The 57671-nt window shown below is 36.4% G+C and carries 54 protein-coding genes and 1 tRNA gene (1 of these 55 only partly in view); 35 read left to right on the forward strand and 20 right to left on the reverse strand.

What is annotated here, in order from left to right; all coding sequences use genetic code 11:
* The 4 genes from H3R28_RS07430 to H3R28_RS07445 form a co-directional block, all read left to right on the forward strand.
* Window positions 1–325, forward strand: the end of a protein-coding gene (locus H3R28_RS07430; protein WP_198210534.1) for an ATP phosphoribosyltransferase regulatory subunit. The gene continues 821 nt to the left of window position 1, outside the view; only the last 325 of its 1146 coding nucleotides appear in the window; its start codon lies beyond the left edge, outside the window; it ends in the stop codon at window positions 323–325.
* Window positions 326–398: 73 nt separating this feature from the next.
* On the forward strand, window positions 399–1688 hold the full coding sequence (locus tag H3R28_RS07435) for an adenylosuccinate synthase (RefSeq protein WP_198210535.1): 1290 nt from the start codon (window positions 399–401) through the stop codon (window positions 1686–1688).
* A 471-nt stretch (window positions 1689–2159) separates the two neighbouring features.
* Window positions 2160–2954 carry an AzlC family ABC transporter permease gene (locus H3R28_RS07440; protein ID WP_198210536.1) on the forward strand — a complete coding sequence of 265 codons (795 nt, stop codon included), beginning with the start codon at window positions 2160–2162 and terminating at the stop codon, window positions 2952–2954.
* Window positions 2947–3255, forward strand: a complete 309-nt coding sequence (locus tag H3R28_RS07445; protein ID WP_122122993.1) for an AzlD family protein — start codon at window positions 2947–2949, stop codon at window positions 3253–3255. Before H3R28_RS07440 ends, H3R28_RS07445 begins: the two co-directional genes overlap by 8 nt.
* A gap of 35 nt (window positions 3256–3290) precedes the next feature.
* Here H3R28_RS07445 and rpoH read toward each other — a convergent pair whose 3' ends face one another.
* Window positions 3291–4199: an RNA polymerase sigma factor RpoH gene (gene rpoH / locus H3R28_RS07450; RefSeq protein ID WP_122122994.1), complete on the reverse strand. Its 909-nt coding sequence runs from the start codon at window positions 4197–4199 to the stop codon at window positions 3291–3293.
* A gap of 373 nt (window positions 4200–4572) precedes the next feature.
* A complete protein-coding gene (locus tag H3R28_RS07455; RefSeq protein WP_198210537.1) occupies window positions 4573–5562 on the reverse strand; it encodes an RluA family pseudouridine synthase in 990 nt (329 codons plus the stop codon).
* Window positions 5563–5583: 21 nt separating this feature from the next.
* On the opposite strand from H3R28_RS07455, the gene H3R28_RS07460 reads away from it, so the two are divergent.
* The 9 genes from H3R28_RS07460 to holA all read left to right on the forward strand — a co-directional run bounded on the left by H3R28_RS07460 (window position 5584) and on the right by holA (window position 14087).
* The gene (locus tag H3R28_RS07460; protein WP_155566354.1) at window positions 5584–5955 is read left to right on the forward strand and encodes a hypothetical protein; all 372 of its coding nucleotides are present in this window, start codon (window positions 5584–5586) and stop codon (window positions 5953–5955) included.
* A 224-nt stretch (window positions 5956–6179) separates the two neighbouring features.
* On the forward strand, window positions 6180–6314 hold the full coding sequence (locus H3R28_RS09000; protein ID WP_255518696.1) for a hypothetical protein: 135 nt from the start codon (window positions 6180–6182) through the stop codon (window positions 6312–6314).
* A gap of 187 nt (window positions 6315–6501) precedes the next feature.
* Window positions 6502–6577: transfer RNA gene (locus H3R28_RS07465), tRNA-Glu, on the forward strand.
* Window positions 6578–6831: 254 nt separating this feature from the next.
* A complete protein-coding gene (locus tag H3R28_RS07470) occupies window positions 6832–7587 on the forward strand; it encodes an aspartyl/asparaginyl beta-hydroxylase domain-containing protein (RefSeq protein ID WP_198210538.1) in 756 nt (251 codons plus the stop codon).
* A gap of 155 nt (window positions 7588–7742) precedes the next feature.
* Window positions 7743–8987, forward strand: a complete 1245-nt coding sequence (locus tag H3R28_RS07475; protein WP_198210539.1) for a LarC family nickel insertion protein — start codon at window positions 7743–7745, stop codon at window positions 8985–8987.
* 153 nt (window positions 8988–9140) lie between these two features.
* A complete protein-coding gene (locus H3R28_RS07480; protein ID WP_110439391.1) occupies window positions 9141–9635 on the forward strand; it encodes a DUF3576 domain-containing protein in 495 nt (164 codons plus the stop codon).
* Between the two features lie 24 nt (window positions 9636–9659).
* Window positions 9660–12272, forward strand: a complete 2613-nt coding sequence (gene leuS, locus H3R28_RS07485; protein ID WP_198210540.1) for a leucine--tRNA ligase — start codon at window positions 9660–9662, stop codon at window positions 12270–12272.
* On the forward strand, window positions 12272–12988 hold the full coding sequence (locus H3R28_RS07490) for a hypothetical protein (RefSeq protein ID WP_198210541.1): 717 nt from the start codon (window positions 12272–12274) through the stop codon (window positions 12986–12988). The genes leuS and H3R28_RS07490 overlap by 1 nt, the downstream gene beginning before the upstream one ends.
* A gap of 34 nt (window positions 12989–13022) precedes the next feature.
* Window positions 13023–14087: a DNA polymerase III subunit delta gene (holA, locus tag H3R28_RS07495; protein WP_198210542.1), complete on the forward strand. Its 1065-nt coding sequence runs from the start codon at window positions 13023–13025 to the stop codon at window positions 14085–14087.
* Here holA and H3R28_RS07500 read toward each other — a convergent pair.
* Both H3R28_RS07500 and H3R28_RS09005 read right to left on the reverse strand, forming a co-directional pair.
* Window positions 14082–14225, reverse strand: coding sequence for a hypothetical protein (locus tag H3R28_RS07500; RefSeq protein WP_198218610.1), 144 nt, complete (start codon window positions 14223–14225; stop codon window positions 14082–14084). The genes holA and H3R28_RS07500 overlap by 6 nt on opposite strands.
* 64 nt (window positions 14226–14289) lie before the next feature.
* Window positions 14290–14424 carry a hypothetical protein gene (locus H3R28_RS09005; protein ID WP_255518697.1) on the reverse strand — a complete coding sequence of 45 codons (135 nt, stop codon included), beginning with the start codon at window positions 14422–14424 and terminating at the stop codon, window positions 14290–14292.
* Between the two features lie 450 nt (window positions 14425–14874).
* Here H3R28_RS09005 and H3R28_RS07505 point away from each other — a divergent pair, with 450 nt between their 5' ends.
* Entirely contained in the window at window positions 14875–15327 is a 453-nt protein-coding gene (locus tag H3R28_RS07505) for a YdcF family protein (RefSeq protein ID WP_198210543.1), read from the forward strand.
* Between the two features lie 30 nt (window positions 15328–15357).
* On the opposite strand, the gene H3R28_RS07510 is transcribed toward H3R28_RS07505, so the two are convergent.
* A complete protein-coding gene (locus tag H3R28_RS07510; protein ID WP_198210544.1) occupies window positions 15358–16107 on the reverse strand; it encodes a helix-turn-helix transcriptional regulator in 750 nt (249 codons plus the stop codon).
* 163 nt (window positions 16108–16270) lie between these two features.
* Between H3R28_RS07510 and H3R28_RS07515 the strand changes: the two genes are divergently transcribed.
* The 7 genes from H3R28_RS07515 (at window position 16271) to H3R28_RS07545 (ending at window position 23669) form a co-directional block, all read left to right on the forward strand.
* Window positions 16271–16540 carry a hypothetical protein gene (locus tag H3R28_RS07515; protein WP_110439398.1) on the forward strand — a complete coding sequence of 90 codons (270 nt, stop codon included), beginning with the start codon at window positions 16271–16273 and terminating at the stop codon, window positions 16538–16540.
* Window positions 16541–16872: 332 nt separating this feature from the next.
* A complete protein-coding gene (locus H3R28_RS07520) occupies window positions 16873–18603 on the forward strand; it encodes a ShlB/FhaC/HecB family hemolysin secretion/activation protein (RefSeq protein ID WP_198185482.1) in 1731 nt (576 codons plus the stop codon).
* Window positions 18604–18683: 80 nt separating this feature from the next.
* Entirely contained in the window at window positions 18684–19595 is a 912-nt protein-coding gene (locus H3R28_RS07525) for an NrtR DNA-binding winged helix domain-containing protein (RefSeq protein WP_198198103.1), read from the forward strand.
* Between the two features lie 66 nt (window positions 19596–19661).
* Window positions 19662–20630, forward strand: coding sequence for a quinolinate synthase NadA (gene nadA / locus H3R28_RS07530; RefSeq protein WP_198210545.1), 969 nt, complete (start codon window positions 19662–19664; stop codon window positions 20628–20630).
* Window positions 20627–22147 carry an L-aspartate oxidase gene (locus tag H3R28_RS07535; protein WP_198210546.1) on the forward strand — a complete coding sequence of 507 codons (1521 nt, stop codon included), beginning with the start codon at window positions 20627–20629 and terminating at the stop codon, window positions 22145–22147. The genes nadA and H3R28_RS07535 overlap by 4 nt, the downstream gene beginning before the upstream one ends.
* Window positions 22148–22204: 57 nt before the next feature.
* A complete protein-coding gene (gene nadC / locus H3R28_RS07540; protein WP_198193728.1) occupies window positions 22205–23056 on the forward strand; it encodes a carboxylating nicotinate-nucleotide diphosphorylase in 852 nt (283 codons plus the stop codon).
* 52 nt (window positions 23057–23108) lie between these two features.
* Entirely contained in the window at window positions 23109–23669 is a 561-nt protein-coding gene (locus tag H3R28_RS07545) for a DapH/DapD/GlmU-related protein (RefSeq protein ID WP_232351303.1), read from the forward strand.
* An 82-nt stretch (window positions 23670–23751) separates the two neighbouring features.
* Here the strand turns inward: H3R28_RS07545 and H3R28_RS07550 are convergent, their stop codons facing one another.
* Both H3R28_RS07550 and H3R28_RS07555 read right to left on the reverse strand, forming a co-directional pair.
* Window positions 23752–24960, reverse strand: coding sequence for a lytic transglycosylase domain-containing protein (locus H3R28_RS07550; RefSeq protein ID WP_198210547.1), 1209 nt, complete (start codon window positions 24958–24960; stop codon window positions 23752–23754).
* Between the two features lie 136 nt (window positions 24961–25096).
* Entirely contained in the window at window positions 25097–25996 is a 900-nt protein-coding gene (locus tag H3R28_RS07555) for a LysR family transcriptional regulator (RefSeq protein ID WP_155567686.1), read from the reverse strand.
* Between the two features lie 131 nt (window positions 25997–26127).
* Here H3R28_RS07555 and metE point away from each other — a divergent pair, with 131 nt between their 5' ends.
* Both metE and H3R28_RS07565 read left to right on the forward strand, forming a co-directional pair.
* Complete coding sequence (gene metE, locus H3R28_RS07560; protein WP_198210548.1) at window positions 26128–28425, forward strand: 5-methyltetrahydropteroyltriglutamate--homocysteine S-methyltransferase; 2298 nt, start codon at window positions 26128–26130, stop codon at window positions 28423–28425.
* A gap of 182 nt (window positions 28426–28607) precedes the next feature.
* Window positions 28608–28814, forward strand: coding sequence for a hypothetical protein (locus H3R28_RS07565; protein WP_110439407.1), 207 nt, complete (start codon window positions 28608–28610; stop codon window positions 28812–28814).
* A gap of 54 nt (window positions 28815–28868) precedes the next feature.
* Here the strand turns inward: H3R28_RS07565 and H3R28_RS07570 are convergent, their stop codons facing one another.
* The 5 genes from H3R28_RS07570 to H3R28_RS07590 form a co-directional block, all read right to left on the reverse strand.
* Window positions 28869–29294, reverse strand: coding sequence for a DUF1489 family protein (locus tag H3R28_RS07570; protein WP_155566371.1), 426 nt, complete (start codon window positions 29292–29294; stop codon window positions 28869–28871).
* Between the two features lie 19 nt (window positions 29295–29313).
* Window positions 29314–30513 (reverse strand): radical SAM family heme chaperone HemW, encoded by a 1200-nt coding sequence (gene hemW, locus H3R28_RS07575; protein WP_198210549.1) that lies wholly within the window; start codon window positions 30511–30513, stop codon window positions 29314–29316.
* On the reverse strand, window positions 30513–32621 hold the full coding sequence (locus tag H3R28_RS07580) for a potassium transporter Kup (RefSeq protein WP_155566373.1): 2109 nt from the start codon (window positions 32619–32621) through the stop codon (window positions 30513–30515). Before H3R28_RS07580 ends, hemW begins: the two co-directional genes overlap by 1 nt.
* A 57-nt stretch (window positions 32622–32678) precedes the next feature.
* The gene (locus H3R28_RS07585) at window positions 32679–33386 is read right to left on the reverse strand and encodes a YggS family pyridoxal phosphate-dependent enzyme (protein WP_198210550.1); all 708 of its coding nucleotides are present in this window, start codon (window positions 33384–33386) and stop codon (window positions 32679–32681) included.
* Between the two features lie 111 nt (window positions 33387–33497).
* The gene (locus H3R28_RS07590) at window positions 33498–34277 is read right to left on the reverse strand and encodes a glycosyltransferase family A protein (RefSeq protein WP_198210551.1); all 780 of its coding nucleotides are present in this window, start codon (window positions 34275–34277) and stop codon (window positions 33498–33500) included.
* Between the two features lie 291 nt (window positions 34278–34568).
* Here H3R28_RS07590 and H3R28_RS07595 point away from each other — a divergent pair, with 291 nt between their 5' ends.
* The 4 genes from H3R28_RS07595 (at window position 34569) to H3R28_RS07610 (ending at window position 39856) form a co-directional block, all read left to right on the forward strand.
* On the forward strand, window positions 34569–35891 hold the full coding sequence (locus tag H3R28_RS07595; protein WP_232351272.1) for an RsmB/NOP family class I SAM-dependent RNA methyltransferase: 1323 nt from the start codon (window positions 34569–34571) through the stop codon (window positions 35889–35891).
* 147 nt (window positions 35892–36038) lie between these two features.
* Window positions 36039–36704 (forward strand): ribulose-phosphate 3-epimerase, encoded by a 666-nt coding sequence (rpe, locus tag H3R28_RS07600; protein ID WP_110439414.1) that lies wholly within the window; start codon window positions 36039–36041, stop codon window positions 36702–36704.
* Between the two features lie 66 nt (window positions 36705–36770).
* On the forward strand, window positions 36771–38678 hold the full coding sequence (locus H3R28_RS07605) for a heparinase II/III family protein (RefSeq protein WP_198210553.1): 1908 nt from the start codon (window positions 36771–36773) through the stop codon (window positions 38676–38678).
* A gap of 8 nt (window positions 38679–38686) precedes the next feature.
* Window positions 38687–39856 carry a glycosyltransferase family 4 protein gene (locus H3R28_RS07610; RefSeq protein WP_198210554.1) on the forward strand — a complete coding sequence of 390 codons (1170 nt, stop codon included), beginning with the start codon at window positions 38687–38689 and terminating at the stop codon, window positions 39854–39856.
* On the opposite strand, the gene H3R28_RS07615 is transcribed toward H3R28_RS07610, so the two are convergent.
* From H3R28_RS07615 to H3R28_RS07635, 5 genes are all read right to left on the reverse strand, one after another.
* Entirely contained in the window at window positions 39798–40184 is a 387-nt protein-coding gene (locus H3R28_RS07615; protein ID WP_198210555.1) for a DUF4186 domain-containing protein, read from the reverse strand. The genes H3R28_RS07610 and H3R28_RS07615 overlap by 59 nt on opposite strands.
* Before the next feature lie 45 nt (window positions 40185–40229).
* A complete protein-coding gene (locus H3R28_RS07620) occupies window positions 40230–41000 on the reverse strand; it encodes a TSUP family transporter (protein ID WP_198210556.1) in 771 nt (256 codons plus the stop codon).
* A 22-nt stretch (window positions 41001–41022) separates the two neighbouring features.
* Window positions 41023–41844 (reverse strand): glycosyltransferase family 2 protein, encoded by an 822-nt coding sequence (locus H3R28_RS07625; RefSeq protein ID WP_198210557.1) that lies wholly within the window; start codon window positions 41842–41844, stop codon window positions 41023–41025.
* 39 nt (window positions 41845–41883) lie between these two features.
* Window positions 41884–43392: an APC family permease gene (locus H3R28_RS07630; protein ID WP_198210558.1), complete on the reverse strand. Its 1509-nt coding sequence runs from the start codon at window positions 43390–43392 to the stop codon at window positions 41884–41886.
* Window positions 43393–43529: 137 nt separating this feature from the next.
* The gene (locus tag H3R28_RS07635; RefSeq protein ID WP_110439421.1) at window positions 43530–44186 is read right to left on the reverse strand and encodes an alpha/beta hydrolase; all 657 of its coding nucleotides are present in this window, start codon (window positions 44184–44186) and stop codon (window positions 43530–43532) included.
* 383 nt (window positions 44187–44569) lie between these two features.
* Here H3R28_RS07635 and H3R28_RS07640 point away from each other — a divergent pair, with 383 nt between their 5' ends.
* From H3R28_RS07640 to H3R28_RS07675, 8 genes are all read left to right on the forward strand, one after another.
* Window positions 44570–45691 carry a cysteine desulfurase family protein gene (locus H3R28_RS07640; protein WP_198210559.1) on the forward strand — a complete coding sequence of 374 codons (1122 nt, stop codon included), beginning with the start codon at window positions 44570–44572 and terminating at the stop codon, window positions 45689–45691.
* 46 nt (window positions 45692–45737) lie between these two features.
* Window positions 45738–46889, forward strand: coding sequence for a cysteine desulfurase family protein (locus H3R28_RS07645; protein ID WP_347401018.1), 1152 nt, complete (start codon window positions 45738–45740; stop codon window positions 46887–46889).
* Between the two features lie 47 nt (window positions 46890–46936).
* Complete coding sequence (locus H3R28_RS07650) at window positions 46937–47251, forward strand: ferredoxin family 2Fe-2S iron-sulfur cluster binding protein (protein ID WP_198210560.1); 315 nt, start codon at window positions 46937–46939, stop codon at window positions 47249–47251.
* A gap of 4 nt (window positions 47252–47255) precedes the next feature.
* Window positions 47256–48317, forward strand: a complete 1062-nt coding sequence (gene mnmA / locus H3R28_RS07655) for a tRNA 2-thiouridine(34) synthase MnmA (protein ID WP_198210561.1) — start codon at window positions 47256–47258, stop codon at window positions 48315–48317.
* Between the two features lie 118 nt (window positions 48318–48435).
* Entirely contained in the window at window positions 48436–49452 is a 1017-nt protein-coding gene (locus H3R28_RS07660) for an ABC transporter substrate-binding protein (RefSeq protein WP_198210562.1), read from the forward strand.
* 317 nt (window positions 49453–49769) lie between these two features.
* A complete protein-coding gene (locus H3R28_RS07665; protein ID WP_155580070.1) occupies window positions 49770–51095 on the forward strand; it encodes an O-antigen ligase in 1326 nt (441 codons plus the stop codon).
* Window positions 51079–52119, forward strand: coding sequence for a GTP-binding protein (locus H3R28_RS07670; RefSeq protein ID WP_198210563.1), 1041 nt, complete (start codon window positions 51079–51081; stop codon window positions 52117–52119). The genes H3R28_RS07665 and H3R28_RS07670 overlap by 17 nt, the downstream gene beginning before the upstream one ends.
* Before the next feature lie 25 nt (window positions 52120–52144).
* The gene (locus H3R28_RS07675; protein WP_198210564.1) at window positions 52145–53221 is read left to right on the forward strand and encodes a WD40 repeat domain-containing protein; all 1077 of its coding nucleotides are present in this window, start codon (window positions 52145–52147) and stop codon (window positions 53219–53221) included.
* A gap of 89 nt (window positions 53222–53310) precedes the next feature.
* Here H3R28_RS07675 and H3R28_RS07680 read toward each other — a convergent pair whose 3' ends face one another.
* The 3 genes from H3R28_RS07680 to H3R28_RS07690 all read right to left on the reverse strand — a co-directional run bounded on the left by H3R28_RS07680 (window position 53311) and on the right by H3R28_RS07690 (window position 55567).
* On the reverse strand, window positions 53311–54183 hold the full coding sequence (locus H3R28_RS07680; RefSeq protein ID WP_198210565.1) for a cation diffusion facilitator family transporter: 873 nt from the start codon (window positions 54181–54183) through the stop codon (window positions 53311–53313).
* A gap of 21 nt (window positions 54184–54204) precedes the next feature.
* Window positions 54205–55185 carry a cation diffusion facilitator family transporter gene (locus H3R28_RS07685; protein WP_230873390.1) on the reverse strand — a complete coding sequence of 327 codons (981 nt, stop codon included), beginning with the start codon at window positions 55183–55185 and terminating at the stop codon, window positions 54205–54207.
* Between the two features lie 223 nt (window positions 55186–55408).
* Window positions 55409–55567 carry a hypothetical protein gene (locus H3R28_RS07690; RefSeq protein ID WP_198210566.1) on the reverse strand — a complete coding sequence of 53 codons (159 nt, stop codon included), beginning with the start codon at window positions 55565–55567 and terminating at the stop codon, window positions 55409–55411.
* Window positions 55568–57671: the final 2104 nt, after the last annotated feature.

Below are 57671 nucleotides of genomic sequence, written 5' to 3' on the forward strand. Positions count from 1 at the left end.
TCATACAGGATTATGTATTTCCGTTTATGCTGATGGTATTAGTGGTGAAGTTGGTCGGGGTGGAAGATATCTTTCCAATAATCAGGAACCTGCTTGTGGTTTAACCCTTCGTCCAGATATTTTGTTGCAAAGAGCGGAGAGACCTTTGAGCAAATCAAGGGTTTTTGTTCCCTATGGTTGTTATAGAATTGAGGAGTTGGGCAAACTGCATGAAGAGGGATATGTTACGTTAATGAGTTGTGCGGTTGAAGGCGATCCCGAAGAAGAGGCTCATCATTTAAATTGCCAATATATATACAAAAAAGGGAAATTGTTTCCTTTGTAATTGGTGTAAGCGCTTTAATCATTTAATATTTGTGTAATTTTATAAATAAGGTTGTTTAGATAAGGAAGTCTATATGTCCAGTGTTACCATTGTCGGTTCCCAATGGGGAGATGAGGGAAAAGGAAAGATTGTTGATTGGCTGGCCAGTCAGGCAGATGTTGTAGTAAGATTTCAGGGCGGACATAACGCTGGACATACCCTGGTTATTGATGGAAAAAGTTATAAATTATCATTATTGCCTTCCGGTGTAGTTAGGCAAAAAATTAGTATTATTGGCAATGGGGTTGTTGTTGATCCACAGGCCCTGTTAAATGAGATTGCCAAGTTTAAAGATCAGAATATCGAAATTACTCCAGATATTTTAAAAGTAGCCGAGAATTGCCCTTTGATTTTGCCTTCTCATGTGGCCTTGGATCAGGCTCGTGAAAAAGCACGTGGAGAACATAAAATTGGAACAACCGGTCGAGGTATCGGACCCGCTTATGAAGATAAAGTGGCGCGTCGTGCCATTCGCTTGTGTGATTTGACAGAACCGGAAACGCTAGATTGGCGTTTGGATGAGTTATTGGCTCATCATAATGCCTTATTGGTATCATTGGGTGAAAAAACATTTTCAAAAGATGAAATTCTATCCTATCTCAATACTATTGCTGTAAAGGTTTTACCTTTTATGGCACCCGTTTCAGAATTAATGGCAAGTTATATTAAGGATAATAAATTTGTGCTATTTGAAGGGGCACAGGCCATAATGTTGGATGTAGATCATGGAACCTATCCTTTTGTAACCAGTTCAAATACTGTGCCTGCTCAAACGGGGATTGGTAGCGGTACAGGTCCACGGACAGGCGGATACATACTTGGAATTGCCAAGGCCTATACGACAAGAGTTGGTGCAGGGCCATTTCCAACCGAGCTATTTGATGAAACTGGAAAATATTTAGGTAAAAAAGGTTATGAGTTCGGTACGGTAACAGGACGGCCAAGACGCTGTGGATGGTTCGATGCTGTACTGGTACGTCGTGCAGTTCAAGTTGGTGGATTGGATGGTTTGGCCTTGATGAAACTAGATGTTCTGGACGGGTTAAAAGAGGTCAAAATTTGTGTCGGGTATCAATTGGACGGTCAGAATATAGAGCGTTTTCCATATACTTTGGAAGCGCAAAAAAGATTGAAACCTATTTATGAAACGATGTCAGGATGGAATGAAAAGACCTCTGGTATTCGGTCAAAGAAAGAATTGCCGGCAGCAGCAAGAAATTATATTGAACGTATTGAAGCATTGACAGGGGTTAAGGTTGCTGTCATTTCAACCAGTCCTGAACGTGAAGATACAATATTATCCGAGAATTTTTTGCCAAACTAATTTTAAGATAATTTATTGTCTTTTTGTGACCCCTGACAAGGGGTCTTTTATAATTCTCATTTTACGTTTCTTAATTCGTTCTATAAATATTTATTTGTGAATAAAAGATTTTTATTAAGAAAATTTTAATGAATTTTATTCAAAAAAAGATTTGAAAATTAATATTTATATGAAAAAGAAACAAAAACCATCTTTTAATATATGTTCAAGAAATGATTTAAGGATATATTATAGATAATTTTATTTTATTGCTTAAATATAATGATCGAAAAGATAGATTGTAACTAAGAATCATTTGAAACAAATTTATCTGATCGTAAAATTAATAACAGTATGTTTTAAATTTTTTTATCTTTTGAAATTTGTTGTAGATTTAATATATTCCAAAAGAAAAATTTTTAAAAAACTGTTTTATTAACAGCTTAATAGATAATTATCAAATATTATTTTGACCAATTCAATGTGATGCACATGGTTATCCAAATATTCAATAAAAAAAATAACGGGTTAACATCTGATTCCAATAAAGAAAAACGCGTAGGATCAAATATACGCAGGGAAATTCTGAGAGCTTTAAAGACAGCTTTTCCTTTAATGTTAAGTGTCATTCCTTTTGGTTTGTTATTGGGGGCGCAGGCAAAGATACATGGATTGTCAACGCTTGAGCTCTGGTTAATGTGCAGTTTAAATTTTGCTGGCGGATCTGAATTTGTCGCGATTAATTTATGGCAAAAAACACCGCCATTATTATTGATTGTTGCGATGACTTTACTGGTGAATTTCCGTCATATTTTAATGGGCGCCACCATGATACAGTTTTGCAAGCGTTTTTCATTAAAAAGGATTTTACCATCTTTTTTCTTTTTATGTGATGAATGTTGGGCATTGTCATTGCAGGACTGTTATAACAGGTTAAAAAAAGTCATTAGTCCATCTTTTAGCTATATATTTTATATGACTGTAGGAGTTTCTTTGTATCTTGTCTGGGTTACAAGTGCCGTGATAGGAATTTTATTGGGGCCTTTATTTGGTAATCTTTTGCATTATGGATTTGATATGGCGTTTGCAGCCATATTCATTGTTTTACTTCGTGGTATGTGGCTGGGATGGCGTAAAGGCATTATCTGGGCAAGTAGCCTTATAACTGCCTGTATAGTGTATATGTTTGTGCCTGGGGAATGGTATATTATTGCGGGTACTTTAACCGGAATAATATTTGTCTTTCTGGTTCCCAATCGCATGCTGCAGGCATCAAAAAATGTTTAGTACCTATATTAATGAACACGCTTTTCTGACGATTATATTCATGGGTATGGTAACATATCTGACACGAATTGGTGGATACCTTGTTTTTAGTAAATATGATCATCCCCGATTAAAGAACATATTGGAAATTGTTCCTGGATGCGTAATGATTTCCTTGATCGCACCTTATTTTGTTACAGGACGGATAGCAGATATGATTGCATTAATCTTTACGGTAACGGCGGCTATTCGATGCTCTTTTTTGGTTACACTGATTATCGCGATAGGATCAGCTGGATTATTACGATATCTTCTAGGTTAAATACGACATAATCCAGCTTGTTATGTTTTATATTTTTAGGCAATAGCTACCTGGTTTATTGAGTTTTTAAATCCAATATCTGAACCATGTGCTTTTTGAATAATTTCTTGCAATTTTTCAAAAGCACGGGTTTCAATCTGACGGATACGTTCTCTGGAAATTTTATAGACTTTTGAAAGTTCTTCCAAGGTTGCAGGTTTGTCTTTTAACCTACGCTCCGTTAATATTTCACGTTCTCTGGGTTTTAAGCCTTCCATCGCTTTTTGTAGAATATTATGACGTTGGGATAGTTCTTCACGTTCGGCATAGCTCTCTTCCTGGTTAATGGCGTCATCAACCAGCATATTCTGCCATTCGTTATAATCACTGTCGTTTCCCATAGGGGTATTTAGGCTGTGATCTTGAGCGCTTAGCCGTTGATTCATGCTTTGAATCTCGGATGTAGTTACTCCAAGTTTCTCCGAAATTGTTTCCAATTGTTCCGGGGTTAGGTCAGTGTCACTAAAGGCCTTAATCTGGCTTTTAACGCGACGTAAATTGAAAAAAAGCTTTTTTTGAGCAGCGGTTGTCCCGATTTTAACCAAAGACCAGTTGTGAAGAATATATTCCTGAATAGCCGCTTTAATCCACCAAATTGCATAGGTTGTAAACCGGAACCCACGATCTGGATTAAAACGTTGGATGGCTTGAAGCATACCTATATTTCCCTCACTTATCAATTCATTCAGGGGCAAGGCATAGCGTTTGTATGTTGTGGCTATTTTAACGACTAATCTTAAATGTGCGTTGATCAATTTATGTGCAGCCTGGATATTTCCCTCCTCTTTCCACTGTTTCGCATAGGTGAATTCCTCTTCAGCTGTTAAGAGGGGAAATTTGCGGATATTCTGGATATATTGTGTAATGTTGTTTTCTGGCGTGATATCTAACATTGAAGGAACCATTGATTTGTACCTTTATGATGTTATGGTCTGCGTAAAACAGAACACATGTCTTGTTGATCTTTATTGTATTTTTAATTAATGCAGTTGACCCACATTTATATTTTATGAAGTTTGTTTTGTTTACGAACATTGTTATATCAGACTAATTTAGTCCTGTCAAAAAAAATAACATAAAAATAAAGTATATTTTCATCGATAAATTCGATTATAGGTAATAAAAATTGAACTGGTTAATATTTATAGAGTTTAAAACATGTATTTTACAAAATTTTAACCTTTATAATTAATAATTTATTAATAAATTTTTAACAAGTTATTTTTTTCTTTACAAGAGTGTTTATTTCGAATCGAAAAATAAGGATTTATTATATCTTTATTTTTCCGTAGTTATTTTCTTTATTAAACGTTCCATATCCTGGGGCAATGATGTTTCAAACTCATGATATTTATTGCTTATGGGATGATTAAATCCTAAAAGTGTCGCATGCAGGGCTTGTCTGGGAAAATCAAGAAGTTCATTTCTTTGATTTATGGGTAAGATTTTTGCAATGGCGGGAATCCGCTTAAGATATACGGAATCACCTATTAAGGGGTGACCTTGTTTCGATAAATGCACACGAATCTGGTGAGTGCGTCCTGTATCAAGTTTACACTGAATAAAGCTTACAGCTGGATTTATTATTTTTTGAATTTTATAATTTGTTTTGGCATATTTCCCACCTTTTTTGACAATTGTCATTTTTTTACGATCATAGGGGTCACGACCAATATTTCCCTCAACAGACCCTAGACTGGGGTTTGGTATTCCCCAACAGATGGCATGATATAACCGGTTTATGGTTCGATCTGCAAAATCAGCGGATAGTTTGCTTAAGGCTTGTTCAGATTTTGCGACAACCATTACTCCAGAAGTATCTTTGTCCAGTCGATGAATGATTCCGGGACGTTTTTCTCCTCCTATTCCTGACAGGCTGTCTCCACAATGCGCCAAAAGAGCATTGACCAAGGTACCATTTTCATTTCCCGGGGCTGGATGTACAACTAATCCAGCCGGTTTATTGATTACGATAATATGATTGTCTTCAAATAGAATTTCTAGGGGAATGTCCTGAGGTATTAATGAATATTCTTTTACTTCAGGGATTTGCAATTCAATTTTATCATTTGTTTTAATGGGAGTTGATGGATTTTTAATAGGGACATGATTGCGTTTACAATGTCCTTGTTCAATGAGTGCTTTAATTCTTGATCGTGAATAATTTTGATAGGTTTTGCTTAAAAATCGATCAAGTCTTAAATTATTGTATTTTTCTTGAACTGAAGTTACAAGCAAAGTTGAGTCGATCGTGTTTGAACCATTCATACAGAAAGTACCTTAATGTCAATGAATATATCCCTTGAAAACAAAGATTCTTTATCACGAAAAAATAAAGGATTGTTAGCTTTAGTTGTATTTTTGGGAATTCTGATAATAATAGCCACAACGATACTGGTTTTCGCAATTATCAGTCGTATAGCTCATAAAAAAAACGATTCTGTCATGATTTATGAAAATTCACTAAAAATTACACGTCCAATCAGTGTATTGCAAGAACCTAAAGGGACACGGATAGAAAATGTCACACGTCAGTCTGACAGGATGGTATTGATAACATTGAGAGGTGGAGGGCCTGATCGTTTGATTTTCTGGGACATTGATCAACAAAAAAAGGTGGCGGAAGTTAAAATCATCGATTCGGAGATTGATGATAAATAGTTTGTTAATTGAAAAAGAATTTTTATGAAACACCTTGCATATATTCGGATTTATAATATGAATAGTTATTTCAATTATCAAATAAAAAAACAAGAAATAATATATGTATGGATTTTTATACTTTGTTTTACTTTATAAAAAAATGTAATATTTTGATATTTTAATGACAATTGAGAAAAATAGTATATAATTGAATTATAACAATCATTTAAAGGAGAATTGTTATGAGTAAACATGAAGTATCAAAAAAAGAAGCTCACAAAGATGCCGAAACGCTAAGGGATCCTAAAGCTAGTAAATGTGATAAATCCGAAGCAGGTTCTGAATTATCAAAGAAAAAAAATCAAGGTAAAAAATAGATAACTAGATAATTAATCCAATTTATTTTGATTTTTATATGCTAAACTCAAATAACGATTGTAGGTCTTTGAAAAGGGACTATTTAACAGTCGTTATTTTTTTGTGATTAATTTGGATTTTTTGGTGAGTTTTAGTTGCTTTTTAGGGCAGGATGACGTAGATAAAAGAAAAATAAGAAGGTTTCTGGTCCCGTTCGTCTAGAGGCCTAGGACACTGCCCTCTCACGGCAGCAACACGGGTTCAAATCCCGTACGGGACACCAAAAGAGAATATCAATCTAGCAATACGTTAAATAATTATTATCGTAAGATTATATAGATATTTAAAAAAGTACTAGAAGATTTGTTTCAAAAATAATTGAAAATATTTTCAATACGAAATTATCTGTTTTGTTTAAACAAAATCTTTTTTCGCATTATAATATAGACATAGTTTTTTCATATTGTGAAATGGAAAAATATTAGATTACTGAAAATAATTTTTGTAATAGATCCATGATAATACTTTGGTAAAATTATGCAAAAAAAAATTATAAAGCTTAAAAGACCTTTTATAATTAAAATGGGGAAAAAACTTCGTCCTTATTTTAATAAAGTGCTTTCCCGTTATTCAGAAATTCCGGATCAACCCGTATATGATATTTCGGTTCTACCATGGATATCTGTAATTGAAGCTAATGCAGATATAATTCGTAAAGAATGGGAACAGCTTGTTCAGAAGTATCAAAATGAATCTGTTAACGCACCCTCACTGCGAGATATATCTCCTGACCATGCTAGAATTGCCGCGGATAAACGTTGGAAATCCTTTTTTTTGCAGGGTTACGGGTTACGGGTGATGGAAAACTGTAAGTTAATGCCTAAAACAGCAGCTTTGATAGATAAGATTCCGAATTTAAATTCAGCGTTTTTTTCTATTCTTGAACCGGGTGCCGTTATCCCCCCGCATTATGGTGTGACCAAAGGTTTGCTTACGTGTCATCTTGGGGTCGCTGTGCCGATAGATCAAAAAAATTGCTGGATTGATGTTGATACGCAACGTTTATACTGGGTCCAGGATAAATGCATTCTTTTCGATGATACCTATAGGCATAGTGTTGAAAATGATACGAATCAAACTCGGGTTGTTTTATTATTTCAGGTTTTAAGACCGGAAAGGGGATTTGGTAAGGTTGTTCAAGATCTGTTTATGATGGCGATCCGTCGTTCTGCCTTTGTTAAAGAAGCCTATGATAATTTTATGAAAATCAATAAACAACAAATATTACATTAGTTATTGATTAAGGTATTTGATTTTTTATTAATGTTCAATGTTTTAATCAATGAATTGGGGTTGCAGAAAGGATTATTGAATAATAAGTGAATTGTTATAATTTTTAATTAGGTTATAAATAATTACTGTAAATATTCTGGAGAAAGTGTAGATTTGTGAGAATCGGTTTTTTAGACTGTTTTGCTGGTATGAGTAGCAGCCGATTTATAGGGGCTTTGGCAAGTGCCGGTGTTCCTGAACAAATTTTACAAGATGCAGTTGACGCCCTTGATATAGGCGCACGTCTAGAATTAATGCATGTCAAGCGAAGCAATATTGCAACGATCAAAGCCTATATTAGTTTTGATACTTCAGAAAATGGCTTGAATTTTTCTTATGATTTTTTGCGTTCTTTTCAAGATGAAAAAGTCAATAATAAACAGTTGCTGGGAACAATTCAGGCCTTGATTTCCAATGCGTCTCTACCTGTAAAAGCGAAAAAGCTTATTTTGGAAACTTTTCAGAATTTGGCTGAAGCACAAGCCAAAATCTCAGGTCTGCCAATCGAAGAAATCAGTTTTCATGAGATTAAAGCGCTGAACACGATTGTTGGAGTAACAGTTTGTTGCGTTGCATGTGTCTGGCTGAAGATAGATCAATGGTATGTTTCCCCCTTGAATGTAGGATCGGGAATTAAAAAAGATTCCAAGGGATTTTTACCTATTCCAACCCCTGTAACGCTTGAGCTTTTGGGAAATGAGGTTCTTATTTATGCCTCGGGGCCACAAAAGGAATTGTTAACCCCAACCTGTGCCGCATTGTTGAAAGCGTTAAAGGCTAGTTATCAGCCTTGCCCTCCAATCTTGATTTCTCGTATAGGGTATGGAGGGGGAAGAATGGAATATGATAATCTTCCAAATTTTTTAAGACTATGTGTGGGAACCACAACAAAAGGAAAAAATACACAATCAGTTATTGGGGAAATTGTTATTGTAGAGGCAGAATTTGCCAAATCATCGCAAGATGCATTAATTGAATTACAAACCCATCTTTATGCGAATGGGGCAAAATTTGTCTATACTGTGCCAATTTATTCAGTCTTTAATCAAATGACCGATAAGGTTGTTATTTTCTGTCTCCCGGAACATGCCGATGAGATGCGTCGTTTCTTATTTCAAAGATTAAAAACGGCATATGTGCATTGGCGTATTGAGAAATATGAAAATTTGATTCATTATGATGAAAACGTTAATACCCCATGGGGAAAAATAAAAGTTATTGTAGGACAACTGTTAAACAATCAAATTGTTTCGGTTGTTCCTGATAAAACAACATGCCGCTCTATTGCCAAAGCACATGATTTATCAACAGTTGAAATTGAGGAAACGGTTAAACGGTTGTTTTTTTCCGGGAAAAGTTGATTGAAATTATGAATAAAGATTTAAAAAACGTATAAAAATCTGTATAAGAAAACCTATTATTATTGTAATATTTCCGTTTTATTGATGTACAAAAGGCAAAATGCGAATAGGAATAAATTCACAAGCTGCCTTAATAATCATTGGAGAGGCTACATGACGAAGAATTTAATTGCTTCATTCTCTTTTTCCCGTTCTTTGGTAATGGTCAGTGCTTTAAGTCTGGGGCTTGTAGCTTGTTCCAGTCATAAAAAAGAACGGGATCTGATTTTGCCCGAAAACCATCTTGTTGGTGTGGATCGTTCAGCCACAGGTGGGGATGATAGTCTGGCAGGTGGTGTTAACGCTTATTTATGGCGTGCGGCATTGGATACATTGGCTTTTATGCCCATGCTTTCAGCTGATGCTGTGGGGGGAAGCATCATAACGGATTGGTATCAGCCTGTTCCATCCAATCCTGAAAGATTTCAAGTTGTTTGCACTGTACTTGACCGACGGTTGAGATCGGATTCGATCAGTGTTGTTGTTCATCGTCAGATAAAGGAAAACGGACAGTGGGTCGATGCGCCTGTAACCTCTCATACAGCTTCAGATCTTACCAGTAAAATTCAGGTGCGCGCACGTCAGTTGCGTGCTGATAAACTTAAGTAAATTTAATATATTTGATAGACTAACATGAATAATTCCACTCCATCATCGTATGATTTTCAACGTGTAGAATTTTATTGGCAACAGCAATGGGCAAAACGTCATTTGTTTGATGTACCCAATGTCCCTAATTCTGAATTGCCAAAATATTATGTCTTGGAAATGTTTCCATATCCATCCGGACAGTTGCATATGGGGCATGTAAGAAATTATACATTGGGGGATGTTGTCGCTCGATACAAGCGGGCAAGAGGCTATAGCGTATTACATCCTATGGGATGGGATGCTTTTGGTCTTCCAGCTGAAAATGCTGCCAAAAGTCATGGTGTTTCTCCTGTTAAATGGACTATGGAAAATATTGCCGCCATGCGGGAAGAACTCAAAAGATTGGGATTCTCCCTAAACTGGGACAGAGAATTTGCTACGTGTCAGCCCGAATATTATGGTCAGCAACAAAAATTGTTTTTAAGCTTGCTGGAAGAAGGCCTGGTTGAGCGTCGCGAAAGTTGGGTGAATTGGGATCCTGTTGATCAAACTGTGTTGGCTAACGAACAGGTAATTGATGGCAAGGGATGGCGTTCTGGAGCTCCAATTGTAAAAAAACAGCTTTTCCAGTGGTTTTTGAAAATTACGGATTTTGCACAGCCTTTATTAGATGGATTGAATACACTAAATGACTGGCCTGATCGTGTGAAAGCGATGCAAGAGCGGTGGCTGGGAAGATCCGAAGGGGCAAAAGTGCGTTTTGAGGTTCTGAATTTGCCAGCAGATTTTGAATCTAGTTTGAACGTTTTGGAAATATTTACAACCCGTCCGGATACCCTGTTTGGTATGGCATTCGTTGCTATTTCACCTGATCACCCGATGGCGGCTAAATTGGCAAAGACAAATCGCGGAGTGGCTGATTTCATAGCCGAATGTCATCAGTTGGGCACTTCAGAAGAGGCGATTGAGAAAGCTGAAAAAAGAGGGGTCGATACTGGCCTGAAAATTCGGCACCCTTTTATGCCTGATCAGGAATTTCCAATCTGGATTGCCAATTTCGTATTGATGGACTATGGAACGGGTGCAATATTTGCCTGTCCCTGTGGTGATCAGCGGGATTTGGATTTTGCACGCAAATATAAAATTGATTTCAAGACAGTTGTTGTTCCGAAAGGAGAAACCTCTGAAACTTTTAAGGTTACCGAGACTGCATATACAGATCAGGGAATTGCTGTAAATTCTGAATTCTTGGATGGATTGCCAACAGTCAAAGCCAAGGATGTGGCAATAGCGGAATTGGAAAAATTGGGCATTGGTGAAAAAGTGGTAAACTGGCGTTTAAGGGATTGGGGCATTTCCCGTCAGCGTTATTGGGGCTGTCCAATACCTGTTATTCATTGTCCAAAATGCGGAATAGTCCCTGTTCCAGAAGATCAGTTGCCGGTTCAGTTACCAGAGGATGTTGATTTCTCTTTATCCGGAAATCCGTTGGATAATCATCCAAGCTGGAAACATGTTGAATGTCCCCATTGTCATGGAGCTGCCCAGAGAGAAACCGATACATGCGATACATTTGTAGATAGTTCCTGGTATTTTGCACGATTTACAGCACCTCATGCCGAAACCCCGACAGAAAAGGAGGCTGTTCATCGTTGGATGCCGGTAGATCAGTATATTGGCGGAATTGAGCATGCGATATTACATTTGCTATATGCGCGTTTCTTTACACGAGCCATGAAACAAATGGGATATGTGAGTGTTGATGAGCCTTTTAAAGCTTTATTTACTCAGGGTATGGTGATGCATGAAAGTTATCAAGATGCACAAGGCGAGTGGATTTTTCCTGACCAAGTAAAAAAAACAGGGAATAAAGCTGTTTTACGTGATACCGGCGAAACTGTTAAGATTGGTCGTGTTGAAAAAATGTCAAAGTCCAAGAAAAACACGATTCCACCATCTGCAATTATTGAACGTTTTGGTGCTGATACGGCACGTTGGTTCATATTGTCAGATAATCCTCCCGAAAGGGACATGGAATGGACAGAGGAAGGGGTAATGGCTACTTCCCGTTACCTGCAACGTTTATACCGTTTGGTTTTAACGGTATCACAACAGGTTCCAGTGCTGGTTGTTTTACCTGATACATTTTCGGAAAATGCGGATCAATTGCGACGCTTGACCCACCGCACCATTGTTACGGTAACAGAATCATTGGATAATTTTGCAATGAATGTTGCGATTGCAAGATTGCGCGAATTAACCAATGCTTTGGCTGATGCAGAAAAAAAATCGGGTGATCCGGGAATGGATTTTGCTCGTCGTGAAGCTGCCATGATGTTAAGTCGACTTTCCAGTCCGTTAATTCCGCATATGGCGGAAGAAATGATGTCTCATCTTTTTGAGGATCACAAATTGTTGGCTGAAAGTGAATGGCCTAAAGCGGATGAAGCTTTGTTAACCGCGACAAAAGTGGTTATTGCTGTGCAAATAAAGGGCAAGTTACGGGGAACGATTGAGGTTGCTCCGGATATGGAAAAAGAAAAGATAATCCAATTGGTACAGCGGGAGAAAACAGTTTCTAAATTTTTGGAAGGAAAAACGGTTTTAAAGACAATTTATGTGCCTAATAAAATCGTTAATTTTGTGGTAAACTGATGAAATTATTAACTATATTCCTTAAAAAATCCAGTGTTCCCTTGGGGTTTGCAATTTTATTGGCAGGATGTGGTTTTCATCCTGTCTATAAAAAAACGGCTACATTGGATACCAACAAGGAATTGAAAAAAGTTTATATTCCTGTTTTGAATGATCGTTTTGGTCAGCAAATTCGGCAGTTTTTACAACAGAATATGGCAGGGGATGGGCCTGAAGATCCAAAAACATATGAGTTGGATGTAACCCCGTCTTTAAGTGAAGAAGCGATTGATATTCATTATGACAATTCTTCGGGTCGGGCAAGAATGACCGGGAATGCGCATTGGATATTGAAAACCATATCTGTTAATCCAGTCATTTTGGCACAGGGTGATGCGCAGACAATGGATGGTTATAATATTACTTTTGAACAATATTTTGCTCAGACGTTGAATGACGAAACCGCGCAAACTCGTGTTGCTCAGAATTTGGCGAATGAAGTTACACAACAAGTTGCTGTCTGGTTCAGGCATAATGATTCTTTTCAAGAAACAAGTAAAGTTCCAAATACACCCAAGGCGCAGTATATGTTACCAAGCATGATGCCTGGAACAAGCGGAGCACAGACTCAATCAGCGGGAAGTGATGGAATGCCAGCAATGGCTACCGGTCGAAATACCATGATTCCTGTTGGAATGGATAACATGACAGAAGATGAAATGCCTTCAGATAAGTAATGGATAAAAGATGAAATAAGGGTATCAATATTTCATGAAAATCGATGCACGAAAAATTACAAATATTTTTCAAGATATCAATCAATTTCGTGTATATCTGATTTATGGAGAAAATACAGGATTGGTACGAGAACGTGCCAGCCGCTTGGTAAAAAAAATTGCCAATAGTTTGAACGATCCTTTTCTTGTCGCTGTTTTGGATAAGGAAAATCATGACCGTTTGGTTGAAGAGGCGACAGCCTTATCTTTGATGGGTGGGCAACGTGCTGTATGGGTAAGAGATGCATCGGATAATTTAGCTAAAAAACTTGAAATTTTTTGCGCTTCTTATTTGAACAAAGAAAATTCATCCCATTTGGATTCAGTGATTGTTATTGAAGCGGGCAGTCTTTCCACTCGTTCTCCCTTACGGATCTTGGCCGAAAAACATCCATTAATGGCGGCAATTGCGTGTTATGCAGAGACTGGACGCTCACTGGAAGAAACTGTTCATTCACTATTGGGGAAAAAGAAGATTTCCCCGGATGCATTCCGATATTTATTGGCAATGTTAGGTGGAGATCGAATTCTTATTCGTAATGAGATAGAAAAATTATTACTTTTTGTTGGAGATGAGGCAGAAATTACAATTGAAGCTGTTGAACAGGTCTTGGGGGATAGTAATGAATATTCTGTAGAGGATATTTTATATGCGGTTATGACAGGGCAAACAATTGTTGCAGATCGTACGTTAAATCGGGGACTTAAGGAAGGGATTACCTTGATTGCGCTTATTCGTGGACTTTTATATTTAAATGATCGTATGATGCAGGTTAGGATCATGATGGAAGAAGATGGATTGCCCCTGAAATCTGCAATGGGAAAATTAAATCCACCAATTTTTTTCAAGCGTGCTAATGATTTTCAAAGGGCAATGACCTATTGGAATAAAGAACGATTATTGGATCTTGCCAGACAAGTTCAGTATCTGGAACTTTTAAGCAAGCAAACTGCTGTGCCGGGTGAAACATTATGTCGACAGTTTATGTTGATGATTGCCCAGATGGTTAAGGATAAAAAAATGGTAATGAATTTAAAGGAACTCTTTTCAAATTTATAAAGACAGGGTAAAAGAGGCATAGTGTCTGCGTAGCTCAGCAGGATAGAGCACAGGATTCCTAAATATTGGGCATCTTATTTGGAAACAGTAAGGTGAATCCACTCTAATTCGGGGAACGCTTCGATCAAGAACGATCATGCCAATCCCGAGCCAAGTCTGTTTTGAATTTAACAGAAAGGTGTAGAGACTGTACGGGTGGTACCTACGGAAATATTTCTACGGTAAAGAGACAGTCCAGCTTACAAACATTGATTGTCAATTTCACAATCAATGGCGATGAAAATCGTGGTGAGATGAATCCTGGGGCCGTGGGTTCGAATCCCGCCGCGGACACCATTTGAATATGCCAGATGTTGCCAATTCCTAAAAAATCCATATTTATCTATTATATTCTTGCCAGTTCATGACAGATTATGCGATAAAAAGTGGGTACAAATTATCCTAACTGATTCAGAATGTTCAGTTGGATAGAATGGGAATTTATATCCTTGAATATTTTTTGGTTAAATAAAATTGGCAAGATTAATTTGGTGATAATAATTATTTGATTGCCTAATGACAGCTGGTTATTATATTTTTAAAGAAATCTGTTCTTATTTGGATCAAAAAAGATTTTCTTAATATTTAAATGGAATTAACGTATAATGTAATAGTTTGAAATCAATAAATTTATATTATGCTGCTAAATTACAGAACGTTTTTAATAATCTTATTTTTTTACATAACTATAATAATAGCTATTGTTTTTTTTGGTAGTCGCAAAAAGATTGACAATGCTGATTTACTTGTGGTTTTTGGTACCAAAATTAATGAGGATGGTACGCCAAGTTCTGGATTAAAAGCACGTTTAGATGAGACGGTGTTTGTATATCGTAAACATGTCGCCCCTTTAATTTTTGTTAGCGGAGGATTGGGAAAAGAAGGATATAATGAGGCTAAGGTTATGACCGATTACTTACTTACCCAGAATATACCCAGTGAAGCGGTTATTCTTGATGAAAAAGGGGTTAATACAAGAGCAACTGTCAGAAATGTGTCTGAATTATGCACCAAGCAACATTTTAAATCAGTTATTGCAATATCTCAGTATTATCATCTACCCAGAATACAACTGGCTTTTAAACAGGCTGGCATGCCATTGAAAGGTCAATCTGCTCCGCGTTATAATTCATGGCGGGATATTTTTTCTTTGAATAGAGAGATAGTAGCCTATTTGTTTTACTGGTTAAAATTAAAATAATTTTTGAAAATTGCGGGTAGGCAATAATAATCATCTGAAAATTTTTATAATAATTGCATTACATTTTTTCCAAATCGTTTTCGGAAGAGAAAAATTACAATAAAGCTTGTATTGCCTTACCGTCCATGATAGCGCATCCTCGTGAATTAACTCTCCAATAGTGTAAATCATTAATCCATTTTCATAGCCAATAAAAATGCAGACATCATGTTCTTTTACTGTTTTCCGTGGATGAACAACAATTACATCGCCAACACGGAATAGGGGATACATAGCATGATTGCCGATTATAATTCCAAATGCATCTTTTTCAAGGTTAACCAGATGGGGTCGTGGAATATATTCTACAGGTGTATTTGTAATTAAGAAATAATTGTCAAGTTCCTTGATGGTGGCGAATATAGGAATGTCACTGTTTATTTTTTTCAAATAATTTGATGTCGATTTATGTTCATTTATGACATCATGAATATTTACCGTATTTATATCGCTATTGATATTTTCCTTGTGATTGTTGGAATGGGTCAATTCAAAGGCTCTTTTATTTTGATCTTTGTTAAGATCAGGATCCAGGTCAGCTATATTTACGCCCAATGCGCTGGCGATATATGGCAGATATTTGCTGCGTTTAATTCTGCCTTTTTCAATACTGTTAATTGTTTGCTGTTTACATCCTACAATATCAGCTAGGTTTTCTTGTGTATAGCTGTTTTTCAAACGATACCGTTCTACATTTTTACCTATAATATTTTTGTATCGTTTTTCATTATAATTGATCATAAAGATCAATTTATTTATTTTTCTCTAAAAATCTCTACTTTTTTTATTGTAAAAAACAATTTTATTTGTATTAATTACTATGTTTACTATTTAATGTTTTGTAATAATGATAATTATAAATATGTTAATAATTTAAATAAATATAATTATAAAAGGATATAAAATGACTGAAAAATTATTTTTAAAAAAAGTATGTATTGATTTTGACCCTTTCCAAAAAAATAACCGTTTGGCAATTGTTCCGTATATTGATGAGGATATTAACGAATTGCAAAAAGAGCTATGGATTGAATTAATGTTAGGATCCTCACCATTATATATTCATTTTAAAAATATATCTTTTTGTAATAATCAGGCTATTTATGAGGCTGATGCTTATACAAATAATCGTCCTAAGACACAGGTTTATTGTGCCTCAACGATTGGTGAATAAATTATAATATTCTAATAAACATTATTTGTATGTATAGCTGTTTTATATCAAAATCTTATACCATCCGTTGGTTGAAATAGTATATATAAAAGGTTTATTGAAAATTTATATATACTATTATTTTAATATAGTAATCTATTCTTTTTATTAAAGAATTATTAATTATAATAAACAAATAATTTATATTTTAATTTTTTTTTATTATTGATAATAATTATATTGAATATAATTTATTATTTATGTATTTCACTCTTATAATTATTGCCTCAATTAGTTTATTTACTTTTGTTAAATAATAATTAAATGCCTGAAATTATTGAGTGAATATTTTAATGAATAGACGATCGTTAGTTTTTAACGCTATATTGATCTATTGCTTAAGCTTTTTATGTTTACATAACAAGGCTTACGGTTTTGGTAATAACCAGTATTATAATTCATTGCAATATCAAGGATATCGTCAAAGGCAGGAATTAATGGATATGGAATTGCCTTTATCCAACGATATTTCTGTTAATCAGGGCGAGAAATTCAAGCCTCAGATCAAGGGTTGTGTAAAAATCAATAATATTGATATTGAAAATCCGTACAGTCTTTCAAAAGAAAAAATAGACCATATCATTAAAAAATGGAATCATCGTTGTTTAACTGTTTCGGATATAAATACAATCCTAAATATTTTAAATCAGGCTTATCTTAAAACCAATTTTTTGACGACAAGGGCATACCTGCCACAACAAGATTTATCTTCTGGTCATTTGCGTATTGTTATTATTGAAGGCAGGATTGAAAATTTCAATTTTACAGGAACTCCTGAACGATTTCATGAAATGACGGCTTTTCCATGGATTGCTGGTAATGTTTTGGATCTGAATGATTTGAAACAGGGACTGGATAACATGAATCGTTTACCTAATTGGAAAACTTCATTAAAAATCAATAAAGGTCATCAGGATAATACTTCTATTGTTGAGGTGAAAACTCCAAAAGCGGGTTTAATTCATGGCAAGGTGAGTACGGATAACAATGGGCAAAGCATTTCAGCCAGAACAATAGGTCGATCGAATTTTATTGTTACTGATCTTTTTGGTGTATTAGATATGTGGTCATTTGAATATGATCATTCGTTGAATAATCGACAGAGGTTGGGACATAACTCGTTTTTTTCCATGGAGGGTTCCGTTCCAATGGGTCCGTGGTTATTATGGTGTGGATGGTGGCGTTCAGATGACATGTATCATGATGGACCAAAAATCGCGCTGCATCGTGAAGATGTAACACAGAAGGATTTTCATGTCGGAATTTCCAGGGTTTTAACCAGGGATTTAATTGGTGTAACTTCTTTAATTATTTCCTATCAAACGAAATCTTTCATTAATTATAGAAATCATATTCGTGAAAATTATAAAAGCGCACGTTTGTCAATGTTAAATATAACTTTAAGTGAATATACCAAATTGTGGGATCGGGTATGGTATATTAATCTGGGAACTAAAATTGGATTAAATGGATTAATGACCAAGACTTGGATAAATAATTCAGGAAAATATGCACCCCATACGCGATTTGTTAAATTTATCCTGGATATACAGGGAGATCAGCCTATAACAAAATCCCTGACTTGGCACACTTTTGTGCATGGTGAATATAGCGACAAAAGTCAATATGATAACGAGCAGATGCAGATTGGGGGACCATATACAGTAAGGGGATTTATACGTCAGAATTTGGCTGGTAATGCCGGTGTTTATATTCGGAACGATCTTTCTTGGACTTTACCAACGGATGATATGCATTGTGGAGATTATCAGGCTTTTTGCGATTTTTTTCTGGATAAGTCAGAGCTTTACGGTTCTTTGGATGCAGGAATGACACGAGCCGTCTATGCTACCCCTTATCATGTTGACAAGCCAAAAGTCGGTAATATCGGGAGTGGAGGAATAGGGCTAAGAAAAAAAGATGGAATTTTTATGTGGGATGCATCGGTGACGCATGCCTTTACCCCGTCTATTCTTGCGCCAGAAGGATGGATTGCTGGTTTTGCGTTTGGTATAAGCCTTTAAATTTTTTATAGATTAAGAATTTTCTTTAAAATATCATTGTTAAAGATGAATTTAACAAGATAAATGGATAAAGGAAATATATGTCTGCAGCCTTGACCCAGACCGAATTGATTGCTGTGTTGGTATCAATTATAGATTATATGCCTTATGTTATGACAATTCATAAGGGATCAACGCTTCCATCTGGTTCTTTTGAGCCGGGACATCAAAGTTTACAAGCTGGATTGCGCGCTTGGATTCATCAACAAACACGTTATCCCGTCGGTTTTTTGGAACAACTTTATACTTTTGCCGATCAAGACCGCATATACAATCAACCTCAAGTTCGAAGCATTTCGATTAGCTATCTTGGACTTGTGCGTCATCAAGATTTCAGTCTAAACGAAACGGAATGGCATGATTGGTATGAATATTTTCCATGGGAAAATGAGTTAAAACCAGCTGTAAAAAATATACGAGAAACAATGGTCGGGGCTTTATATGAATGGCAGAGCCGGAAAACGGAAGATACGGAACAAACAAAACGTCGTATTGAATTCTTATTTGGTCTGAATGGATATGCCTGGAATGAAGATCTTATTTTACAGCGCTATGAATTGTTATATGAGGCAGGCATGGTTCCGGAAGCAGGGAATAGATATCTAGAAAGGAAAGATTTTGCTGGTCAGGGTATGTTTGCTGATCATCGACGGATTTTAGCTACAGCAATTGCGCGGTTAAGGGCACAAATCAAATACAAGGCCCTGGTATTTGAACTAATGCCGACAGAATTCACTTTGTTGCAATTGCAAAAAACCATTGAACGTATCATAGGGCGTTCTTTGCACAAGTCTAATTTTAGGCGAATGATTGAACAACAGAATTTGATTGAGGAGACTGGTCACATTACTGACCAGTATCGTGGCAGACCAGCAAAACTTTTTAGGTACCAAAAGTCAATTGTTGATGCCAGAGCAATGTCCGGATCAAAATTGCCATTGGTAAGGAATTGACATTCTTTGTATTTTAGGGATAAAATGGCATATATATACTCAAGTTGAGTATAAAAGGAGAGTGACATGCGGCAGGGACTACCTGATTATTTAGAAAATAAACTGGGCAGAATTGCTGCTGCCCCGGAACGAATGAGCTTAACAAAAAAAATTCAACGTGTTAACCAGCTAAAAATAGAACGTAATGCGGTTATTCTGGCACATAATTATCAAATTCCAAAAATTTTTCATACGGTTGCTGATATCGTTGGGGATAGTCTTGCTTTGGCACGGGAGGCTGAAAAAATTGACGCGGATGTCATTGTTGTGGCAGGCGTACATTTTATGGCAGAAACGACAAAATTACTCAATCCTGACAAAACAGTTCTTATTCCCGACTTGAAGGCTGGTTGTTCTTTGGCTGAATCTATTACGGCAGAGAATGTCATGGGATTACGTAAGAAATATCCAGGTATTCCTATTATTACGTATGTGAACACTTCAGCGGCGGTTAAAGCGGCTTCGGATATTTGTTGTACATCCGGAAATGCCAAAAAGGTTGTTGAAGCGCTTGGAGTTCCGAGGGTCATCATGATTCCTGATGAGTATCTGGCAAAAAATGTTGCAAAACAAACCAACGTCGAGATTCTGACATGGAAGGGGCATTGTGAAGTTCATGAAAGATTTACATCACGGGAAGTCAAGCAGTTGAAAGCTGAATATCCAGAGGCTGCAATTCTGGTGCATCCTGAATCCCCTCCTGAGGTGATTGAAGCGGCTGATTTTTCTGGATCTACGGCTGAGATGTCAGATTTCATCAAGCAAAAAAGATCTGATGAAGTGATTTTGCTGACTGAATGTTCAATGAGTGACAATCTGGCAGTAGTACATCCAGATATCAAATTTATTCGTGTATGTAATCTATGTCCTCATATGCAGTGTATCACATTGGATAATATTTTGACTTCGTTGGAAGAAAATAAATATGAAATCACGATTGATCCATCTATTGCTGATAAGGCACGCCTTTCCATCAAAAGGATGTTGGAAATATGAAAAACATTATGCAGTCACCTGTTGTCGTGATTGGCAGTGGATTGGCTGGATTAATGACGGCATTACAACTTGCGCCATTGCCGGTTTTGCTTTTGACGCAGGGAAAGATAGGACAGGAGACATCCAGTATTTATGCGCAAGGTGGAATTGCGGCGGCCAGTCATGAAGAGAAAGACAGCTCCGCGCATATAGAGGATACTTTAAGGGCTGGAGCGGGATTATGTGATCAAAAAGCTGTCGCCACCATATTGGACGATGGAAGAAAGGCAATTGAAGTATTGGAGAAAAATGGTGTTATTTTTGATCATGATCGCCATGGCAGGCCTAGGCTCGGGTTAGAGGGTGCACATAGTCATCGGAGAATTTTTCATATTGATGGAGACGCTTCCGGGCGGGGTATTATCAAAGCGTTGACAGAGGCGGTCTTGCGAACCCCCTCAATAACTGTAATGGAAAACACCATTGCGGTTCGTCTTCTAAAGGATAAAAATAAAATAAGGGGAGTAATAACCCAAATAGAAGGTCAATTCAGGTCAATCGTGACATCCACTATTGTATTGGCCACCGGTGGTATTGGCGGGTTATTTGAGGAAAGTACAAATCCTCTGCAAAATTATGGTCAAGGTCTGATTTTGGCGGCTGATATTGGTGCTGTATTAGCTGATCTGGAATTTATTCAGTTTCATCCAACCGCACTTGATGCAAATATTTTTCCAAAGACTTTAATCAGCGAAGCGGTTCGTGGGGAAGGGGCTGTTTTGGTTAATAGTGATAACCAACGTGTTCTGGCCAATACAGAAGGACAGGAATTGGCACCCCGTGATGTTGTGGCAAGAGCAATTTATCATCAGACTATTCAGGGTAAAAAAGTTTATCTTGATGCCAGAAAGGCTTTAGGAAAAGGTTTCAAGACGCGTTTTCCAACCATTGCACGGTTATGTCATCAAGTCGGTATTGACCCTTCAATGGATTTGATTCCTGTCAAACCCGTTGAACATTTTCATATGGGGGGCATTATGACAAATTTGAATGGAGAAACAACGGTAAAAGGTTTGTGGGCAGTGGGTGAGGTTGCTTCTACGGGTTTACATGGAGCAAATCGTTTGGCCAGTAATTCACTGCTGGAAGCTACAGTTATGGCCATGCGGGCAGCCAAGGCAATTTTGGATAATCATCCTTCCATTCAAAGCAATGATAATGAGATAGGTGAAACTGGGATTGTGATTTCTGACCGTTTACCTTTTGTAAAAAAGATAATGCAGAAAGATTTAAATATCATTCGAGATGAGGATACTTTGAGATCGGCAATTCGGCAGTTTCTTACCCTGGTTAATGAACATGATGATCAATATGTACTTAATCCAGAACAAATTGCCCTGATGATAGCAGTGAGTGCGTTCTTGCGGAAAGAATCTCGAGGGGCACATTATCGACAGGATTATCCTGCTACGCTTGAAAAAGCCAATCGATCTTTCATCAGTTTTGATCAGGCATATCAGTATGCCAAGACATTGTGATGTTATTATATGAAATTTGTTTGTATATTATAGATTTATCAGAATATAGAGGTTATTATGACGATTCCAGCTTTGCCCCATATCCTAATTGAACCCATTATTCGCAATGCGTTATTGGAAGATCTAGGGTTGGCTGGGGATATAACCACTAATGCAGTTATTGATGAAAATCACCACTCCAAAGTGGCGATGGTTTCGAGAGAGACTGGTATATTGTCAGGAGTGGATATCGCTTCAATGGCTTTTACCTTAATTGATCCATTAGTTAATGTAGATTTAAAGAAAAAGGATGGAGATATATTAAAGCCGGGAGATGTGATAGCAATTATTGAAGGGTCATCCCGTGCAATTCTGACAGGTGAGAGAACTGCCTTGAATTTCATGAGCCATCTATCTGGAATTGCCTCGGTAACTCATAAGATTGTCAAATCTATTGAAGGAACCAAAACACAAGTTGTTTGTACGAGAAAAACAACACCAGGCTTACGCCTGATGGAAAAATATGCCGTGCGGTGTGGTGGTGGAATGAACCATCGTTTTGCCTTATATGATGCAGTTTTGATTAAAGACAATCATATTGCAATCGCGGGTGGAATACGTAAGACGCTTGAACAGGCTAAAAAAAATGCAGGGCATATGGTTAAAATTGAAATAGAAGTGGATACGCTGGATCAATTAAAAGAAGTCATGGCATTGGGTGTTGATGCCGTTTTGCTAGATAATATGGATCCTGAAACTTTAAAAGAGGCGGTTGCGATTGTTAATCAACGTGCCATCATAGAAGCTTCGGGGCGTATCAATCCCGATACGGCTCGGATAATTGCTGAAAGCGGTGTTGACTTGATTTCTGTAGGTTGGATAACCCATAGTGCACCTATTCTCGATATAGGACTTGATTTTATTTCGTGATAGATGAACCAACAAAAGCTTTCCAGTAATAGAAAAGGATCATTTTATGCAAATGGAGGAATTCATTACATACTGTCAGGCCGGACATTCCATTTCCACTGACGAAAAAGAATTGATGCAGCTGTTATACCAATGTGCCTTTGAAGCGCAAAAAATAATAATGGAATTAAACAATAGCTTTCATACGCAAAAAGAAATCGTTGATATTTTCAGTAGTCTGACAGGAAAAACTGTAGATTCATCTTTTGTTTGTTTTCCTCCTTTTTATACTGATTTCGGTAAAAACATTCATATTGGTAAAAATGTATTTTTTAATACAGGATGTTCTTTTCAGGATAGGGGAGGAATCTTTATTGGTGATCACAGTGCTATAGGCATGAATGTTACGATTGCCACATTAAATCATGGTTTGGATATAAGAGATCGTGGTACGACATATCCATCTCCTGTTAAGATTGGAAAATATGTTTGGATAGGCTCGAACGTCACAATTTTGCCTGGTGTTACTATTCATGATTTTTCAATAATCGGTGCCGGTGCTGTTGTAACTAAAAATGTACCCTCTAAAAGTGTTTATGCAGGTGTGCCGGCAAAATGGATAAAAAGTATATAGAAAGATATATATGATGCATCTACCGCCATTGACCATAAAATTATTGAACAAATTCAAAATAACTGAAAATTACAATTTTGTGTTATTGAACAGGAACACAATTCATTCTTTTTACTTTTAGCAAATTACAAGCCTGTAAGGCTGTTGCATAGCTTAATCCTCCTAATTTGGCTCGGTATAATGTTTTTCCGTTTTTCTGAACGGTTTCAATATTTGGATACGCCAGGACCAGTAAACTGGCGGCTTTTTGTTTTGCGATTGCAATTGCGTGATTAGCTAAATCTGCGGATGTAAAAGCTCCAACCTGAATATTCCAGTTACCTTTTGTTGATATATAATAATGTCTACTGCTAGGAGAGGTTCGAATAATAGAAGGGGCTTTGGGTTTTGTTGAATAATAAGCATTGGATGAGGTTGAATTGTTATGGACATTTGCATCATATGCAGGATGATAATTGGATGGAACAATCATGATTGGAGGTTCATTGGCATTGTCTGATGCAATTGCATGTTCATTATCTTTGACAATGAATTTTTTAAGTTCGTTTTTACTTTCAGAAGGCATAACCTGTGCTGTTGTAACCATTTGAACGGGGCTATAGGTTTTCGGTGAGTAATAAGCCTCGAGTGGTAATGGGGTACGAGTATTTTTTTTGGCGTAAGGTCCGCCAAAAATCGCAAAAGGTCCACTCATAGGTACTGAATTCCCCAGATTGGGAGTGACGGAAATCATGTAGTTTTTGGTTGCCTTTGGCAATGCGGTTCCTCTTTTTAGATAGGCATCCAAAGTTCCAGGTCCACCATGGTAAGCTGCAACAAAGCCGGGAGCACCGTATTTATTATACAAGGTGCGGATATATCCCGTTCCAGCCATGATATTATCATGCGGATCATATACGTCATTTCCCAAATTATAGCGTTTTGCTAAATCTTTATAAGTTGTTGACTTGATTTGCATCAATCCCTTTGCTCCATGAGGTGAAGTGACTGGCCGTTTGTTATAATATTGATATCCTCTCGTTTCCTGTAAAATGATGGCCCGTATCCATTGATCAGGAACATTGAAACGTTGTGAGGATTGATTGATATATGGACCCCACGGATCAAGAGGGGGACCCGGAGGGTTCCATTTTTTAGGATAGCCAGGCATGTAATTGCTATATCGTGAAGAAATGCCTCCTTTTCCATTATAAGAATGCTTTCCTCCACCACAGGCAGAGAGGCAAAGCAGGGAAAACAAAAGCAAAAATTGCATTGGAACATAAAAATTTTTGCGAATTGTTTCCTGCATGGTTTTTTGATTTCTTTGAAAAATACCGACTATAAAATTTAAGTTTCAGATGGTAACAGATATAATCATTTTTGTTAAAAACTATTCTATGATATTTGGTAAGAAATTGGAGATTATACAGTTTATTTTGAGTATTTCAGGTCGACATTGGAAAGGATATTTGTTTGGATAGCTGAATAAAAGCATCGAGATAATTAGTTAATTGGTCGGCCTTGCGTATTCCAATAAATAACTGTTTTGGAATCCCTTTTTTTCCCAGTTTGACAGGAAAGATTTCAAAGCGTTCTTTGTTTTCCTGTACCAACCAATGTGGTAGAGCCGTTACGCCTCGATTATTTTCAACCATTTGTAAAATTATATCCGTTGTTTCAATTGTTTTATGACGACGTGGCATTATACCCTTTGGTGCCATAAAGAGACTATATATGTCCAGTCGAGTTGGTTCTACAGGATAAGTTAAAAGAGTTTCTGAGGACATTTGTTCTGGAGTGATATACGGTAAATTTCGGAAGGGATGTGAAGGTCCAACAATTAAGATCTGTTCATAATTAAAGACAGGTTCAAAATGGAGATCAGACTTAATAATCGGGTCAGGCGTTATTAAGATGTCTATTTCATAATTCAGTAGCGCCCCTAAACCACCGAATTTAAATTTTTGTTTGACATCGAGTTCAACCTGAGGCCACTGTTTCAAGTAGGGTGAGGTAACTTTAAGCAGCCATTGATAACAGGGATGACATTCCATGCCAATCTTTAGACTGCCAATACTCCCCTGCGCAAATTGTTTCAATTTTGATTCATTATGTTCGATCTGAGGTAATATGCGATGGGCCAGCGTCAATAATTCCTGTCCCGCCTGAGTTAGCTGCATGTATTTTCCCTCCCGTCGCCATAGGCTGACCTGCAAATTTTGTTCGAGTTTCCGGATGGCGTGGCTTAAGGCGGATTGTGTCAAACACAAATTGACAGCCGCGGCAGTCATTGATTTTTGCGTTTCGATTTCCTGAATGATTTTTAAATGAATGATCTCAATCATGAATGCAAGATTATATCCTATGAATAAAGTTAATGGATCGATGAAATAATATCATTTTATTTTATTCTGTTATCTGAATAGGGTGTGTAGAGCAAAATCCGATGTTGAATAGGCAAGTAAAGGAATAAAAAATGGTAACAGTACATAATCTAGGATTTCCTCGAATTGGTGTAAAGCGTGAATTGAAATTTGCGCTTGAAGCGTACTGGCAAGGAAATATTTCCTCAGGTGAATTGGAACAAACAGCCCAAAATTTACGGCAGTGTCATTGGCTGAATCAAAGTAAACTCGATCTTGTTCCTGTTGGGGATTTTTCCTATTATGACCATGTTCTGGATACAAGTTTTCTTTTTGGTAATATTCCATCACGTATTCAACAACAGCAAGGAGAGAAATTAGATCATTATTTTCAGGTTGCACGTGGACGTTCGGGTGGAAAAAATTCTTGTCTTTGTCACGTTGCGGCAGGTGAGATGACTAAATGGTTTGATACAAATTATCATTACATTGTACCGGAATTCACAAAGGATACACGGTTTGTTTTAAATAGCCAGATTTTACTAGATCAATTGAAGGAAGCGAAAAAGAAAGGTTTAAAAACAAAAGTTGTATTGTTAGGACCAGTAACCTATTTATGGTTGGGAAAAGAACAGGATAAAAGCGACAAACTAGCTTTGTTGCCTGCACTTTTGGAACAATATCAAGCATTATTGCAAGAGTTGGCAGAACAGGGGGAAAGCTGGGTTCAACTTGATGAACCAATTTTGGTGACAGAGCTTGCAGAAGAGTGGAAAAAGGCACTTGTTTCTGCCTACAGGGTTTTGAAACAGGCACCAATCTATATTTTGTTGGCAACATATTTTGGAAAATTAAAAGAAAATATAGCTTTATTGCCAGAATTGGGGGTGCAGGGGTTCCATATTGATGCCATAAATGCGCGTGATGAAATTCCTGCCATAATTAAACAGCTAAAAGATAAACAAGTCCTTTCATTGGGAGTTGTTAATGGGCGTAATATCTGGAAGACGGATTTGAATGCTACGCTTGAATGGCTAGAGCCTATCTATGCTATATTAAAAAAACGATTGTGGCTGGCCCCCTCATGTTCATTATTACATGTTCCTGTTGATCTGGAACGTGAAAGTAAAATGGATGCGGAAATTCGTTCATGGCTTTCTTTTGCGATACAAAAGCTTGATGAAATTACTGTTTTGGCTAAAGCTTTAAATGAAGGAAGAGAGGCAGTAAAAGAGGCGTTATCTAGTAACCAGGCTTGTCTGGATAACAGACGTCAGTCAAATAGAGTTCATAATGATCAAATTAAAAAACTATGTCAGTCGATAACATCGGAATTGGGAAACCGGAAAGGTGCCTATGCCGATCGTATGGAATTACAGCAAAAAATCTTGAATTTGCCATTGTTGCCAACAACTACAATTGGTTCATTCCCGCAAACTCAGAATATACGCCAGATTAGAAGTCAATTTCGTAAGGGTGAACTTTCCTTGAATGATTATGGCAATCATATGAAAGAGGCGATTGCTTATTGTGTCGAACAGCAGGAATCACTGGGATTGGATGTTTTGGTTCATGGCGAGCCAGAACGGAATGATATGGTGGAATATTTTGGTGAATTGTTACAAGGATATGTTTTTAGCCAACAAGGTTGGGTTCAATCTTACGGTTCCAGATGTGTAAAACCCCCGATTATCTTTGGAGACATTAGTCGTCCTGAACCAATGACGGTTGAATGGATTACTTACGCCCAATCTTTAACGGCACAACCGATGAAGGGCATGTTGACGGGACCTGTAACCATGTTGAACTGGTCATTTGTAAGAGATGATCAACCACGTTCGGAAACCTGTTATCAATTGGCTATGGCGATACGTCAAGAAGTGTTGGATTTGGAAAAGGCAGGTATTCGCATTATTCAAATTGATGAGGCGGCTTTACGGGAAGGATTACCCCTGCGTCGTTCAGAATGGCAAAGATATCTGGACTGGGCAATTCGGTCTTTTAGAATAACAGCGAATGGTGTAAAGGATCAAACGCAGATTCATACCCATATGTGTTACTCGGAATTCAATGATATTATTGCTGCTATTGCCCAGATGGATGCTGATGTCATTACAATTGAAACCTCACGTTCTCACATGGAGCTGTTAAAAGCGTTTGAGGAATTTGAATATCCAAACAGCATCGGCCCAGGTGTTTATGATATTCATTCTCCCAATATTCCAACAGTAGAATCAATTGTTCATTTAATTCATCAGGCTGAAAAATATATTCCTGTTCAAAGGTTATGGATTAATCCAGATTGTGGCTTGAAAACACGTCAATGGTCAGAGGTTATTCCTTCATTGAAAAATATGGTACAGGCAGCGCAGATCTTGAGAGAGGAATATAAAAAAAAACACATTAATTAGTATCGAAAAGGACTGATCAATAAAAGATCAGTCCTTGATTGTTATTTAATATATTTCTAAAAATATATCGGAAGGATTGAAAGTAATTTTTTTGGCGAATTGAATAATAATAGATTTTGTTTTATGATTAACTATATTTAATGGTTCAATGTTATTTTCCTTTTTTAAGGAGGGGAGTAATTATGACTAAATTAACATCAAAACAACGTAAATCTTTACCAGATCAGGAATTTGCATTGCCTGATGAGCGTAAATATCCCTTGGATACAAAAAACAGAGCAAGGAATGCCAAAGCAAGGGCGTCTGAGGAATACCATAAAGGCAATTTAACAAAAGAACAGGAAGAAACCGTTGATCGTAAAGCTGATCAGGTTTTGAAAGAGAAATAATATACGGAAGAATAAACCATATAGGGTTATAGATATTGGTTAATTATCGATTTCCTATCTAATAGGATCAATTAATCCTAGAGTTTCCAACTCTTTTCTCAGCTTTTTAGGTAATTCTGCTGATATATTTGTATGGCTTAATGGCAAATCCTTAGGCGCATCAGTGTTTTTAAGATATCGCCATCCCTGGAAAGGGCGAATTGGAATGGAAAAGGTACGAATTATTTCTGAATCAAGAATAATTTGAATGCAGGGATTTCCGTTTTCCCGTTGACCTGGCAGAAAATCAACAATTTTCTGTCGGCAACATAAAGTTCCGTTAATAACCCGGTATAGGGAACCATTTTTTAAGATTTCATCGGCCTGCTTCGGCATAAAACGTGTTAAAGTGTATGAATTTCCATTGTTATTCACGGCCATTTGTTCATTAATAATTTTCAAATGCGCAATATCTTGGATACCAACTGCAACTTTCATCATGTGTAACAAAATAATATTCCTATTTTACCAAGATGTCTAAAATAGCATTTAACCGCATGCTTCCTGTCGGGGTTGTTTTCAACCGTTTTTGGTCCCACAAGATATAATCTTCTTCTACAAGCGCTTCTAAGATTTTCATATCGATTGCATTGGTTAAAGTCATATTGCATTTTTTTTGAAAGGCAATAGAATCAACACCCTCTTTCAAACGTAATCCCATTAATATCATTTCACGGGCCTTGTCGATTGAATTCAAGGCTTCCTTGATAATTAGGGCGTTACCATTTTTTTGCACTAATTCAAGCCAAATTTTAGGATTTTTCTTACGTTCTGTAGCATATAAAACAGCATTTTCTGTAATTCTGCCGTGTGCCCCTGGCCCAATACCAATATAATCTTGATAACGCCAATAGGCAAGATTGTGCCTGCTTTCCGCACCAATTTTAGCATAATTAGAAATTTCGTAATTATACATACCATATTGATGTGTCACTTCTTCCGTGGCAATTAATAATTCACTACTTAATTTTTCATCAGGGAGAGATAATTTCCCCTGTTTTTCATATTTGGCAAAAACTGTTCCAGGTTCTATTGTCAACTGGTAGAGTGATAAATGATCATGAGCCAAATCCAGTGCCATTTTTAATTCTTTCTGCCATTCGGAAAGGGTTTGTTCCTCACGTGCATAGATAAGATCAAAGGAAATTCTCGGAAATAGGCGTTTGGCAAGTGTTAAGGCGTCAATTGCCTGCTTTGCATCATGTTGACGACCTAACTTTTGTAGTGCTTGTTGGTTAAGACTTTGGATACCAAGGGAAATGCGGTTAACACCTGCCTGTTGAAAATCTTTTAACTTTTGGATTTCAACACTGGTTGGATTGGCTTCAAGGGTGATTTCAAGGTCCTCAGTAACAGGTAAATGTTTGATGGCATAATCAATCAATTTATGCACTGTTATAGGATCCATTAAAGAGGGGGTGCCACCACCAAAAAAAATTGAGCTTAACTTATAATTTTCAATATTTGAAATAGCATGACGTAATTCCTGAAGCAAAGCATGTGCATAGGTTTCCTGTGGAATGATTTGGGCAACATGGCTATTGAAATCGCAATAGGGACATTTGGATAGACAAAAAGGCCAATGGATATAAAGAGCCAAGGGATCAGGCTTATGTTTTCTTGTCTTTTTTTCCAAATTTACTAATTTTATTTCATTCATCAAACAGCAATACGGACTGAAAGTTCAACAACCCGATCAACGGGAATTCTTAAGAAATCGGTAATCGGGCTGGCATTGCGTAACATGAACATGAATATATTCATTCGCCATTTACTCATTTTAGAAATAGGGGCTCTTACAATTTGTTCCCTTGTTGTAAAATATGAAGCTTGTAAAGTATCAAAGAATTTCAGGTTGGGTTGAGTTTTCATCAGTTCAAGAGCACGGGGCAAATTAGGCATTTCCATAAATCCGTATCGAATTATCACTTGATAAATATTGGGTGCGAGTTGTCGCATTGCAATACGGTGCCCACGTTCCGCCTCTGGTTGTTTCAGATTTTCAATAGTTACAAAAAATACATGTTCATGTAAAACTTTGTTGTGCCGAATGTTATGTAATAGGGAACTTGGAACAGAAAGAGGGTCTGGTGTCATGAAAATGGCAATACCAGGAACCCTTGTTAAATGGGATTGAGGTAGGCGGTTTAAAAACGAGGCGATTGGTAAAGCATTTTGTGCCCGTTTATTATAAACCAGGGTACGTCCTTTATTCCATGTTGTCATGAGGATGGTCAAACAAATTCCCAATAATAATGGGACCCACCCGCCTTGTGGAATCTTCAGGGCATTTGCCGAAAAGAAAGTGACATCAATGATAAAGAAAATTCCAAATGTACATGCGACTTTGTATATCGACCATTTGTAAGAACGGTTAAAAACCACAGAGGAAAGAATAGAGGTACAAGTAAAGGTTCCCGTAACTGCAATTCCGTATGCAGCGGCCAATGCATCAGAGGATTGGAAACTTAAAATCAATAAGAGGGACCCTATCATTAAGGCATTATTGACTTCAGGAATATAAATTTGTCCCTCTTCTTGTGCATTGGTATGTCGAATACGCAGCCTTGGAAAATATCCAAGTTGGGTTAATTGGCGTGCAAGTGAAAATCCTCCTGAAATTCCGGCCTGACTGGCGATAACAGTTGCAAATGTGGAAAGGATAACCAGAGGGATATTAAACCAATGAGGAGCCAAATAGAAAAACGGGTTTTCCAGAAATTTGGCATTGGAAAGAATTAGGGCACCTTGTCCAAGGTAATTTAAAGTCAGACAAGGAAGGACAAAACAGATCCAGCTGTAACGAATTGGACTTCTTCCAAAATGTCCCATATCAGCATATAAAGCTTCAGCACCTGTTACTGCCAAAACGACAGATCCAAGGGCAATAAACGCCATCCAACCGTGATGGATAATAAATAAAATCGCATGATGCGGAGAAAGAGCCAAAAGGATATAGGGATATTTCAGAACCTCATAGGCACCCAGAAAACCTATAGTCGCAAACCATATAAGCATGATTGGACCGAAAATTTTACCTATATGTTCAGTTCCCTTGCTTTGAAAACTGAATAATGCAACCAAGATTATAAGGGCAAGGGGAATGATGAAATTTTTTGTCTCTGGAAGAGAAACTTCCAGACCTTCAATTGCTGACAAAACTGAAATTGCCGGGGTAATCATTCCATCTCCAAAAAAAAGACAGGTTCCTGCAATACCGACAATTCCCAGAAATATTTTTCCTCTGGTTGTTTTTGATACACGTTGAGCCAAGGACATCAATGCAAGGATTCCACCCTCTCCATTATGATCAGCGCGCATAACCAGCGTTACATATTTAATTGTAACGATTAATATTAATGCCCAAAAAATTAAGCTGACAACACCGAAAACCTCCCAGGATTTAATATTGCTATGATGATTGGATACAACTAAAATTGTGGAACGTAGGGCGTAAATAGGGCTTGTCCCGATATCACCATAGACAACGCCCAGAACAGTCAACAAAATAGCCAAACTTAATGGTCTGATTTTATGTTCTGGTTGATCGGTTCCGAATTCTGTAACTTGGTTTTCCTGATCCAGAGATGGTAATACCGCAATCGTATCTTGTTTATAAAGTGTATCTGATGGAGTTTCATCCTCATTTTCTATTTTTGAAGGGGTTTTTCCCTCGATGATATTGATATCATCCGTACTTACGCTATCATTCTCTTCTTGGTTTGCTTCATTATCAGGGTTGATGTTTTCCTCATGAGAAGAAAGCATGATATATTACTCCACCTAGGTTGCAATTGCGGTAAATATTAAATTTGCAGCTGTTCATTATTGGAATGAATTATTTTTAGGATTTAAAGGGCGTGTTCCAAATATTCCTGTTCCCACCCTAACATACGTTGCTCCACATGTAATGGCTGTTTCAAAATCATTTGACATTCCCATTGATATTTCATTCAGACCAAATTTTCTGGCAAGATTGGCAAGTTTTCTAAAATGAGGAATAGGGTCTTCATGAACGGGGGGAATACCCATTACACCCTGAATTGATGATCCAAACCGTTTCCTGCATAATGAAATAAAATGATCCGCATCTTCGGGAAAAATTCCTGCCTTTTGCGGTTCTCTTCCTGTATTGATTTGGATGAAAAGAGTGGGGGACCGTCCTGTTTTCTGAATGGCTTTTTCAAGCGGGTCGAGAATTGACAGGCGGTCAACAGTTTCAATAGTATCCGCGATTTTAACGGCATCCAATAATTTATTGCTCTGGATGGGACCTATAATGTGCAGTTTAATATCTGGCTGTTCCGATAAAATGGGTGCAAATTTCTTTTTTGCCTCTTGAATACGGTTTTCACCAAATATCAACTGTTTATCCTTGAAAGCTGCATATATTGATTCCATGGGATGAAATTTTGAAACGGCAACAAGTCGAATATCATTTGGTTTACGTCCAGCTTTACAAGCAGCCTGTTGAATTTTATCCCGTATAGAATTTAAATTTCGGCTTATAATTTTTTGGATTGAATCATGCATTTAATAAATTATATAAAATTAGAAACACATTGTATCATACAGTATTGGTAAGTTATTTCAAATAGGATTATTTTCACTGAAGTATTCAAATTAATCTTCACTAATTGGATTTTATTCCCATTCCCGTTGTCTAAGCTGAAGAATGGAAGTGTTTTTCTTAATATACCTGTTTTTTAAGAAAGAATAAAAGTACCAATCCTTGAGAAAAAAAGGGGTGTATTCATATAGAAACTTTTCCATGCGGCTCCAGCGAATATTTTTATGTTTTGTGCGTCTTTCCGATGGAATACACCAATGTTTTGGAGAGTAATAAACTTTACCAATTTTTAAAAGTCTATGAATAACCTCATGATCTTCAAAGACATAAGGCCATAATTTTTGATCAAATCCCCCAATTTGCTTTAAACTTTTAGTACGAAAAGTCTGTGCATATCCTCCAGCATGACATTGCTTGGGTATTAATTTTGATTTTAAATATATTTTCCGACATCGTTTTTGACTTTTGCGATTTTTAAAGGGCTGATAAATATCACAAGCCATCACGGCAGAATATTCTGGGTGACTTTCAAAGATCTGATTACAAAATTCCAAATAATGTTGAGGATAGTAAGTATCAGCATCCATGGTTGCCACAAAAGGAGTGGTGACATGATTTAATCCAGTATGTAAGGCATTTGTTTTGCCAGGAAGTTTTTCATTAATAAACTGCACCTCAATTGCAGGATAAAAATCCATAAATTTTCTGGCTATCTTTTCAGAATTATCTGTGGAATGATTATTGATTAGTATAAGTTTAAATTTTTGATAATTTTGTAATGCTATGCTTTCAAGAGTACCTGGAAGAAAGGTTGCTTCATTATAATACGGTAAAAGAATAGTCCAATTTTTCATTTAAATATAATTTCTAGGTTTATGTTGATAAATTTTTTAAATATGAAATTTAAATTCATTCGGGATTAAATTCTTTTATATTGGATTTATTTTTTGGATAATTTATAATATTTTATTGTTAGAGTCTAAAATAAATAATTAGTTAAGATGAAATCTCGCAATTCTGGTAAAAATTGATTATCAGAAAAATAGAGCAGAGAACGTAGTAATTTTATTTATTGAAAGTGAATATATTTACTATTTAATTCATTTAAAACTATAATGATTTTAAGTAAGAAAAGTTATAATTTTTTGAAAAAAGATATATCAATTAAGAATCATCTGTCATCGAAAGAAAATATCCGATCTGACAGAAATAATGATCCTACTCGACAAATTGCTTTTGATACTGTTTGTCAGATATTTGACTGGAAACATCTTCCGTTAGAAACAGCATTAAAAAATGCTTTACCTGTTGATGTTGATCAAAGGGATAAGGCAGCAGCATATCGATTAATTGTCTGTATCTTGAGAAAAAAAGGAACATTAGAGGCGCTTGTAGAACCTTTTTTGAAACGATCGCCACCACAGCAGGTATTATGGATTATTTTGCTAGGGGTGGCTCAAATTCTTTTTTTGGAAACACCTGTACATGCCGCTATCTATACATCTGTAGAACTTGCGCGTCATAATGGATTTGCGAAGTTTACGGGTCTAGTCAATGCTGTTCTCAGGAGGATTTCTGAAAATGGACCAAGCATACTGAAGGATCTTGATCAAAATCGCTTGAATATCCCTGCATGGCTATGGAAGTCATGGAATCAGGCAGGATTTAATCCTCGTCAGTTGGCAACCCTGTTGGATAGTGAACCCCCTTTGGATATGCATTTTAAAACGAATGCCACTGTTCCAGAAGGAGGTGTGCAATTAATGAATAATCATTGGCGTTATTCTTGTCATGTAAAGGTTGAACAGCTTGACGGTTATCAGGAGGGGCAGTTCTGGATTCAGGATATAGCGGCATCTCTACCTGCCTATCTTTTGAATGTGAAGGAAAATGAAAAAGTTGCTGATTTATGTGCGGCACCCGGTGGTAAGACAGCACAATTAATTCAAGCAGGGGGAAATGTTGTTGCGGTTGAAAAAAAATCTATACGGTTAAAACGGTTGAAAGAAAATCTGAACCGGTTACAGATGGATGCAGTGTTGGTTCTTGGTGATGCTGGAAGTTTAAATTATCAAAATGAATTTGATGCGATATTATTGGATGCCCCCTGTTCTGCCACGGGTATTTTTAGACGACATCCAGATGTTTTGCATTTAAAAAAAGAAAATGAAATTCAAAGTCTTGTTAAGATTCAACGAAAGTTGATTGGTGCAGCGATCAGTTATCTAAAAAAAGGAGGACGATTAGTTTACAGTGTTTGCTCCCTACAGCGCTCCGAGGCAGAAGAGCAGGCAGAATTCTTTAGAAATTTACCTGGTGTTAGGGCTCAACCATTTACACAAAAAGAAATTCCATTTTTAACTGAAGCATTAACAGAAGAGGGATGGATTAGGACGCTTCCTTCTATGTGGCAAGAAAAAGGCGGAATGGATGGTTTTTTTATCGCACGTTTTGTAAAAGAAGACTAATTAAACATTATTTCAAGTGAAATATATCTTTGTATTGGTGGACACGATAAAATCAAATCGTGTTTTTTCTGTTCAATTCATAAATTTTATCATAAACTGCAGTTAATAGTTTGACATAGTATTTGAAAATTTTAGAAAGGCTGTAAATTGGATATAAGGGTTCCCTTGATTGCTCCCAGTGTTCTTTCGGCAGATTTCGCATGTTTGGGAGAGGAAATTAGGGCGGTTGACAAACATGGTGCTGACTGGATACATCTTGATGTTATGGATGGTCATTTTGTTCCCAATATGACTTTTGGCCCAGTAGTTCTCAAATCTTTGCGATCTTATAGCAAGTTGTTTTTTGATGTGCATTTTATGATTGAACCTGTCGATCCTTTTATCGAACCGTTTGTTCAGGCGGGTGCCGATCAAATTTCTTTTCATATCGAGGCGGGGCCTCATGCGCATCGTTCCTTGCAACATATCAAATCGTTTGGAATAAAAGCCGGGATAGTATTATGTCCGGCCACACCTGCCAATGCAATTTCCGAGGTTATAGATCTTGTAGATAATATTCTAATTATGACTGTAAATCCTGGTTTTGGTGGACAGAAATTTTTATCCAGTCAATTAGCGAAAATTCGTGCAATACATGAAATGGTTCAAAAGTCGGGTCGTTCCATTCATATTAGTGTTGATGGCGGGATTAATGTTCAAACTGCACCCCTGGTGATAGAAGCGGGAGCCAATGTTTTGATAGCTGGAACTTCAATTTATGGTCAACCTGATTATGGTCAGGCAATAGATGCATTGCGGGGAACTAAAAAGTAAAAAATTTGCTAAATTATGACTTTCACCCATTAGGAGAAATGATTCAGAGAAATAGGGAGGCTTAGGATGGCTTTTCAAGAAATGGTAAAAAAAATCCGACTTTCTCTGGTACGATTACCTGCCATTGGTTATGGACAGATTCCCGAAGTTCCAGCATATATTTTGCGAGATTTATGGACCGGAAATTCTGTTTATGGCATGCATCTTGTAAAAGGGGAATTTATTTATCAGGATTATGTTATTTCCCTATATCCCGGTCAATGGGGTGATAAAAACCTCTCCTGTGAAATTATTGGCAAACTGCATGGTTTTTCATGGTTACGGGATATGCGAGAGCTAGGGACAGAAAATGCGCGTCTTGCAGCAAGAAATTTGGTGACGGATTGGATTGGCAATTCACCATCATCTTATGATTCTGTTGTTTACAGACCGATTATCCTTGCAGATCGTATAGTGAATTGGTTGGGGTTCTATGATTTTTTTGCGGCATCAGCAGAAAAATATTTTCATCAACAATTTATGCGTCGAATTATGAAAGAAGGAAGATATGTTGTTGCCATGCTTCCTTTGGACAATCATACACATGAAAATTTTACGTTATTAAAGGCCGCTCTGGCTCTTGCATTATGTATGCCGGAACAATTTGATTTAATACCAAAAATCAGTAAATTCCTGCAAAGTGAACTGGCTGAACAGATTTTTGAAGATGGAATACATATTGAACGAAACCCTGAAATACAACTTTATGTATTGAGAGATCTGACCGAAATTCGTTTGATGTATCAGTTGATCAATATGCGTCCCCCTTCCGAACTTATTCTAGTGCTTGATAATGTCAGTCGTGCTTTAAGGGCATTGCGACATGGTGATGGCAGGCTTGCACTATTTAATGGTTCCAGTGAGAATAAGGCACATTTTATTGATCGTGTTCTGAGTAATTCCACACAAAAACGTGTCGCCATGACGGATATGAAAGCGGGTGGATATATTCGTTGTTTTGCCAATCGTTCAACTCTGTTAATTGATAGTGGTGTTCCACCGAAAAAGGTAGATATAAAATATCTTGGTGCTTTATCTTTTGAATTTTCTGTTGGTAAACAGAGATTAATTGTTAATTGTGGCGCTGGAGGATCATCAGCCTGGCGATCTGCGTTGGCGGGAACCGCGGCTCATTCTGTTCTAAAATTATCCAATACAGAAAGTGTTTTACTGGAGGATAATCAATTAAAAGATTTAAATTTTAAAGTTGAATCAATTCATGAAATGACTGAGGGTGCTCATTGGGTGGAATTAAGTCATAATGGCTGGCAAAAAGCATATGGTGTAATTTATCATCGTAAATTTTATCTTTCTGCGGATGGTCAGGATTTAAGAGGGGAGGAAACGCTCGATTTTGATCAGTCTTATCCTTTTACTATTCGTTTTCATTTACATCCTTCGGTTAAAGTTGAAGAAAAATTGGTTGAAATTCGGAAAAATGAGAAGGAAAAATTTTTTGTTTTATCGTTTCAACATCCTCAAGAAGGTAAACAAATTTGGTGGTTCCGTTTTTCCGATGCAGAGGGAAGAGTTGAAAATAGCGTCTACTTTGGTGAAAAAGTTCGACTTGCGACTAAACAGATTGTTTTATATAATCTGCATCAATCAAAAAAAAATGATGTTGAAGAGAATAGAGCTTCTATAACTAAATTTGAGAAACAAGACAAACAATCGGTTTTAAACGAAGAGCAAAAAGAAGAAGGATCTGATTATGTGGCTATTTTCCATAATCAAAACGATGATGCAAAAATATGGCAAAAAAACACTGCGGATCATGTTTCTGTTGGAATGCCTGAAGATTTGTCGGAAAAAACTTCAGAAATTCAGAGGCAATCAGAAATAAATAGTTCTTTAAATCATTCAAATATTAAGAATATTCAAAATGATAAAGAAAAAATAACTAAAATTCGATGGGCTCTGCGTCGTAAGGCATAAATGAATTTATGAAAATTTTGGAAATTGCACATGTTGATTTTGCCTTATATCAATTTCTACTTCCCTTAATGCGTAGGTTGCGTTCCTGTCACCATCAAGTCATTGGTGTTTGTGCAGAAGGAAGGTTATTGGAGAAAGTGAGACAAGAGGGATTTCGGATCCGAACCGTTCCTTTTGTCCGTTCTTTTTCGATCATAGGTCAGTTAAAAGCTTTGTGGGTTCTTTACCGTATAATCAAGCTTGAAAAACCAGATATCGTTCATGCCCATATGCCCATAAGTGGCGTATTGGCGCGTATAGCCGCTTTTTTATGTGGAACGCCTGTAATTATTTATACTTGTCACGGATACCTTTTTAATCAACCCGGGAAAGGTATAAAATCATGGATAAGACGTCTATTATCCTTTGTTCTTGAATGGTGTTGTGGAAAAATTACGAATTTTTACATGACTGTCTCTCAGGAAGAGGCTCGAGATGCTAAAAGGCTGGGTATTCATTCCAATCCTATTTTTATAGGGAACGGCCGGGATCCAGCAAAATTCTTTTCTGATATTGACCTGAAACAGAAATTTAGACAGGCAAACAAGATTCCACAGAATCATATAGTTTTTATGATAGTTTCCCGTCTTGTTCAACATAAAGGTTATCCAGAGTTAATCATCGCTTTTTCTGCAATTGCAGAAAAGCTTCCAGAAGCTGAATTATGGATTGTAGGTGAAAGATTGCCTTCTGATTATGGTTTCGTATTGGATAAACTTTTTAATAAAGCACAAAAAAAATTGGGGAATCAAATACGTTTTTGGGGATATCGTCAAGACATAGATCAGTTGATGAAAGCTGCTGATGTTTTTGTTTTACCCAGTCATTTTGAAGGGTTACCAATGTCCATTATCGAGGCAATGTTAAGTGGTTTACCTGTTATAGGCACTTCAATACGGGGTCCCCGAGAACAAGTTCAGCATTCAGAAACAGGGCTATTGATCCCGCCAGGTTCTATATCTTTGCTATCCAGGGCAATGGCCTGGCTTGCTTTTCATCCAGAACAAAGAAAAAAAATGGGAGAAAATGGGCGGGCCAGGGCTTTATCAATGTATACCGAAGCTATCTGTCTGGATCGTGTTATGAATGTTTTTTCACAGATTGATGGGTTTGATAATCCCTTTTTATCCAAGCCTTGATTAAATCGAGGATAAAATCTTTTTCTGTCTGTGTTAAGGCCTGTCCCTTTTGAATCTTATACCATTTTTCAAGGCAGCTGCGACAACAAGTTGCTGTGGCATGTTGGGCGATAAAAACAGGATGTCCTTTCCATGGCGTTTGTTTTCCATCATTTTTTGGAAAAGCAGGAGCCAGACGTTGATTGATGAAATCCGTAGCATGTTCAATTATTTTATCAAGGCCTTTATCGATTAGATATTTTCGTTCTTTTTCATGTAATGTAAATCTAGACCGGAATTTTGAATGATTAAGCTGATCCAAGATTAATTCTGTGGAAGAAGGAACCATTCTTGTGACTTTTTAATAAATAATTATTTCTGTGATTATCATAAATCAAACAAAATGTATATTATAATATTTGACAAAACTGTAAAATACGCATGATGTCATGACAATTAAAAAAAATACACACAAAAAACGTGAACTCTTGTAAATAACCAAGGATGCACCAATTTGTCCGCCTATAAAAGAACCAACACCCATTATAAATGCACTAAAATAGTTGATTTGTCCGCCTGATATGAAAATACTGAGCGCGGTAATATTTCCAGCGATATTTAATGGTTTTGTAATTATTGTCGCAGTGTTAATACGTAATTTGTAAATCTGCATTAATGAAATTGTCCAGATCGCTCCTGTTCCAGGTCCAAAAAAGCCATTATAAAATCCAATTACAGTCCCCATCCATGGCAGTATTTTCGGTTTTATGGGCAACTGTCTTTTTTCAAGATTGAAATGTAGGTTTGGAAATAAATAATAATAAAGCAATATTGCCAATAAAAGCCATGGGACTATTTTGTTCAGGGTCTGATCAGCGCTGTATTGTAATGTAATTGTACCTATGGCAGATCCGATTACAGTGAAAAACAGAGGGATGGCAAGCCCATGAAAACTTAGTTGTCCGCTTTTCCAAAATCGTAATGTGGCTGATAATTCACCAATTGCTGATTGCAATTTATTTGTACCTAATGCAGGAATTATATTAATACCGGTAAAAAGTAGAGCGGGTACGGTTATTAAACCTCCACCACCTGCAAGGGTATCAATTGTCCCGGCTATTAAACCGATGAAAAATAGAAAACAATCATAAAAATAAAAATGCATTTAGAGATGTCTGTTTAATTGATTATAAAAAATCAATAAACTCATGGGGAATATCAAGATAGAGTGAATCAGCGTTATCAGGATCAGGATTAGTGATCAAATAGTCATCCAAGGTTCCTGTGCCAATTTTTGATCTCTGCGATTTTAGAAACCTGATTAGAATATTGTCGGATATTAAATGTGAGGTTCCCAATCCATTTTTAATATCTTCCGGGTTTCTTGGAATTCTGCGTCTGAGTTTTGAACGTTCTAGGAGGTGGTTCTGATCAGCATATTTCAAATGAAACAGCCATAAATCGTGCGCAAAAAGGGTTTCATTTTGACATCGATGAAAACCGGGTTCCCATCGCGTCGGAACTGATGAAACTGAGGGTTTGCATGACCAACTTTTAATGGTGCCCTTGGAACGTTGTTTTAAAATGGGTCTTGACCAATCAACAGGTTTTCCAATCAAAGGATCAATGATTTCCACACCTACACATCGACATGTTTTGGCAGAACATTGTGCAAGATATTCATGTAAGGAAGTCCAACGAGATGGACGGGGGATTATAAATTCATCTGTGTCAATACAAAGAACCCAGTCATAAAGTTTTAAAAGTTTATGCTGCCATTCGCTCATTATATTGACGCTATCTTGTTCATCCAAATACTTGCGACGTGGAATGTGCTCAACATAAATGTATTGTTCAGCTTTGACAGGCGGATCGCTGCCATCATCAAGTATGAATAAGTTATCTTTTCCTACTAGTCTGGCATAATGCCTGATCCATATGGGAAGCATGGTTGTTTCTTTATAGCATTTTGTAATGGCGGCAATGCGAAGGGGTGATGGAAAATTCATAATAAAATCATATTTAAAAAAAACTATTTTTTTAAAATATCATTTTTCTTTTGAATTGGACAGAATTGAATGTTTGCGTCCGTAATAATAATAGCCAAATACACCGATTACACTATAAATAAACATTAAGAGCAGTGGAAGTGGATTGTGATTAATTAGGGAATAAATCATGTCAATGATCAAGGGAAAAATCATGGTCAGGCAACATAGGATGCCGCAAACGGGAATATAGCCAATCCAGATATTTCTAATCTTGAATCCACCAAAGGGTACCTGAAAGGGTCGATGAATATTGGGATGAACATTCCGCTGCCATATAACCGTGAAACAGACAATACCAAATGCCAGAGAGGTTCCAAGGCTGATTAGGTCACTTATGATATCAATAGGTAAAAAAGCTGTCGTAATGGCGATGCTGAGGCTAAGGATAATGGTTCCTATCCAAGGTGTACAATGTTTAGGATGAAGTTTGCTAAAAATTGGTGGAAGCAATCCGTCCTGTGCCATGATGTAGAAAATGCGGCTTTGAGCATATAGCAAAACGAGCATTACTGAGCAAAGTCCGATAACTGCGCTAGATTTCAAAATCCAGGCCAGGTTTGGCATGTTCATATAATCAATTGCCAGGGCCAGTGGATCAGAAATGTTTAATTTTCTATAAGGAACAACCCCGACTAAAATTAGCGCTACACCAATATAGATCATGGTTGAAACAAACAAGGAAGCTATGATTCCAAAGGGGATGTCCTTTTTAGGATTTTTGGCTTCTGATGCGGCTGTGGAAACAGCTTCAAAGCCTATATAGGCAAAAAAAATTGTTGAGGCTGCCCGAAAAATGCCCCTGATTCCAAAATTCATCGGACCTGTTGAGGAGGGGATAAAAGGTGTCAGGTTTTCCAGTTTAATATAGTGAAATCCCAAAATTATAAAAAGAATTAATACTCCGATTTTTAAACTGACGATTATTGCATTAATTGTTGTTGATTCGGAAACCCCATATAAGAGGAAGATGGCTGCGATCAGAACAGATCCTGCTCCAATAAGGTCAAGGGACTTAACAAATACAATTCCTTTTCCATATCCACCAATTGCAGGTTGAATCATGGGATTATGTAGCCATGAAGCGATATGAATATGGAAATCTTTTAGTAGGGATACACTATAACTCGAAAATCCTGAGGCAACTGATACAGCCGATATTCCATATTCCAACAACAGTAACCATCCAACAATCCAAGCGAATTTTTCACCAAGTGATGTATAGGCATAACTGTAGGCCGATCCTGCAGTCGGCATAGTGGATGCCAGTTCGCCATAGGAAAGGGCAGTAAATAAACATGCTATTGAAGCAATAATGAAGGATAAAAGAATTGCTGGTCCAGCAAAATTAGCCGCGGCTGTTCCTGTCATGACAAAAATGCCTGCGCCAATGGTAGAGCCGACCCCAATCATTGTTAAACGCCATGGGCCCAAACATTGTTTTAGACCATGTTTTTTTGAATCAAGTGTAAGTTGTTCCAGTGATTTGCGTTTAGAGAAAAAGGCCATATTTTTTGTGTAAAGGGTTAGGTAATAAACCAAAAGAAAGACAACATTTTATGATAAAATAAAATTCAGATATTTTACCTAACATAAAATGTATCTAATTCGGGAAAATTAAAGAGATATAAAAGAACAACGTTAATCTAAGGTTGATCAGATCTGTTCTTTAAAATTTTCTTAACGTAATTGGTAATTGTTTTTTCGATCTGCTCAGTTTGATCGGCAAAAATATGATCGGCATTAGGGATTGTATTATAGGCAACTTTGATGCCTTTTTGAGTGTTAAGTTTTTCAACAAGTTTGTCAATTTCCTGCAATGGGACAATGCTGTCGGATTCTCCTGCGATCATCAAACCGCTGCATGGACAAGGTGCAAGAAAATTAAAATCATAGTGGTTTGCCAATGGCGCGATGCTGATCCATCCTTGTATTTCAGGACGACGCATCAAGAGCTGCATTCCAATAAAGGCTCCAAACGAATACCCCGCGATCCATAATTCCCTGGAATTTGTATTCGCCATCTGTAACCAGTCCAGGGCCGCTGCCGCATCGGATATTTCACCAATACCACCATCATATTGTCCCTGAGACCGTCCAACACCACGGGAATTATAACGTAGTACAGAAAAATTCATTTTTTGGAATGCACAATACATTGTATAGGCAATTCGGTTATTCATTGTCCCACCTTGCAGAGGATGGGGATGTAGGATTAAGGCAAGGGGGGCGTTAGGTTGACTGGAATGGTGATAGCGTCCTTCAAGACGACCTGCTGGGCCTGCAAACATTACCTCTGGCATAGAACGATCCGTTTATCTATTAAAACTGGCACAATTTGTAAGATTTAACAATAATATAAGTGAGTGTAGGAAAACAATAAAAACAGTTTATCTCTATAAAGATATTTCTTATAAAGTGAAAGTGTTTTTGTCTTATCTATAAAATATAAATGAAAAATCAATAGCGATATGGTGATCGGACAAGGTTAACATATCCTTTGTCTTTGCTTATTTACCAGTAAATCTGTGAAAATATTTCTATTATAAGGTAACAGGGTTCATATTTGTATTTATATATTGTAAATTAAATACAGATTTAATTAAATTATTGTTGTAATGCAATAAATTATGCGGGTTATTTTTGGAATTCATGGTTTAATATAATAAATTGGATTATAAATGAAATGATACGACAATCTATATATCTAGATGCGAATGCCAGTGAGCCCATGCGCTCTTCAGTTATATCTGCAATGGTGGATATCATGCAGCAGACTGGTAATCCAACGTCTGTTCATCAAATGGGACGCAAGATTTATAATCAAATGGAAGATGCAAGAGAAACCTTGGTCGAATTATTCGGGGGGAGCGTTCAAAATTGTATTTTTACCTCTGGTGGGACAGAGGCAGATGTACTGGCTGTGCATGGTCAGATTGGTGAAGGCAACCAACAACGTCCTCTTTGGGTAGGGGCTACGGAACACCCTGCAATCATGCAGATTGACCTTTCAAAAAAAAAATTACCTGTAACACGGCAGGGCATTGTCGATCTTAACTTTTTAGAAGATGCCCTAAAAAAAACGTCAATACCTCCCTTAGTGTGTTTAATGCTGGCCAATAATGAGACAGGTGTATTACATCCCATTCAACAGGCAGCAAAAATTTGTCATGAATATGGTGCAATTCTTCATGTAGACGCAGCTCAGGCTGCTGGACGTATAATGTTCAATTTGGAAGATATCGGAGCGGACAGCCTGATTCTTTCAGCTCACAAAATGGGAGGTCCAAAAGGGGTAGGCGCATTGTTATTGGCTGGTCATGAAAGAAATGCGAAAAAGATAAATCCTCTTTTTAGTGGAGGAGGACAGGAACAGGGAAGAAGGGGAGGTACTCTGGCTGTTCCGGCAATTATAGGGTTGATGACCGCCGCAAAAGAGGCCTGTAAAGAAGATCGTTCCAATATTTTAAAATTACGTAATTATTTGGAAAAAGAAGTGAAAAAATATGGAGCCGTCATTTGTGGCGAGGAAGCTGAACGCTTAGATAATACATCCTCTATAGCTTATGCTGGAGTTTCGGCACAAAAATTATTTATGGCTTTGGATATGGCTGGTTTCTGTGTCTCAACGGGATCTGCATGTTTTTCAGGGAAATTATCTCGTTCACCTGTTTTATCAGCAATGGGGTTGGAAGAATTGGCTGATTGTACGATCCGTGTATCTTTACCATGGAATATCCAGCAAAAAGATGTTGAAACTTTTATTCATGTTTATGGCCAGTTGATTCAAAAGTCAAAGGATTCATAATCTATAGAAAATGGATTTTTCAGGAAAAAACAAGATAAAAGAAAAGGTGATTTACCTTGATTATCAATCGACCACACCGTGTGACGAACGTGTTGTTGAAGCGATGCTACCCTATTTTGTGCATAATTTTGCAAATGCTAATTCAGAGCATATATTGGGTAAATATGTTGCTGAAACCATTGATAAGATTCGTGCCGACATTGCCGAAATGCTCGGGGTGGTTTCTCAAGAAATTATTTTTACCTCTGGTGCGACAGAATCCAATAATATTGCCTTGCAGGGTAGTGTGCGTTATCTAATTGATCATTATCCCAAGACCAAACGGGTTATCACGATTGCGACTGAACATAAATCCGTTCTTGAAACAGTCCAGAATTTACAGTCTATTGGTGCTGATCCTTTTATTTTGCCAGTTCAATCCGATGGATTGATTGATCCTGATAGTTTGAAAGCGGCATTGCAGGTTCCAACAATATTAGTCAGTGTCATGGCCGCTAATAATGAAACAGGAGTTATACAGAACATTCCTTATTTGTCGGCATTGTCTCATGAATATGGTGCTCTTTTTCATTGTGATTTGTCTCAGGCTTGTGGAAAAATATCTGAAAAAATCCAGTTGCGTTCCTGGGGAATTGATCTTGCCTCAATTTCCGGGCATAAAATTTATGGGCCCAAAGGAATTGGCATTTTATATGTAAGACGTAAACCTCGGGTAAGGGTGGAACCTTTATTTTATGGAGGATATCAGGAACGAGGAATTCGATCAGGAACTTTGCCAGTCCCCTTGATTGTTGGTTTGGGTAAGGCATTTTCGCTATTCCAGAATGAGGGAAATGAAGAGATCAGGCGTTTGGCGTCTTATAAACATTTTTTGATAAATGAATTGCAGGCAAGAATTCCACAACTTAAAATTAATGGATCAATCGAATATGCCTTGTCAAATTGTGTTAATCTACAATTTCCAGAGGTTAAGGCCCTTGATCTTTTGGCAAGAATTCCTCATTTATGTTTATCAACAGGTTCAGCATGCAATCATGTTTCTATGCCATCCTATGTTTTACAATCCATGGGATTGTCAGAACAAGAAGTTTTATCTAGTATCCGTTTTTCTTTTGGTCGGATGACAACAAAACAAGAAGTCGTTGAAACCGTTCATGACCTTTATTCAGCATGGTATGATGTAAGAAAAGGGACATGAGTTAAAATCAGAATATTAATTGGTTTTTAAATAAGGAATTCTATAAAATGCCACATATAGTTTTTATTGAACAAGATGGAACACGTCGTGAGGTGGATGCTCCTGTAGGGCTTTCAGTATTGGAAATAGCGCATAAGCATGGAATTGATCTTGAAGGTGCTTGTGAGGGATCATTGGCTTGTGCGACCTGTCATGTAATTGTTGATGAATCATGGTGGGATAAATTAAAGCCCGCCGCAGAAGAGGAGGAGGAGATGCTGGATATGGCTTTTGGGTTGGAAAAAACCTCTCGATTGGGTTGTCAGATTATTATGGCAGAAGAATTGGATGGTTTAGTTGTTCGTTTGCCAAAGTTATCCTGAACCAATGCGTATTATGATTGCAATGTCGGGCGGAGTGGACAGTTCCGTTACGGCTGCTCTTCTAAAAGAACAAGGCCATGAGGTTTTTGGTGCCACCTTGCAGCTTTATGATGCGCGAGGTGTGGTTAAAAAAGGTGCCTGTTGTGCAGGTCAGGACATCAGGGATGCACGTAGGGTATCAGAAAAGCTCGGTATTCCGCATTACGTTATCGATGCGGAAGACCGTTTTCAAACAACGGTAATTGAACGTTTCGCACAATCTTACCAAAAGGGAGAAACTCCTGTTCCATGTATTGCCTGTAATCAGGGAGTCAAATTTACGGATTTATTGACAATGGCGCGAGAGCTTGGGGCAGAAGCGATGGCAACAGGTCATTATGTACGTCGAATTGTGGGAAAAAATGGTCCCGAGTTGCACCGTCCAGTTGATTTAAGTCGAGACCAATCATGGTTTTTATTCGCCACCACACTTGAACAGCTTGAATATTTGCGTTTTCCTTTAGGGGATATGCCAAATAAAGATAAAGTTCGGGAAGAAGCCGAACGTTTTGATTTGGCTGTTGCTCAGAAGTCGGATAGCCAGGACATATGTTTTGTTACAGATAATTCTTATATAAAAGTTATTGAGAAATTGGCGCCAGAAGGTGTTATGCCAGGCGAGATAGTTGACGAGCAGGGCGTTGTGATTGGTCATCATGAAGGTATTGCTAAATATACCATTGGTCAAACAAAACGATTGGGTAATCTTGCCATGCGGGATGGGCAGCGACAAATGGTGTTACGAATTGAATCCGAAAAAAGAAGAATCGTTATTGGCCCAAAACAAAACAATATTTGTCAAACATTCTATTTGCGCGATTTGAACTGGCTTATTCCTGTGCCTACTGAATTTATATATTGTAATGTTCAGATTCGTGCGCGGGATCAGGAACGACCTGCTAAAGTTATAATTGAAAAAAAGGATAGGGTAAGAGTAGAATTGGAAACGGCTGCTAACCCAGCACCTGGTCAGGCATGTGTTTTTTATCAAGGGACACGTGTTTTAGGAGGTGGATTTATTCTGTAAAAATTTAATTTGATATTACTTTAGGTTAAACTTTACTTTTAAAGTGAATTTCAGTTATTAAATCAGATATTATTTTAGTAAGTTAATAAATTATTTAACGTAGCGAGATTTTCCGTTGATGCACTGTTTTTATGTAGGTTCCAAACGATTTTCTTTGATTGTATGGCTGATAGCAATTTTTGCTTTGATATGTTTTTTCAACTTACGAAGTGCTAATGCGGAATTTCGAATTGGATGGAAAAATCAAGCTGATATCGCCAATTTTATTCAATTGGATAAAAAACATCAAAAAGTTGCCAGGGAAACAATAGCCTGGAAAAAATATGACGATGATTTTAAAGCCTTACATAATTTGTCTATTGGTCAGGTTGATGCCGTTCCAGTAGATATGGTTACTTTTCTGTCAGTTATAACGGTTGGTTTGCAGGGACGTGTAATCGCAATAGATCGGCAATATGGTAAAGAAAGCGCCTTAATCGTAAAAAGCCAGAAACATATAGATACTCCTCAAGATCTGGTTGGTAAAAATATTGCGGTACCTTTCATGACAAGCAGTTATTATAGTCTGTTACGTTATTTGCAGCATAATGATATTTCTGTTGAAAAAATTCATCTAGTAAATATGAATTATAATGAAATTACACAAGCTTGGCAGAAAAATGAAATTGATGGGGCCTATGCTGACGGAACTACAGTTTTACCGTTCGTCAAGGATGGACATGTATTAGTAGATTCATCACAGTTGGCAAAATGGGGGTATCCAACATATCAGGTATGGGTTGTGATGGATGAGATTATTTCAGATCAACCTTTTTGGATGGAAAGTTTTGTAAAAAAAATATTGAAAAATATCGATGATAATAGGCAAAATATAGCCTATTTCACTCCTCAGTCTCCGGAGGTTGGCCAGCTTGCCCAATTATTAGATAAATCACCGGAAGTAGTTTGCAGCTTGTTAAAACAGCAGACTTATCTTGATAAAACTCAGCAATATTTAATATTGTCACGTTATTTGTCGAAGGAGTTTGATGAAATTGGTTTGTTTATGAAGGCTCAGAAAATTATGCCTGATATTTTACCTGATTACCTGATTTATGTTTATGACAGTTTTATAAAAAATAACAAAAATAATTAATTGATTTTACATTTTTTTTTACATTAAATTGAACAATATAAAGAAATTAATGTAGGATTAAAAAATTTATTAACTGTTTCAAATGTAATATTTTAATAATAATCATCTTATTTTTGTTTTTTATCTGAATAAAATTAATAGATTGCTAATTTGAAGTTCATGTTTAAAAAAAGAATATGTTGAGATTTAATATTTTAAATAATATGAAATCTTTTATTATTGATGTATTTGATTTACGTTGTGATTTCCAGACTGTTATTTCATTGCGTAATGTTTTCTAATTAATTCCTGTTCTTAAACCGGAGAGCCTTTGGGTTATGGAATCTGTCCGTAAGTTTCTCAATAAGTCGACACTGTTCGCTGTTTTAATTTTGCCTGTTTTTTTAACGCACTTACGGGGTATAGCGGATGGGTTGATCAGTTATATAGCAATATGTTTTGTAATTTATTCTTTTATCAACAAACAATGGGACTGGGGAAAACAAAACTGGGTGATTATTGCATTTCTCTGGTGGGGGTGGATTTTATTGTGTACTATTCCCTTTGGATTGTTTCAATATAACATAATGATGATCCAGGCTTTAGTGTTAATTCGTTTTATTTTTTTTGCTGCGGCACTTCAGGTCTGGGTTTTAACTGATGAGAAATACAGGCGATGGCTATCTTATGTTTTGATTGCCTGTGCGATTTATATTATTTTGAATATGCTTTGCCAGCTTATTACAGGATATAATATTTTAGGAGCGCCACGTTATTTCGACGGTACACTGACAGGTCCATATCATCATCCTAGAGCGGCAGGGCCATTGGCCAGGTTACTGTTGCCAATTACTTTAAGTTTGAGTATTTATTGCATTTGTCGTTTAAAAGGATGGCGGGGAAATCTGGTCGCTTTATTCATTATCTTATTTGCTACACTGATGATGGCTTTTGCCGGTCAAAGAATGCCATTTATTCTTTTTGTTTTCGGAATAGTTGTATCCTTGTATTGGTTACGTCCCTTACGGACAATCGTTTTGTCAATGTTAATTTGTATTCCATTGATACTGGGTGCAACATCATTTTTATCGCCTAAGAGCTATCATCATTTGGTGACTTTGTTTATCCATCAAATGGCACATTTTTCCTCTGATAATTATGGACTGATCTATACACGGGCGATGATTATGGGATTGTCAAATCCCTGGACGGGTTTGGGATATGATGCCTATCGTCATTTTTGTGCCAATCCGATTTATTTTCATGGATTATCCTTTTGGGGAATTGCAATTGGACATGGGGATGGGAAAGGGGCAGAGATTTGTTTGCCCCATCCTCATAATCATTATATTGAAATGTTTGTAAATGCAGGAATTCCCGGATTAATCTTGTTTTGTTACATGGTATTTTTATGGTGGGTTAATTTGGTAAAGGGATTAACGTCCAAATTGCTATCATTGAAAGATGCGGTTAAAAATTCCTGGCGTGTTGGATTATTTGCTGCGGTTTTAGTTCACGAATGGCCATTTGCAGCTGGAGGAAGTTTCGGAAATTTACCCTTGGGAGGATGGTTTTTTCTACTCTTGGGGTTAGGTTTATCTTATAGTTGGGATTATGGTAATCATAAGGCAGCATTGAAGGTTCATAATGGAATTGGATCATAAAGAAAAAAATAAAATACCTGTAACTGTTCTGACGGGTTATTTAGGAGCGGGGAAGACAACTTTACTAAACCGTATTCTAACGGAACAGCAAGATAAAAAATATGCCGTTATTGTTAATGAATATGGTGAATTAGGTATTGATAATGATTTAATAGTCGATGCGGATGAAGAAATATTTGAGATGAGCAACGGATGTGTCTGTTGTACAATTCGAGGCGATTTGGTTCGTATTCTCAACAAGCTTATTCAAAGACAAAGAAGTTTCGATGGAATAATTATTGAAACTACAGGGTTAGCTGATCCTGCGCCCGTAGCACAGACTTTTTTTGTTGATGAGGATATTCGTAACAAAACTCGTCTTGACGCGGTGATTGCCGTAATTGATGCGTTTCATGTGATGAAGACATTGGATGAAAGTAAGGAAGCAGTCAATCAAATTGCTTTTGCGGATGTAATCTTGTTGAATAAAGTTGATCTGGTTGATAGGGGATCATTAATTGCTATAAAAAAAAGAATTCGTACAATCAATCCGATGGTTGCTTTATATGAAATGGAAAAAGGGAATATTTCCCTTATGAAAATTCTGGATCTTGGGGGGTTTGATTTAAATAGAGCCTTGACGTTAGAGCCCAAATTCTTATCATCCCATGACCATGACCATGACCATGACCATGACCATGACCATGACCATGACCATGACCATGACCATGTACAACATTCTCATGGTGATGGTGTGACGAGTATTTCACTTATGGAAGATAAACCATTAGATGGAAAACGTTTTAATTTATGGATGTCCATGGTTCTTCAGAAATTTGGAAAGGATATATTGAGAACCAAAGGAATTATGAATTTTAAGCATGACGATCGATGTTTTGCATTTCAAGCTGTTCATATGATGGCAGAGGGAAATTTCATCCGTTCTTGGAAGACAAATGAGGATCGTTGTTCCAGATTGGTTTTTATTGGCCGGAATTTAGATGAGAAATCTCTACGTGAGGGATTTTTTAAATGTATAGATTAACAAATCTGTGACTGGAAAGTATGGAATGAATCAGCCGTTACAATTAATCGAAAGTCGGGGTTCTTTTAAAAAAGTGGAAGGCACGATTATCGCCTGTGCTACATCTTGGGATGAACAGTATAGTGCTTTTGCAACGGCAGATGGAGATTTGTGGATTATTCCTTTGATTCACAATAATGATCCAGATTATTGGTATAAAGTTCAACCTCATGATGGAGGGATTTTATCTTTATCACAAGATTTGACCTTTTCAGGTTTTGTTACTTCTGGTGATGATAATAAACTAATAAGAATCATTCCCGGGAAGGAACCTCAACAATTATTAAAATCCAGACGTTGGATTGATAAAATCGTTTCTTGGACTGATAAGGAAAGGAAACAAAATAAAATCGCTTTTATTACAGGAAAAGAAATTCATTTATATAAAGATAATTTTACAGAGCCATATAGAATTTTTGAACATTCTTCTGGAGTTAGTGATTTGGTTTTCAGTTTGGATGGTGCAAAAATAGCCAGTTCTTATTATAATGGTGCCACTTTATGGTCTGCTGATTATAAAAATCCTGTAAAAATTAAGGATTTTACATGGAAAGGTAGTCATACAGGGATTACTTTACATCCTAAAGAAGAGGCGTTGGTAACATCAATGCAAGATCATGATTTACATGGTTGGCGTATTTCAGACGGACACAATATGCGAATGAGTGGATACCCAACCAAAGTAAAATCTCTAAATTTTTCATCTGATGGAAAATGGTTGGCAACCAGTGGAGCTGAACCGGTGGTTTTATGGCAGTTTTTTGGAGGCGGTCCAATGGGAAAACCTCCTGTGGAATTGCCTGGTATTCCTGGAAGTTGTTGTATGGTAGTGGCATGTCATCCGACCTATGATATGGTTGCTGCTGGATTTTTGGATGGTAGTATATTATTAATCGGAATCAGCGACGAGAAAGTTATTCCGGTAAATTTAGGATCTAAAAAATCTATTGGAGAAATTACGGCTTTACAATTTAATAAAGAAGGCAGTTTATTAAATATTGGCACTGATGATGGCTATATTATTCTAATTGATTTATCTGAAAAAAAAAGTTGTAAAAAATAATCAGCCATATCCTTTTTTCTGTCCAGGATTTATTTATATGGATGAGATATCATGTTTCAGAACAAGTAGTTGATCAGAATTTAAAAAAATTATTCTGGTTCCACATGAATGTTTATTGAAACATTTCCAATTACTTTTTGTAAAGCGTGTTCAATACGATCACATATTTTATGGGCTTCTTTCACTCTCATTTCTCCAGACACAACCAAATGAAAATCAATAAAAATCAAATTGCCAACCTGACGAAAACGGACCATATGGAATTCTTTTGCTTCAGGGGCATTTGCCTGAATTATTTTATAAATACTGGAAATGGTTTGAGGGTCAGGAGCTTTATCCATCAAGCCATTAATAGAATTTTTTATGATGCCAAAGCCTATACGTAAAATATTAATAGCAATGAAAAAGCCCATCAGGGCATCAAGTGCAGCCCATTGAAACATTGGAATAAGTGTAAAACCTACAATTAATCCGATAGTTGTCCATACATCGGAAAGAACATGCTGTCCACCTGCTATAAGGACTGCAGAAAAATATTTTTTACCTACACGAATAAGTGTTATTGCCCAGAATAGATTAACAAGTCCAGCTGTTCCATTTAGAATAATTCCTTTTAAAGGCGTCATGGGAAATTGGGGATTTTTCCATCCTTGCCAGGCTTCGTAAAAAATTAAAATTGATGTTACTATTACTAATAAACCTTCGGCGGCGGCAGAAATATATTCGGCTTTATAGTGTCCATAAGTATGGTTTTTATCAGCTGGTTGGGTCGAAATGGTGATTGCGAATATTTCAAAAATAGCGGCTAACACATTGATTGTTGTTTCAAGCATGTCAGAATAAAAAGCAACACTGAGTGTTGTTTTCCATGCCAGATATTTAAGAAAAAAAACTACAAGACTAACCAGAAAACTCCCAAGACTAAATAGGATTTTCTTATTCTTTATTATTTTAAAGATCATAAAGTAATTATAAGTTTAAGGTTAAACAGTATTAATGTCCGCCAGATTGCAAAAACTGGCTTCATTTTTTTGTTCGATCTGGAAAGTTGAATGATTAATTCTAAATTTTTCCTTGAGGCGTTGTGCAACCATATTCAGAAACTGGTCAGAATGTTGATTGGTATTACTGACCAAATGAACAGTTAGGGCGGTTTCTGTTGTACTTAAAGCCCAGATGTGTAGATCATGTAAATCAATGATATTGGGAAGGGAGCGTAAATAGGTTTCCACGGCGAAAGCGTCAACATTGCTTGGGACACCGTCCATGGCAAGTGTAACTGAATCTTTCAATAAAGACCAAGTTCCCCAAATAATTATTGCAGCGACAATCAAGCTGGTAATGGGATCAAGCATATTCCAATGGGTGAAAAAAATAATAATCCCTGCCCCGGCAACACTCAACGATAAAAGGGCGTCATAGGCCATGTGCAAAAAGGCGCCCTTAATATTAAGATCCTCTTTTTGTCCGGAATGGAACATTAATGCGGTTATTCCATTTATAACAACACCGAGTAAGGCGACTAAAATTACTGTTTTACCTGTAACAGTTGCAGGTTTGTAAAAGCGTTCAATTGATTCCCAGATAATTCCTCCTGTAACAATAAGCAATAAAATTGCATTACTTAAAGAAGCCAAGATAGAGGTTCGACGATATCCGTAGGTAAAATTGGGAGAGGGTTTTTTTTTGCTTAAATATGAGGCCCCCCAAGCGGTGGCCAAGGCAAAAACATCTGATAGATTATGACCGGCATCAGCAATTAAGGCTAGGGAATTGGCAAAAATGCCCCATATGGTTTCGGCACAAATATAAATTAAGTTAAGGCTAATTCCTAGAGCAAAGGCCTTGCCAAAAGATTGTGGAACATGATGGTGATGACCGTGGATATGTTCATGTGCATGATCATGCAAGTGGGAATGATTGAATTGATGCATGTCATGCGTGGAATGATCCAAATTGCTCAAGATTAAATCCCTATAATTTTTTAGTTATAAAATAAGATTAACCATATTGTTAAACGCTTATTATAAAAAATTTAATTTGATTAGCCTAATTTTATTTTTAAAAATTTATCTAAATCATATCAAATCTGACAATCAAGTTTTAAATTGGTTTTATATGTAAATACTGTGTTTTGTTTATTATAAAAAAATCCAAATATTAATCGGGAATGAATGTTAAGAAAATTTATGCTTCTTCGTTAACGTAACCACGATGATAGTATTCCTTATCACTATTATTTATAAAAGAATGAACAACGCAATCACTCGCCTCGATGTGAACAGGTAGTCGATTATTACCAGAAATTTGTTGAATGGCAGAATCTTTTCCATGAGCGGTTATCAAGGTCTGGGCTATTACTTGTTAGGTTGGTCATAAGAAACTTTATTGGGAATCTTGTCATTAAAAAATTTGACCATTATGATTAGGAAAAGCTACTGTACGACATTGTTGTTTATAAACTGCGATCATACTTCTCACAGCTAGTTTTTCATATCAAAGAAAGATTAATAGCTGCAATATTTTCATAGATAGAAATTATCTTTCTCTTTGGTAGAATTATATAACTGTTACCATCAGGAAATTTTATGCCGTTTTTAACAACAGTAATTGCTATATATTCAGTATTTCATGCACCTGTAGTCCTTTCAACATTAAGTTTGACCCGATCCTATCAGATAATTTTTTAGGTATGGATTTATTTTTGTGATTTTCAAATGGATAGGAAATATCTGAAAATCAGTGGAAGCAGGGGTAGGTAAAGAAATTAGACTATAAGCGCCGAATAAAAAAAGAGTATAAAAATTATAAATAATTATTGAGGGAAGGTATATCTAGAATAATGTTATTAACGTTTTTGAAAGAAAGATATAAGATATGGTTCCAGCTTAAGAAAATGTTACTTGTAATTGGTTGCTTTTGAAATTATATGATGTTTTATCGTTTAAGTTTTTGATACCTCTCCTTAAATGTTGTAAACTTCCTGAAAGACTAACTTTATTAAAGACTGAAAATAAATTATTTTCAGTCTTTTTTTAATAGTTTTATATTGAATAAATCATGTATATCAATTTTTTAGTGCCAATAATGGTTTATATTAGCGAGAATAATTAAATAAAATAAAATTCTTTATGTTATAATATTGAGCTTCACGAAAAGTTTTATAAAAATAACAAAATCACTGATTTTATATGATTTATCAATTCATTAATTTGATTTAAAAAGTACAGTTTGGTTTGTTTTTTCTAAATTAAAGACTTCGACAACGTTAATAATATGCAAGTTTAGAAAAAACAAACCGAAACAATATGAAAATAAATTAAAGAATGTTACTTTTCAGTCTTCTTTATTTCTAAAAATGCAGAAGCAAATTATAATTGATTAATATAAAATATTTTTTCTATTCTCCTTTTAAACTAAGATGTAAAACTGGACAGTCAAAATAAAATATTTAAAATGAAGCTAATAAAATATTTTACTATATAGAAGATTTATGTTGAATCAATTAAAAGATAAATGTTTTATATTATATTTTATTATCATGGTTAAATCACTACATTTACGAATTAACTGCCAAATAGCATTCAACAGATAAATGTTTCCACTCTTTGTACAAGTAATCATTACCAAAATAAAGCTGACTTTTTTCCACATGGTAATAAAAACCATAGTCTTATCATATAAAATATGATAAATATCACAGACAGTCATTGCAGAAATTCCTCTTCTGTTATGATTAGGTCGGGTCAGAATGTTGCAGCATCTGATCCGGCCGCTTCGACACTATCTGTCGAATGCTGATTACAAATATACAAAGAAAATTGGATTTATGAAACTTATTTTTTTTGTCCATGTAAAAATAAGATCATTAAATTTATTTAATGTTATTAACAATTTCATATATAAAATATTATATTTGAACAATATTCATTAAAATCAAGGTTTTTTAAAGTTGGTTTTTCCCAAGTTTATTATTCCTTTATTGAAATGTAATTTTCGCATAAAGAATTGGTAAAATAATATTCGATTCGAGATTTTGGTTTTATCTTATCTCTTTCTAATATATATGCATAATTATTTATTCTTTACATATATGTTACTTGATGATAGTGAATTTATGCTAGGTTATATTAAAAAAATGTATAAGAAATTTTAAATAACTGGAATGATAACGTAATTTTTATAAAAACTTCATGATTAATTTTCATAAAACAATAACTACATATTATGTATACTCAATTAAAGTCAAGAAATATTGCGAATTTTATTCCATAAATAAAATGGAAGTCTGTTTTATAAATAGATAAGAATTTTATTCTTTCATTTGTCTATTTTACAGAAAAATTATAATTAAATTATAGTGATAATAAGATTTATTATTTATAAAAATAAAGCATTACTGTAATTTTTATTATGTTTATATAGCTATTGACTTAATTACAATTTAATT

The sequence above is a fragment of the Commensalibacter sp. M0268 genome (assembly GCF_016101925.1).
Lineage (GTDB): Bacteria > Pseudomonadota > Alphaproteobacteria > Acetobacterales > Acetobacteraceae > Commensalibacter > Commensalibacter melissae.

Excerpts from the sequence above, each read along its gene's own strand:
- H3R28_RS07585 (WP_198210550.1), bottom strand. The coding sequence starts at position 33,386 with ATGCATGATTCAATCCAAAAAATTATAAGCCGAAATTTAAATTCTATA.
- rpoH (WP_122122994.1), bottom strand. The coding sequence starts at position 4,199 with ATGGTTCCTTCAATGTTAGATATCACGCCAGAAAACAACATTACACAA.
- H3R28_RS07615 (WP_198210555.1), bottom strand. The coding sequence starts at position 40,184 with ATGGTTCCTTCTTCCACAGAATTAATCTTGGATCAGCTTAATCATTCA.
- H3R28_RS07445 (WP_122122993.1), top strand. The coding sequence starts at position 2,947 with ATGTTTAGTACCTATATTAATGAACACGCTTTTCTGACGATTATATTC.
- H3R28_RS07515 (WP_110439398.1), top strand. The coding sequence starts at position 16,271 with ATGACTGAAAAATTATTTTTAAAAAAAGTATGTATTGATTTTGACCCT.
- H3R28_RS07670 (WP_198210563.1), top strand. The coding sequence starts at position 51,079 with ATGGAATTGGATCATAAAGAAAAAAATAAAATACCTGTAACTGTTCTG.
- H3R28_RS07460 (WP_155566354.1), top strand. The coding sequence starts at position 5,584 with ATGAATATATCCCTTGAAAACAAAGATTCTTTATCACGAAAAAATAAA.
- H3R28_RS07525 (WP_198198103.1), top strand. The coding sequence starts at position 18,684 with ATGTCTGCAGCCTTGACCCAGACCGAATTGATTGCTGTGTTGGTATCA.
- H3R28_RS07580 (WP_155566373.1), bottom strand. The coding sequence starts at position 32,621 with ATGCTTTCTTCTCATGAGGAAAACATCAACCCTGATAATGAAGCAAAC.
- H3R28_RS07635 (WP_110439421.1), bottom strand. The coding sequence starts at position 44,186 with ATGCCAGAGGTAATGTTTGCAGGCCCAGCAGGTCGTCTTGAAGGACGC.
- H3R28_RS07680 (WP_198210565.1), bottom strand. The coding sequence starts at position 54,183 with ATGATCTTTAAAATAATAAAGAATAAGAAAATCCTATTTAGTCTTGGG.
- mnmA (WP_198210561.1), top strand. The coding sequence starts at position 47,256 with ATGCGTATTATGATTGCAATGTCGGGCGGAGTGGACAGTTCCGTTACG.
- H3R28_RS07550 (WP_198210547.1), bottom strand. The coding sequence starts at position 24,960 with ATGCAGGAAACAATTCGCAAAAATTTTTATGTTCCAATGCAATTTTTG.
- H3R28_RS07490 (WP_198210541.1), top strand. The coding sequence starts at position 12,272 with ATGAAATTATTAACTATATTCCTTAAAAAATCCAGTGTTCCCTTGGGG.
- hemW (WP_198210549.1), bottom strand. The coding sequence starts at position 30,513 with ATGAATGAAATAAAATTAGTAAATTTGGAAAAAAAGACAAGAAAACAT.
- nadC (WP_198193728.1), top strand. The coding sequence starts at position 22,205 with ATGACGATTCCAGCTTTGCCCCATATCCTAATTGAACCCATTATTCGC.
- H3R28_RS07480 (WP_110439391.1), top strand. The coding sequence starts at position 9,141 with ATGACGAAGAATTTAATTGCTTCATTCTCTTTTTCCCGTTCTTTGGTA.
- H3R28_RS07500 (WP_198218610.1), bottom strand. The coding sequence starts at position 14,225 with ATGATCGTTCTTGATCGAAGCGTTCCCCGAATTAGAGTGGATTCACCT.
- H3R28_RS07555 (WP_155567686.1), bottom strand. The coding sequence starts at position 25,996 with ATGATTGAGATCATTCATTTAAAAATCATTCAGGAAATCGAAACGCAA.
- H3R28_RS07675 (WP_198210564.1), top strand. The coding sequence starts at position 52,145 with ATGAATCAGCCGTTACAATTAATCGAAAGTCGGGGTTCTTTTAAAAAA.
- H3R28_RS07435 (WP_198210535.1), top strand. The coding sequence starts at position 399 with ATGTCCAGTGTTACCATTGTCGGTTCCCAATGGGGAGATGAGGGAAAA.
- H3R28_RS07665 (WP_155580070.1), top strand. The coding sequence starts at position 49,770 with ATGGAATCTGTCCGTAAGTTTCTCAATAAGTCGACACTGTTCGCTGTT.
- H3R28_RS07625 (WP_198210557.1), bottom strand. The coding sequence starts at position 41,844 with ATGAATTTTCCATCACCCCTTCGCATTGCCGCCATTACAAAATGCTAT.
- H3R28_RS07510 (WP_198210544.1), bottom strand. The coding sequence starts at position 16,107 with ATGATCAATTATAATGAAAAACGATACAAAAATATTATAGGTAAAAAT.
- H3R28_RS07610 (WP_198210554.1), top strand. The coding sequence starts at position 38,687 with ATGAAAATTTTGGAAATTGCACATGTTGATTTTGCCTTATATCAATTT.
- H3R28_RS07565 (WP_110439407.1), top strand. The coding sequence starts at position 28,608 with ATGACTAAATTAACATCAAAACAACGTAAATCTTTACCAGATCAGGAA.
- H3R28_RS07570 (WP_155566371.1), bottom strand. The coding sequence starts at position 29,294 with ATGATGAAAGTTGCAGTTGGTATCCAAGATATTGCGCATTTGAAAATT.
- H3R28_RS07650 (WP_198210560.1), top strand. The coding sequence starts at position 46,937 with ATGCCACATATAGTTTTTATTGAACAAGATGGAACACGTCGTGAGGTG.
- H3R28_RS07520 (WP_198185482.1), top strand. The coding sequence starts at position 16,873 with ATGAATAGACGATCGTTAGTTTTTAACGCTATATTGATCTATTGCTTA.
- holA (WP_198210542.1), top strand. The coding sequence starts at position 13,023 with ATGAAAATCGATGCACGAAAAATTACAAATATTTTTCAAGATATCAAT.
- H3R28_RS07535 (WP_198210546.1), top strand. The coding sequence starts at position 20,627 with ATGAAAAACATTATGCAGTCACCTGTTGTCGTGATTGGCAGTGGATTG.
- leuS (WP_198210540.1), top strand. The coding sequence starts at position 9,660 with ATGAATAATTCCACTCCATCATCGTATGATTTTCAACGTGTAGAATTT.
- metE (WP_198210548.1), top strand. The coding sequence starts at position 26,128 with ATGGTAACAGTACATAATCTAGGATTTCCTCGAATTGGTGTAAAGCGT.
- H3R28_RS07590 (WP_198210551.1), bottom strand. The coding sequence starts at position 34,277 with ATGAAAAATTGGACTATTCTTTTACCGTATTATAATGAAGCAACCTTT.
- H3R28_RS07545 (WP_232351303.1), top strand. The coding sequence starts at position 23,109 with ATGGAGGAATTCATTACATACTGTCAGGCCGGACATTCCATTTCCACT.
- H3R28_RS09000 (WP_255518696.1), top strand. The coding sequence starts at position 6,180 with ATGAGTAAACATGAAGTATCAAAAAAAGAAGCTCACAAAGATGCCGAA.
- H3R28_RS09005 (WP_255518697.1), bottom strand. The coding sequence starts at position 14,424 with ATGGTGTCCGCGGCGGGATTCGAACCCACGGCCCCAGGATTCATCTCA.
- H3R28_RS07455 (WP_198210537.1), bottom strand. The coding sequence starts at position 5,562 with ATGAATGGTTCAAACACGATCGACTCAACTTTGCTTGTAACTTCAGTT.
- nadA (WP_198210545.1), top strand. The coding sequence starts at position 19,662 with ATGCGGCAGGGACTACCTGATTATTTAGAAAATAAACTGGGCAGAATT.
- H3R28_RS07620 (WP_198210556.1), bottom strand. The coding sequence starts at position 41,000 with ATGCATTTTTATTTTTATGATTGTTTTCTATTTTTCATCGGTTTAATA.
- H3R28_RS07605 (WP_198210553.1), top strand. The coding sequence starts at position 36,771 with ATGGCTTTTCAAGAAATGGTAAAAAAAATCCGACTTTCTCTGGTACGA.
- H3R28_RS07440 (WP_198210536.1), top strand. The coding sequence starts at position 2,160 with ATGGTTATCCAAATATTCAATAAAAAAAATAACGGGTTAACATCTGAT.
- H3R28_RS07660 (WP_198210562.1), top strand. The coding sequence starts at position 48,436 with ATGCACTGTTTTTATGTAGGTTCCAAACGATTTTCTTTGATTGTATGG.
- H3R28_RS07630 (WP_198210558.1), bottom strand. The coding sequence starts at position 43,392 with ATGGCCTTTTTCTCTAAACGCAAATCACTGGAACAACTTACACTTGAT.
- H3R28_RS07470 (WP_198210538.1), top strand. The coding sequence starts at position 6,832 with ATGCAAAAAAAAATTATAAAGCTTAAAAGACCTTTTATAATTAAAATG.
- H3R28_RS07640 (WP_198210559.1), top strand. The coding sequence starts at position 44,570 with ATGATACGACAATCTATATATCTAGATGCGAATGCCAGTGAGCCCATG.